Annotated in this window: 49 protein-coding genes (2 of these 49 cut by a window edge); 24 read left to right on the top strand and 25 right to left on the bottom strand. The window is 74.9% G+C overall.

What is annotated here, in order from left to right; all coding sequences use genetic code 11:
- The 5 genes from IH54_RS43155 to IH54_RS0115475 form a co-directional block, all read right to left on the bottom strand.
- Positions 1-494 carry the start of a helix-turn-helix transcriptional regulator gene (locus tag IH54_RS43155; RefSeq protein WP_031517070.1) on the bottom strand. Its footprint begins 556 nt before the window's first position, so 494 of the gene's 1,050 nt are visible here — the first part of the coding sequence; its start codon is at positions 492-494; its stop codon lies beyond the left edge, outside the window.
- 64 nt (positions 495-558) lie between these two features.
- Positions 559-1,002 (bottom strand): RbsD/FucU family protein, encoded by a 444-nt coding sequence (locus IH54_RS0115490; RefSeq protein ID WP_031517068.1) that lies wholly within the window; start codon positions 1,000-1,002, stop codon positions 559-561.
- A gap of 77 nt (positions 1,003-1,079) precedes the next feature.
- A complete protein-coding gene (locus IH54_RS0115485) occupies positions 1,080-3,824 on the bottom strand; it encodes a hypothetical protein (RefSeq protein ID WP_052397479.1) in 2,745 nt (914 codons plus the stop codon).
- Between the two features lie 51 nt (positions 3,825-3,875).
- Positions 3,876-5,447 carry a purine-cytosine permease family protein gene (locus tag IH54_RS0115480; protein WP_078862228.1) on the bottom strand — a complete coding sequence of 524 codons (1,572 nt, stop codon included), beginning with the start codon at positions 5,445-5,447 and terminating at the stop codon, positions 3,876-3,878.
- 35 nt (positions 5,448-5,482) lie between these two features.
- Positions 5,483-6,421, bottom strand: coding sequence for a PfkB family carbohydrate kinase (locus IH54_RS0115475; protein ID WP_031517063.1), 939 nt, complete (start codon positions 6,419-6,421; stop codon positions 5,483-5,485).
- A gap of 166 nt (positions 6,422-6,587) precedes the next feature.
- Between IH54_RS0115475 and IH54_RS0115470 the strand changes: the two genes are divergently transcribed.
- Complete coding sequence (locus IH54_RS0115470; protein WP_234343536.1) at positions 6,588-7,556, top strand: LacI family DNA-binding transcriptional regulator; 969 nt, start codon at positions 6,588-6,590, stop codon at positions 7,554-7,556.
- Between the two features lie 83 nt (positions 7,557-7,639).
- Here IH54_RS0115470 and IH54_RS0115465 read toward each other — a convergent pair whose 3' ends face one another.
- A complete protein-coding gene (locus IH54_RS0115465; protein WP_031517059.1) occupies positions 7,640-7,957 on the bottom strand; it encodes a hypothetical protein in 318 nt (105 codons plus the stop codon).
- 214 nt (positions 7,958-8,171) lie between these two features.
- On the opposite strand from IH54_RS0115465, the gene IH54_RS0115460 reads away from it, so the two are divergent.
- The 4 genes from IH54_RS0115460 (at position 8,172) to IH54_RS0115445 (ending at position 11,399) form a co-directional block, all read left to right on the top strand.
- On the top strand, positions 8,172-9,101 hold the full coding sequence (locus IH54_RS0115460) for an ABC transporter substrate-binding protein (protein ID WP_031517057.1): 930 nt from the start codon (positions 8,172-8,174) through the stop codon (positions 9,099-9,101).
- Between the two features lie 68 nt (positions 9,102-9,169).
- Positions 9,170-10,075, top strand: a complete 906-nt coding sequence (locus IH54_RS0115455) for an amino acid ABC transporter permease (protein ID WP_043181016.1) — start codon at positions 9,170-9,172, stop codon at positions 10,073-10,075.
- On the top strand, positions 10,072-10,866 hold the full coding sequence (locus tag IH54_RS0115450) for an amino acid ABC transporter ATP-binding protein (protein ID WP_052397478.1): 795 nt from the start codon (positions 10,072-10,074) through the stop codon (positions 10,864-10,866). Before IH54_RS0115455 ends, IH54_RS0115450 begins: the two co-directional genes overlap by 4 nt.
- A complete protein-coding gene (locus tag IH54_RS0115445; protein ID WP_052397477.1) occupies positions 10,863-11,399 on the top strand; it encodes a cupin domain-containing protein in 537 nt (178 codons plus the stop codon). The genes IH54_RS0115450 and IH54_RS0115445 overlap by 4 nt, the downstream gene beginning before the upstream one ends.
- On the opposite strand, the gene IH54_RS0115440 is transcribed toward IH54_RS0115445, so the two are convergent.
- Positions 11,396-12,202 (bottom strand): IclR family transcriptional regulator, encoded by an 807-nt coding sequence (locus IH54_RS0115440; protein WP_031517051.1) that lies wholly within the window; start codon positions 12,200-12,202, stop codon positions 11,396-11,398. The two genes, IH54_RS0115445 and IH54_RS0115440, sit on opposite strands and share 4 nt — an antisense overlap.
- A gap of 407 nt (positions 12,203-12,609) precedes the next feature.
- Here IH54_RS0115440 and IH54_RS0115430 point away from each other — a divergent pair, with 407 nt between their 5' ends.
- The 8 genes from IH54_RS0115430 (at position 12,610) to IH54_RS39805 (ending at position 23,653) form a co-directional block, all read left to right on the top strand.
- Positions 12,610-13,635 carry an ABC transporter substrate-binding protein gene (locus IH54_RS0115430; protein WP_234343535.1) on the top strand — a complete coding sequence of 342 codons (1,026 nt, stop codon included), beginning with the start codon at positions 12,610-12,612 and terminating at the stop codon, positions 13,633-13,635.
- A 41-nt stretch (positions 13,636-13,676) separates the two neighbouring features.
- Positions 13,677-14,705, top strand: a complete 1,029-nt coding sequence (locus tag IH54_RS0115425) for an NrtA/SsuA/CpmA family ABC transporter substrate-binding protein (RefSeq protein ID WP_031517048.1) — start codon at positions 13,677-13,679, stop codon at positions 14,703-14,705.
- Positions 14,702-15,568: an ABC transporter permease gene (locus IH54_RS0115420; protein WP_031517046.1), complete on the top strand. Its 867-nt coding sequence runs from the start codon at positions 14,702-14,704 to the stop codon at positions 15,566-15,568. The genes IH54_RS0115425 and IH54_RS0115420 overlap by 4 nt, the downstream gene beginning before the upstream one ends.
- Complete coding sequence (locus tag IH54_RS0115415) at positions 15,565-16,515, top strand: ABC transporter ATP-binding protein (RefSeq protein WP_078862236.1); 951 nt, start codon at positions 15,565-15,567, stop codon at positions 16,513-16,515. The genes IH54_RS0115420 and IH54_RS0115415 overlap by 4 nt, the downstream gene beginning before the upstream one ends.
- Positions 16,512-17,438, top strand: a complete 927-nt coding sequence (locus IH54_RS0115410) for an ABC transporter substrate-binding protein (RefSeq protein WP_031517041.1) — start codon at positions 16,512-16,514, stop codon at positions 17,436-17,438. The genes IH54_RS0115415 and IH54_RS0115410 overlap by 4 nt, the downstream gene beginning before the upstream one ends.
- Positions 17,435-18,526 carry an LLM class flavin-dependent oxidoreductase gene (locus IH54_RS0115405; RefSeq protein ID WP_031517039.1) on the top strand — a complete coding sequence of 364 codons (1,092 nt, stop codon included), beginning with the start codon at positions 17,435-17,437 and terminating at the stop codon, positions 18,524-18,526. The genes IH54_RS0115410 and IH54_RS0115405 overlap by 4 nt, the downstream gene beginning before the upstream one ends.
- Positions 18,523-19,680, top strand: a complete 1,158-nt coding sequence (locus tag IH54_RS0115400; RefSeq protein ID WP_031517037.1) for a M20 metallopeptidase family protein — start codon at positions 18,523-18,525, stop codon at positions 19,678-19,680. The genes IH54_RS0115405 and IH54_RS0115400 overlap by 4 nt, the downstream gene beginning before the upstream one ends.
- Positions 19,681-19,897: 217 nt before the next feature.
- The gene (locus tag IH54_RS39805) at positions 19,898-23,653 is read left to right on the top strand and encodes a S8 family serine peptidase (protein WP_043181006.1); all 3,756 of its coding nucleotides are present in this window, start codon (positions 19,898-19,900) and stop codon (positions 23,651-23,653) included.
- Between the two features lie 87 nt (positions 23,654-23,740).
- On the opposite strand, the gene IH54_RS0115390 is transcribed toward IH54_RS39805, so the two are convergent.
- The 8 genes from IH54_RS0115390 to IH54_RS41650 all read right to left on the bottom strand — a co-directional run bounded on the left by IH54_RS0115390 (position 23,741) and on the right by IH54_RS41650 (position 32,514).
- The gene (locus IH54_RS0115390; protein ID WP_031517035.1) at positions 23,741-25,366 is read right to left on the bottom strand and encodes a S53 family peptidase; all 1,626 of its coding nucleotides are present in this window, start codon (positions 25,364-25,366) and stop codon (positions 23,741-23,743) included.
- Positions 25,367-25,492: 126 nt separating this feature from the next.
- On the bottom strand, positions 25,493-28,351 hold the full coding sequence (locus IH54_RS0115385) for a helix-turn-helix transcriptional regulator (RefSeq protein WP_052397476.1): 2,859 nt from the start codon (positions 28,349-28,351) through the stop codon (positions 25,493-25,495).
- Between the two features lie 584 nt (positions 28,352-28,935).
- Positions 28,936-29,436, bottom strand: a complete 501-nt coding sequence (locus tag IH54_RS0115380; protein ID WP_031517031.1) for a flavin reductase family protein — start codon at positions 29,434-29,436, stop codon at positions 28,936-28,938.
- Entirely contained in the window at positions 29,433-30,593 is a 1,161-nt protein-coding gene (locus IH54_RS0115375) for an LLM class flavin-dependent oxidoreductase (RefSeq protein WP_031517029.1), read from the bottom strand. Before IH54_RS0115375 ends, IH54_RS0115380 begins: the two co-directional genes overlap by 4 nt.
- Before the next feature lie 3 nt (positions 30,594-30,596).
- Entirely contained in the window at positions 30,597-31,115 is a 519-nt protein-coding gene (locus IH54_RS39800) for a hypothetical protein (RefSeq protein ID WP_043181003.1), read from the bottom strand.
- Between the two features lie 388 nt (positions 31,116-31,503).
- Positions 31,504-31,587, bottom strand: a complete 84-nt coding sequence (locus IH54_RS48085) for a putative leader peptide (RefSeq protein WP_420711760.1) — start codon at positions 31,585-31,587, stop codon at positions 31,504-31,506.
- A gap of 141 nt (positions 31,588-31,728) precedes the next feature.
- The gene (locus IH54_RS46165) at positions 31,729-32,028 is read right to left on the bottom strand and encodes a hypothetical protein (protein WP_043181001.1); all 300 of its coding nucleotides are present in this window, start codon (positions 32,026-32,028) and stop codon (positions 31,729-31,731) included.
- A gap of 141 nt (positions 32,029-32,169) precedes the next feature.
- On the bottom strand, positions 32,170-32,514 hold the full coding sequence (locus tag IH54_RS41650) for an STAS domain-containing protein (protein WP_159011861.1): 345 nt from the start codon (positions 32,512-32,514) through the stop codon (positions 32,170-32,172).
- A gap of 263 nt (positions 32,515-32,777) precedes the next feature.
- Here IH54_RS41650 and IH54_RS0115360 point away from each other — a divergent pair, with 263 nt between their 5' ends.
- Positions 32,778-33,110, top strand: a complete 333-nt coding sequence (locus tag IH54_RS0115360) for a winged helix-turn-helix transcriptional regulator (RefSeq protein ID WP_031517025.1) — start codon at positions 32,778-32,780, stop codon at positions 33,108-33,110.
- Between the two features lie 139 nt (positions 33,111-33,249).
- On the top strand, positions 33,250-34,125 hold the full coding sequence (locus IH54_RS0115355) for a hypothetical protein (protein ID WP_159011859.1): 876 nt from the start codon (positions 33,250-33,252) through the stop codon (positions 34,123-34,125).
- Here the strand turns inward: IH54_RS0115355 and IH54_RS0115350 are convergent.
- Positions 34,104-34,601, bottom strand: coding sequence for a hypothetical protein (locus IH54_RS0115350; protein WP_031517020.1), 498 nt, complete (start codon positions 34,599-34,601; stop codon positions 34,104-34,106). The two genes, IH54_RS0115355 and IH54_RS0115350, sit on opposite strands and share 22 nt — an antisense overlap.
- The gene (locus IH54_RS0115345; RefSeq protein WP_043180998.1) at positions 34,588-35,328 is read right to left on the bottom strand and encodes a type 1 glutamine amidotransferase; all 741 of its coding nucleotides are present in this window, start codon (positions 35,326-35,328) and stop codon (positions 34,588-34,590) included. The genes IH54_RS0115350 and IH54_RS0115345 overlap by 14 nt, the downstream gene beginning before the upstream one ends.
- Before the next feature lie 281 nt (positions 35,329-35,609).
- Here IH54_RS0115345 and IH54_RS44500 point away from each other — a divergent pair, with 281 nt between their 5' ends.
- From IH54_RS44500 to IH54_RS0115330, 3 genes are all read left to right on the top strand, one after another.
- Positions 35,610-37,085 (top strand): ATP-binding SpoIIE family protein phosphatase, encoded by a 1,476-nt coding sequence (locus IH54_RS44500; protein ID WP_052397474.1) that lies wholly within the window; start codon positions 35,610-35,612, stop codon positions 37,083-37,085.
- Positions 37,086-37,451: 366 nt separating this feature from the next.
- On the top strand, positions 37,452-38,558 hold the full coding sequence (locus tag IH54_RS41645) for an ATP-grasp domain-containing protein (RefSeq protein ID WP_052397473.1): 1,107 nt from the start codon (positions 37,452-37,454) through the stop codon (positions 38,556-38,558).
- A gap of 10 nt (positions 38,559-38,568) precedes the next feature.
- Positions 38,569-40,389, top strand: a complete 1,821-nt coding sequence (locus tag IH54_RS0115330; protein ID WP_078862224.1) for a BTAD domain-containing putative transcriptional regulator — start codon at positions 38,569-38,571, stop codon at positions 40,387-40,389.
- Between the two features lie 9 nt (positions 40,390-40,398).
- Here IH54_RS0115330 and IH54_RS0115325 read toward each other — a convergent pair whose 3' ends face one another.
- From IH54_RS0115325 to IH54_RS0115310, 4 genes are read right to left on the bottom strand one after another with little or no spacing between them, the layout of a single operon-like run.
- Positions 40,399-41,034: a GAF domain-containing protein gene (locus IH54_RS0115325; protein WP_078862223.1), complete on the bottom strand. Its 636-nt coding sequence runs from the start codon at positions 41,032-41,034 to the stop codon at positions 40,399-40,401.
- Positions 40,988-41,896, bottom strand: coding sequence for a S8 family peptidase (locus IH54_RS0115320; protein ID WP_052397470.1), 909 nt, complete (start codon positions 41,894-41,896; stop codon positions 40,988-40,990). Before IH54_RS0115320 ends, IH54_RS0115325 begins: the two co-directional genes overlap by 47 nt.
- On the bottom strand, positions 41,893-45,045 hold the full coding sequence (locus IH54_RS0115315; protein WP_052397469.1) for an AAA family ATPase: 3,153 nt from the start codon (positions 45,043-45,045) through the stop codon (positions 41,893-41,895). Before IH54_RS0115315 ends, IH54_RS0115320 begins: the two co-directional genes overlap by 4 nt.
- 33 nt (positions 45,046-45,078) lie before the next feature.
- Positions 45,079-45,342 (bottom strand): aroma-sacti cluster domain-containing protein, encoded by a 264-nt coding sequence (locus IH54_RS0115310; RefSeq protein WP_324607795.1) that lies wholly within the window; start codon positions 45,340-45,342, stop codon positions 45,079-45,081.
- A 167-nt stretch (positions 45,343-45,509) separates the two neighbouring features.
- Between IH54_RS0115310 and IH54_RS47685 the strand changes: the two genes are divergently transcribed.
- From IH54_RS47685 to IH54_RS0115280, 6 genes are all read left to right on the top strand, one after another.
- The gene (locus IH54_RS47685) at positions 45,510-45,641 is read left to right on the top strand and encodes a hypothetical protein (RefSeq protein ID WP_267965191.1); all 132 of its coding nucleotides are present in this window, start codon (positions 45,510-45,512) and stop codon (positions 45,639-45,641) included.
- A gap of 106 nt (positions 45,642-45,747) precedes the next feature.
- Positions 45,748-45,879, top strand: coding sequence for a hypothetical protein (locus IH54_RS47680; RefSeq protein WP_267965190.1), 132 nt, complete (start codon positions 45,748-45,750; stop codon positions 45,877-45,879).
- A gap of 84 nt (positions 45,880-45,963) precedes the next feature.
- Entirely contained in the window at positions 45,964-47,229 is a 1,266-nt protein-coding gene (locus IH54_RS0115295; protein WP_078862222.1) for a radical SAM protein, read from the top strand.
- 4 nt (positions 47,230-47,233) lie between these two features.
- Entirely contained in the window at positions 47,234-50,668 is a 3,435-nt protein-coding gene (locus IH54_RS42460; RefSeq protein WP_063762307.1) for a cytochrome P450, read from the top strand.
- Complete coding sequence (locus IH54_RS41640; protein ID WP_052397468.1) at positions 50,661-51,551, top strand: class I SAM-dependent methyltransferase; 891 nt, start codon at positions 50,661-50,663, stop codon at positions 51,549-51,551. The genes IH54_RS42460 and IH54_RS41640 overlap by 8 nt, the downstream gene beginning before the upstream one ends.
- 5 nt (positions 51,552-51,556) lie before the next feature.
- A complete protein-coding gene (locus IH54_RS0115280; RefSeq protein ID WP_159011857.1) occupies positions 51,557-52,918 on the top strand; it encodes an MFS transporter in 1,362 nt (453 codons plus the stop codon).
- Between the two features lie 20 nt (positions 52,919-52,938).
- On the opposite strand, the gene IH54_RS0115275 is transcribed toward IH54_RS0115280, so the two are convergent.
- The 4 genes from IH54_RS0115275 to IH54_RS0115260 all read right to left on the bottom strand — a co-directional run.
- Positions 52,939-53,931 carry a hypothetical protein gene (locus tag IH54_RS0115275; RefSeq protein ID WP_031516995.1) on the bottom strand — a complete coding sequence of 331 codons (993 nt, stop codon included), beginning with the start codon at positions 53,929-53,931 and terminating at the stop codon, positions 52,939-52,941.
- 374 nt (positions 53,932-54,305) lie between these two features.
- Entirely contained in the window at positions 54,306-55,217 is a 912-nt protein-coding gene (locus IH54_RS0115270) for a class I SAM-dependent methyltransferase (RefSeq protein ID WP_031516993.1), read from the bottom strand.
- A gap of 56 nt (positions 55,218-55,273) precedes the next feature.
- The gene (locus tag IH54_RS0115265) at positions 55,274-56,377 is read right to left on the bottom strand and encodes an NAD(P)-dependent alcohol dehydrogenase (RefSeq protein ID WP_031516990.1); all 1,104 of its coding nucleotides are present in this window, start codon (positions 56,375-56,377) and stop codon (positions 55,274-55,276) included.
- Positions 56,374-57,265: the 3' portion of an aldehyde dehydrogenase family protein gene (locus tag IH54_RS0115260; RefSeq protein WP_078862221.1), read on the bottom strand. It continues 602 nt past the right edge of the window; only the last 892 of its 1,494 coding nucleotides appear in the window; its start codon lies off the right edge, out of view; its stop codon occupies positions 56,374-56,376. Before IH54_RS0115260 ends, IH54_RS0115265 begins: the two co-directional genes overlap by 4 nt.

The following is a 57,265-nucleotide window of genomic DNA, read 5'->3' as shown; positions in this document are numbered from 1 at the left end:
TTGGGCTCCGCCCAGCGGCGGTAGCGCACACGGATCCGCCGCTGGTTCCACACGGCTCCGGCGAGCGCCACCAGCTCGGGCGGGGAATCCTGCTCGCGGTACCAGCCGAGGGCGTCGAGGTGGAAGCGCTCGCGAACCCGCCCCGCCCGGTCCCGCAGCGGGGCGGGCAGCGCGGCGGTCAGCTTGAGCTGCGCCGCGGCGAGCACCTCGCCCAGTCCCAGGTCGTCGGCCGCGCCGGGCAGCCCGGCGAGGAAGAGGGACTCGGCCTCGTCGGCGTGCAGCCCGGTCAGCCGAGTGCGGTAGCCGCCGAGCAGCTCGTAGCCGCCGTGGTGCCCGGAGTCGCCGTAGACCGGGATGCCCGCGCCGCTCAGCGACTCGATGTCCCGGTAGACGGTCCGGACCGACACGCCCAGCTCCGCGGCCAGCTCACCGGCCGTCAGCCTGCCCCGGTTCTGCAGCAGGAGGACGAGGGAGAGGAGCCGGGCCGCGCGCATGCACCGATCATCGCAGGGCCCCGGAGCAGGGAGCGGCACCCGTACAGCACAGGGAACCCCGGCGTCACGCGGGTGCGAACTCGGGAAGAACGCCCTTGGCCAGCAGGAAGCAGCCGTACGGCCGGTCCTCGCCGGTGATCACGACGGCGAAGGCGGCGCGGGCGCGGTCGTAGAACGCCTGGCGCTCCAGCGCCTCGACGGCGACGGGCCGGCCCGCCTGCTCCGTCACGACGGCGAGGAACTCCGCCTGCACCGGCGGCCGGCTGCCGGGGTCCCCGACGACCTCCATCCGTGCGACGGGTTCGGGGACGAACGTGTCGAGCGGCAGGAGCCCGAGTACGGCCCGGCCCGCGGAGACGACATCGGCGCCGTCGAGGCGGATCACGCGCCCGTTCACGGAGTGGGCGGGGAAATTCCGGTCGACGAGCGCGACGGTGTCCCCGTGGCCCATGCACGCGAGCGCGTGGAGCAGGTCCGGGGAGAGCAGGGGGTCGATCCCCTTGAGCATGGTCGGCAGCCTTCTGTCGTACGGGGGCGGATGCGCATACAGGTGCGGGTGCGGGTGCCGTTGCGGGCCCGGCCGGGTCAGCGGCCGGTGCCCGGCGCGGGCGGCGCGTCCCGGCTGCGCAGCACGGGCGGCGCGAGCAGCCCGCAGGGCTCGGGGGCGGTGCGCAGGCCCGTGCCGGCGTAATAGCGGTTCGCCGCCGGAGGGGTGAGGCGGATGCGCAGCTCGTTCGGGCCCGGTCGCAGGCAGCCCGCGGGGATCGTGAAACGGTAGGGCGACCAGCCGCGGTCCCCGGCCCTCGCCCCGTTGACGGACACCGACGCCCCTCCGGCGACGGCCGGAAGCGTCAGTTCCAGCGTGGCCGGCGCGTCGAGCGTGATCTGCCGTACGTAGTCGGCGGGGCCCGCGAACGAGGGAAGGCCCTGGCCCTCCCAGCCGTGCGTGACCGCGATCGGGCGGCTCGTGCCCGCCTCCTCGTGGGCGTCGCCGGGGATCTCCAGGGACCACCCGCACACGAGCTCCCGCGGCTGTGACCAGGCGGCGCCGTCGGGGTCCGGCCCCTCGGCGGCCGCCACCGCGCCGGGCAGGGCCTGCGGGCCGCGATGCAGGCACAGCAGGCGCAGGGCGTTCGGCTCCAGCCGCCACGCGACCGTGCCCTCAGCCGGTCCGAGGTCGCGCACGCCGCCGTCGGCGGCCGTCCACTCCTCGACGCGCCAGACCCCCTCGGGCAGCCGGACGTCCACCGTCGCCCCGGCCCCGGCCCCGGGGTCGGCGAAGCAGGCGAACCGGAAGGCCCCGGGGGATTCCGGGCCTCCGCGCCAGCGCACCGCCGAGCCCTCCGGCGTGCGCACCTCGGGCACGTCCGGGTCGTACGGGACGAGTCCGCGCAGCGTCCTCGCACCGGGGACCGCGTCCGGCGCCTCCACCGAGGGTGCCAGCTCCGCCCAGTCCGCCGCGGCGGTCTGCGGCCCTTCCTGGTAGACGCCGGGCGTGGCTCCGGCGGCGAGCACCCGTACCCCCGCCTCGGCGATGCGGCGGATCCGGCGCAGCACCGCGGCGGAGCGCAGCGTGGTCACGGCGGGCAGGACGAGCGCCCGGTAGCGCCGCCCGCCGAAGTGGACGGCGCCCTCCGTCACGGTCGCGGCCTCGATGTCGCGCTCGTCGACGAGGTGGAATCCGACCCCGGCCTCGGTGAGGGCACGGGTCCAGTCACCGGTCGCACGGGCCGCCGCGCCGAGCTGCCCCTGCGTCCACAGCGTGCGCAGCGGGTAGAGGACCGCGACGTCGGCCCGGGGTGTCACGGGCTCCAGGAATTCGCTCAGCCGCGCGCTCTCCAGGGCGAACCGCGGGTGGTGGTCGGCGAACCAGGGCTCGAAGTTGATCCCCGGGGGGAAGTCGAAGCGGGGGTTGCTCATGGACTCGTGGTCCCCACCGTGGCCGTGGGTCTGGTAGAAGCCGTGGAAGATCATCTGCCGCATGCCGTGCAGGTGGTGGGTGATCGCGGTGGTACGCAGCTCCTGCAGACCCAGCCCCCAGTGGCCGGACCACGGCGCGCCGCCCTCGGGCGGAGTGAGGAAGTACTGCTCGACCATCGTGCCGCTGCGGCCGTGGTGGCGGGCGACCGAGTCGCCGAACACCGGGCTGAGCTGCGCGACGCCGTCCTGGGCGTCCACCGCCGTCAGATCCCGGTACCCGTCCACGCCGAAGTGGTCGAGCCCGAAGTTCACCCGCAGGTCCCAGTGCGCGAACGCGGTGTCCAGCCGCCAGCCGCCGACGTGTCCGAGCACCTCGTGGCCGGACTGGAGCAGGCCGTGGGCGTGGCTCCAGTCCCGCAGCCGGCCGAGGAAGGTCCGTGTCGCGTAGGCGCTGAAGTGCTCGTAGAACTGGGCGCGCAGGGCCAGCTGCTCCGGTTCGTCCCCGTCCAGCACCGCGGCGAGCACGTCGGGCGTGCGCTCGCCCCAGCGCTCGCGGATCGAGGCGGCCAGGCGGGCGTGGAAGGGCATCGCCGAGCGCAGATCGCCGGTGCGGCCCTCCCAGTCGTAGTACACGGCGTGCGGCTGGTCGAAGAACATGTAGGCGACGGTGCTGCCGAAGAAGTCGCCCAGGGCGTCGGCGAACGGCCGGCAGCCGGCCTCGACGAAGCGGTCGACGGCGGCCGGGTCGACGGGGTTGACCAGCCGGGAGGTGGCGCACCGGGCCGAGACCAGGACGATCGTCCCGGCCCCGTCCGGGACGGGCTCGGCGAGGTGGACGCTGCACCCGTCGGCGGCGCCCCGCAGCCGGTCGACGAGGTCCGGCCGCTCGGCGACCGGGCCGTGCGGTCCGGCCGTGACGAGGACGTACTCGGTCCGCCAGTCGGCCCACTCGACCGCGCCGCCCTCGTAGTGCCAGCGCATCGCGGCCGGGCCCAGGTCCTCGGTCGCCGAGCGGATGCCGCCCAGCGTCCCGGCGTCCTCCCCCGGGCCTATCCGCACCCAGAACAGATGCCGCTCGCGCAGCTCGTCGTGCCCTTCCACCGCGCGGCCGCCGGCGTGGCCGGTCTGCCAGTTGTAGTCGTCGTAGATGCCGACGACCATCCCGTACCGCGCGGCCTCCTCGACGGCGCAGCGGCAGGCGGCGAGGTAGTCCTCGTCCAGGTAGCCCTCGATCGGGTACGACAGGCGGGCCTGCACCTGGAAGCCGCGGATCCCGGCGTCGTGCATCTGCCGGACCTGGGTGCGGATCGTGTCCCGGCCGGGCAGGTGGTGCCAGAACCAGTAGGTGGCGGGCGAATGCCACGGGTCGGGATGCCGGAACCGCTCCAGCGCGGTCTCGTGTGCGGACACGGATGTCAGCTCCTCAGGTGGCGGCGGGCGGCCCCGCCGCCACCGGTTCGGTCAGCGGTCGGTCGCGTCGGCCGGGGCACGGCCGGGCGCGTCGCGGGGAGGGACCACCGGGCTGCCGCTGCCGCTGCCACCGGCTGCGGAGGTCGCGAGCGAGTAGTCGGGCTTCGGGTCCAGGCGCAGCCCGAAGGTGAGCAGTGCGTAGAGCGCCCCGGCGATCGCCATGGCGATGACGATCCCGAGCCCGCTCGCGCCGAACACCCCGTCCTGCGCACCGGATGTGAGCAGGAAGCCGGTGATCTTCGCGAAGTTCGGGTCGGAGCTGGTGACAAGGCCGAGGCCGAGGACCGTGGCGACGACCAGGCTCGTGATCGCCGTCCACCGCCCGTCGCGCCCACCGTACCCGCGCGCCTCGGCCAGGTCGGTGTTCCAGCCCAGGCGGCGCTGCCGGACGAAGTCGACCAGCTGGATCGCGCCCATCGATCCCATCATCACGGCGATGAGCGACAGGAACGACTGGAAGGTCGCGAGGAAGGAGGTGGAGACGAACTCCAGGTAGAAGGCACCGGCCGCGATGATCGTGGCGTTGATCGCGGTCGTCGCGGAGCGGCGCAGCGGGACGCCGACGGCCATCAGCGCGAGACCGGAGCTGTACATCCCGGTGATGGCCGCGGAGACCAGCGAGATGACGATCACGACGGAGAAGGGGACGAAGAACCACATGGGCAGCAGCGCGGTCAGCGCTCCGACCGGGTCGGCGGCCGTGGCACCGCCGAGCTTCGGGTCCCCGCCGACGAGCAGCGCCCCGACGACGAGCATGACGACGACCGGCGCGCTCAGCCCGGCGACCGTCCACCCGACCACACCGCGGGCCCTGGTCTCGCGCGGGAGGTAGCGCGCGAAGTCACCGCCGTAGTTGAGGAAGCCCAGGCCGACGAGGGTCATCGCCATGATGACGCCGCCGACGAACTCCAGCGGGCCGCCCGCGCGGGGGTCGCCGAGGTGCGACCACTCGATCTCGGGCAGCACGAACCCGAGGAACGCCACCGTCATGACGCCGGTCAGCCACGAGATCCACACCTCGATCCGCATGATGAGCTGGTGCCCGAGCACGGCGACCGTCATCGTCACCGCGAGCACGACCACGAACCACAGCGCGAGCGCCGGGGTGGTGCTCGAACCGTCGTCTCTCGCGAAAGCGGACGGCCACAGCTTCGCGAAGAGGTGGGCGCCGGTGCTGGAGGCGAGGGTGATGATCGTCACCTTCCAGCCCATGTTGGACAGGTAGGCGAAGAACGCGGGGATCCGGTTGCCCTTGATGCCGAAGGCGAAGCGCGTCTGGGTGAGCGTCGGCAGCCCCGTGCGGGGGCCGCCGACCGCGAGGATGCCGACGAGGGCGGCCGAGGCGAGATACCCGATGGTGCCCGCCACGATCGTCTGCCAGACGTTCAGGCCGAGGCCGAAGACGAAGATGCCGTAGCTGACGCCGAGGATCGATATGTTCCAGGCGAACCAGACGGCGAACAGGCCGCGGGGCTGCCCGCGCCGTTCGGCGTCGGGAACGGGGTTGACGCCGTTCGACTCGACGGTGGTGCCTCGTCGTCCTTGCTGAGCCGCATTGCTCATGGACGTGCGCCTTTCGCTGGAGGGCTGGTGAAGGGTCAGGGGGTGGGTCGGTTTCCGGCGGCCGCCGGTTCGCGGGCCACGAGGGCGTCGACGGCTTCCGGGCTCAGTACGGCCCCGCGGGCGCCGGGCGCGGTCACCGCGAGCGCGGCCGCGGCGCACGCCCGTACGGCTGCCGCGCCGAGGGCCCGGCCCGCGGCGAGGCCGGCGGCGAGGGCGCCGAGGAAGGCGTCGCCCGCGCCGACCGTGTCCACCGCCTCGACCCGGAACGCGGGTACGTACGTAAGGATGCCGCGCTCGGAGACGACGGCGCCGCCGTGGCCCAGGGTGACGACGCAGTCGCCGAGGACGCCGCCGCCGAGGACGGCCGCGACCGCCTCGGGGGTGGCGGGGGCCGGGCCGAGGCCGAGCAGGTCGGCCAGCTCCCCGGCGTTGAGTACGAGGACGTCGACGAGCGCGAGCAGCTCGCGGTCGAGGGCGCGTGCCGGCGACGGGTTGAGCAGCACGCGCGCCCGCCCGGCCCAGGCACGCAGTGCCGCCTCCACCACCGGGGCGGGCACCTCGTGGTTGGTCACCACCACGGCGGGCGGCGCCCCGGCCGCCGCGAGGGCGCGGACATGCTCGGGCCGCAGCAGGTCGTTGGCACCCGCGTCGACCACGATGCAGTTGTCCTCCGGGCCGACGAGCAGCACCGCGGAACCGGTGGCGGCGTCGTCGTGCCGCAGGACCGGGGCGAGGTCGACCCCGGCGGCCGCGAGGTCGGCGAGGGCCGGACCGGCGTCCCGCCCGACGCTGGCGAGCAGGGAGACCCGGGCGCCCAGGCGCCGCGCGGCGAGCGCCTGGTTCGCGCCCTTCCCGCCCCCGGCCTGGAAGCGGCCGCGCGCCCGGACCGTCTCCCCGTCGCGCGGCAGGCGGTCGAGCCGGTAGCCGATGTCGAGGTTGACGGAACCGACGACGAGCACTTCCCCGCCGCCCACGAGGCGCTCGCCCGCGCGGCGTTCTGGAGGTGTTTGCGGTAGATTCTCCTCTGGGAAATGCATTTCCAAAGGAAAGCACGGGGCCTTCCTCCTCGTCAACGGCCCGGTGCGGACCTCCCTGCTAGCATCGGCGCCGGACACGGAGGGGATCGGGATGGGCGCGCGCGTGAGCTTGAAGGACGTGGCCGCGCGCGCCGGGGTGTCCGTCACGACCGCGAGCCGGGTGCTCTCCGGGGTGCAGCGCAATGTCGACCCGGAAATGGCCGAGCGCGTGCGCGCCGCGTGCGAGGTGCTGGGCTACAAGGTCAACGCGGCCGCCCGTGCCCTGCGGGTCCAGTCCATGGATGCCGTCGCGCTGGTCGTGCCCGCGATCGCGAACGCGTATTTCGCCGAGCTGGTCTCGGCGTACTCGCGCCGCCTCGGCCACCTGGGCAAGCGCCTGGTGACGATCGACACCGACGAGAGCCCGGAGATCGAGCGGCGCCAGCTCGGCGGCATGGACCGGGTGCTCGTCGACGCCGTCCTCGTCGTGCCCGCGGCCTACGAGCGCAGCGGCGCGGCGATAGCCGAACTCGCCCGCTCCGGCCGCGTCGTCCAGGTCGACCGCAGGGCGCGCGGGGTGGAGGCGCCGTCGGTGCGGCTCGACAACGCCGCGGGAGTGCGCCTGCTGGTCGAGCATCTGCGGTCGCGGGGGCGGCACGGCATCCTGCTGGTCGACGCGCAGGAGGACTCGTCCTCCAGCATCGAGCGCACCGCGGCCTTCCGCGCGCTGGCCGGACCGGGCGACCGGGTGCTGGAGATGCCCAGCTTCACGGTCGCCAGCGGCATCGAGGCGGCCGGGCACCTGCTCGCGGACCCGCGGCGGACCGACGCGGTCATCTGCACCGCCGACGTCGTCGCGGTCGGCCTGCTCACGGCGCTCCAGCACGCCGGCAAGCGCGTACCGGACGACTACGCGATCGCGACCTTCGACGGAACGTTCCTCTCGGAGACCGCCGCCCCGGGGCTGACCACGCTCGGCTCGGTCGCCGACGGCATGGTCGAGGCCTCGCTGACGCTCCTCGAAAGCGGCGCGGGCGACGCGGGCGACGTCGTACTGGCCCCCGAACTGGTGGTGCGCGGCTCCACGGGCTGACCCCCTCGGGGGACGGCCACCGGGACCTCACGGTCCTCCGGTGGCCGCCGCCCGTCACCGGGTGCGCGGCCGCGCTCCGGTCGTCAGCTCCCCGCCCCGACGCCGAAGGCCCGGGTGACGGTCTGGGTCGGCGAACTGCCGTCGCCCGCCGCGACCTGCACGCGCAGCGTCGCGGACGACGCGTCCCGGGGCGCGGTCAGGTCGGCGTGCGCCGCCGACCGTCCACCGGCCGGGTGGACGGTGACGGGACGCCAGGTGGCGCCGTCGTCCCAGCTCACCTCGAGACGCGGGGCGCCGATCGTCGCCCCGGCGGCGCCGGGTGCCCGCTGGACGGCGACGGGAACACCGGCCGGTCCGTCGCACGAGCAGTCTCGTCCGGCGGCGATCGATGAGTCCCACACATGCTCGCCGTCTCATCGATCACCGAAATCGATGGATTCCGTGGCGCCCTGACGGACAGCCGGCTCCCGCGCCCCGGGCCGGCGCCGCCGGGCCGCGATCGCCGGGCGCCACCTGGGGCGGCACCGCGAAACACCCCGGACACAAACGTCCGCCATCCGGACAACCGGCTCAATCCCGTGGACAGTCGAGCCGTCGCGATGCCAGGGTCCGGCCATGAGTCCCGTGAAACCGCCGTCCCCGAGCCGCCCGGTCCTCGCCGCCGCCGTCCTGCTCCTCGGCACGGCCCTGACCGCGGCCCTCACCGGCTGCTCCCCGCAGAGCGACACCTCCTCCTCCGGCACGCCGTCGGCCCCCGCGAGCGGCACGTCCGCCACGAACGCGGCCACCTCCTCGTGCGGCGCCGCCTCGCTGCCCACCCGCACCGCGGGCAAGCTCACGGTGGGGACGGACAACCCGGCGTACGGGCCGTGGTTCTCCGACGACAAGCCCGCCAACGGCAAGGGCTACGAGTCCGCGGTGGCCTACGCCGTCGCGAAGCAGCTCGGGTTCGGGCCGGGCCAGGTGGTCTGGCAGACCGTGCCGTTCAACTCGGCCTTCTCCCCCGGCGTGAAGAACTTCGACTTCGACATCAACCAGGTGTCCATCAGCGACGAGCGCAGGAAGACCGTCGACTTCTCCCCCGGCTACTACGACGTCCGGCAGGCCGTCGTCGCCCGCAAGGGCTCACCGATCGCCGGCGCCACCACGCTGGCGGACCTCAAGCAGGCCAAACTCGGCGCCCAGGTCGGCACGACCAGCCTCGACACCGTCACCGGCGTCGTGAAGCCGGCCCGGCAGCCGGCGGTCTTCCAGCGCAACGACCTCGCCGTGGCCGCGCTGAAGAACGGCCAGGTCGACGGGATCGTGGTGGACCTGCCGACCGCCTTCTACATCACCGGCGCGCAGGTGCAGGACGCGAAGGTCGTCGGGCAGCTCGACTCGGCGGGCGGCCCGACCGAGCAGTTCGGGCTGGTCCTGGACAAGGGCAGCAAGCTCACCCCGTGCGTGTCGGCGGCCGTGACGCAGCTGCGCGCCGACGGCACGCTCGCCGGGCTGGAGAAGCAGTGGCTGTCGGACGCGGTCGACGCGCCGGTGCTGAAGTGACGGCACGGAAGCGGTGGTGCTGACGTGGCGAGTGCCGACGCGGCCGCTGCCGACGTGGCGGTGACGTGATGACGGTGCGGGACGAGGCCGCGCCGGACCTGCCGGGCGGGCCCGGCGTGCCGGACGGCGGCTACCGGCCCTCCGCGCGGCGGCTCGCCCGCGAACGGTACCGGCGGGCCACCACCCGCCGGGCCTTCGCGGTGGCCGCGGCCAGCTCGCTGGTCACCGCGGCCGTCCTGGTCGCGCTGGTCGTGGAGTCACCGGGCTGGCAGCGCACCAGGGAGACGTTCTTCGACGCCCACCACGCCCGCGCCGCGCTGCCGAAGGTGCTGGACGGGCTGTGGCTGAACCTGCGGCTGCTGGCGGTGTGCGGAGCGGTGGTGCTGGTCGCCGGGCTGCTGATCGCGGTGCTGCGCACGCTGCGCGGCCCGGTCTACTTCCCGCTGCGCGCGCTCGCCACCGCGTACGTGGACTTCTTCCGCGGGATGCCGCTGATCATCTGCATCCTGGTGTGCGTCTTCGGCGTCCCCGCGCTGCGGCTGACCGGCGTCACGAACGACCCGGTGCTGCTCGGCGGCTTCGCCCTGTGCCTGACGTACTCCGCCTACGTGGCCGAGGTGTTCCGGGCGGGCATCGAGTCCGTCCACCCCAGCCAGCGCGCCGCCGCCCGCTCTCTCGGCCTGAGCAGCGCGCAGACCATGCGGTACGTGGTGCTGCCGCAGGCCGTACGGCGGGTGGTGCCGCCCCTGCTCAACGACCTGGTCTCGCTGCAGAAGGACACCGGCCTGGTGTCGATCGGCGGCGCGGTGGACGCCGTCTACGCCGCGCAGATCATGGCGAGCCGGGACTTCAACTACACCCCGTACATCGTGGCCGGGCTGGTCTTCGTGGCCGTCACCATTCCCATGACGAGGTTCACCGACTGGGTGGCGGCCCGGATGAACGGGCGCCAGGCGCAGGGAGGGAGCACATGACCGCCGACGCGCTGTCCAAGGACGCCGCGGGCCCGCAGTTGTCGGACGAACCGGTGCTGCGGCTCGAAGCGGTCCGCAAGACCTACGGCCCGGCGGTCGTGCTGCGCGACGTCGGTCTCGACGTGCCCGCGCACTCCGTCACCGCGCTGATCGGCGCCTCGGGGTCGGGCAAGTCGACGCTGCTGCGCTGCGCGAACCTGCTGGAGGAGGTGGACGACGGGGCGGTCTTCCTGGACGGCGAGGAGATCACCGACCCGCGGACCGACCAGGACGCGGTGCGCCGCCGGATCGGTGTCGTCTTCCAGGCCTACAACCTCTTCCCGCACATGACGGTGCTCGACAACGTCACGCTCGCGCCGCGCCGGGTGCACGGGGTGCCCCGCGGCCGCGCGGAGGCCGAGGCGCTGGAGCTGCTCGACCGGCTCGGGCTCGCCGGACGCGCGGGCGAGTACCCCGACCGGCTCAGCGGCGGCCAGCAGCAGCGGGTCGCGATCGCCCGGGCCGTGGCCACCCGGCCGCGGCTGCTGCTGCTCGACGAGATCACCGCGGCGCTCGACCCCGAACTGGTGGGCGAGGTGCTCGCGGTCATCAGGGACCTCAAGGAGGAGGGCATGACGATGCTGATCGCCACCCACGAGATGGCGTTCGCCCGCGACGTCGCCGACCAGGTGTGCTTCCTGGACGCCGGAGTGGTCCTCGAACGAGGGTCCCCGGAGCGGGTGTTCGGCGCGCCGACCGAGCAGCGCACCCGGGACTTCCTGCGCCGGCTGACCGAGGCGGGACGCCTGTGAGCGAGCAGCCGGCGACCCCGGGGGAAGGCTTCCACCCCCACCTCCCGGACGCGGCGGGGCCGCTCACCCGCCTGCACCACATCCGGGCCGACGCCTTGGACGGCGACACGGCGCAGACGGGCGGCATGCGCAGGTTCGCCGCCGTCAGCGGCCGGACGGTGGGGTCGGAGAAGCTGTGGATGGGCCAGACCCGGGTGTCCCCGGCGACGTCCTCCTCCGACCACCACCACGGCGAGTCCGAGACCGCCATCTACGTCGTCAGCGGGCACCCGGAGTTCGTCTTCCTCGACGGCTCGTGCGACCCGCCCGAGGAGGTACGGCTGCGCACCTCCCCCGGCGACTACGTCTTCGTCCCGCCGTTCGTCCCGCACCGCGAGGAGAACCCCGACCCGGTCACGGAGGCCGTGGTCGTCATCGCCCGCAGCACCCAGGAGGCCGTCGTCGTGAACCTCCCGGGCCTGTACGCGCTCGGCCCCGGCGGCGCCCGGCCGGCGGCCGCGCAAGAGCCCGCGGATCCGCCGGGCGCCCGCTAACCGGCCGCGTCCGGGCCCTGGTGACGCTGCGCCGGGGGCAGCAGCAGGACCTCCAGGGCGCGGGCGCAGGCGGCGGCGCGGGCCACGAACCACCCGATCCGGTCGTCGGTGATGACGTCGGGGGTGGCGCGGACGGCGACGGCCGCGTGCGCGTGGCCGGACGCGTCGAGGACCGGCACCGCGGCGGTGCGCACCCCGTAGGCGGACTCGCCGTCGTTCAGGGCGTGTCCCGCGGCCCGGACGCGCTCCAGCTCGGCGCGCAGCTCGGCGGTGCCGGTGATGGTGCGGTCGGTGTGCGCGTGCAGGGGCAGCAGCGTGTCGAGGTCAGGCTCGCCCGGACGGGCCCAGGCCAGCAGCACCTTGCCGAGCGCCGTGGAGTGCAGCGGGCGGCGCAGGCCGAGTCCGGCGGCAGCGTGCACCGAGCTGCCCGCGAGGATCACCGCGTGGGCGCCGCTGCGGATGGCCAGGTCGGCGGTGGTACCGGTGGCCCGTGCCAGCGCGTCCAGTTCGGGGCCCGCCCGGTGCATGCCGCGCTGGTGCAGGGAGAGCCGGCCCAGCTCCGCGACGGAGGGGCCGAGCCGGTAGCGGGCGCTGTGCTCGTCCTGCTCCAGGAAGCCGGCCGCCACCAGCGTACGGGCCAGCCGGTGCGCGGTCGACACCGACAGCTCCATGCGGCGGGCGAGCTGGGACGCGCTCAACTCGCCCGCGTTGTCGCGGAAGCAGTGCAGCAGGTGCAGCGCGCGGGTGACCGCCTGCGCTCCCGGCGGCGCGCCGGCGACGTTGGTGCGCGCGTCCGTCGTCATGCCCCAAGCATGCGCAGGCTGCCACGATCTGGCAAATGTTGCGGGAAGATTGCCCAGTGTTCCCTCGCGTGAACACTGCCCGGCAAACCCCATGCCACATGGTGGGAAAGATTGCTTCGGGCCGAATATGTGTGCCAGCCTCCGTTGCAGACCGCACGCCGCAACCGCACCGGAAGGGAGAGCACCTGTGACGACGACGCCGGGCCTGCTCAGCCCGTTCCGCCCGCTGCTGGCCGCGCGGCTGTACCTGGACCTCGGCAGGTCCCGCGGCACCGCCTGTCGCTGACGGACCGCCACACCTTCCGCGTACGACCTTCCCGCGTGGTGGTGAACCGTGCGCCCCGCGCTCCGGACCCGCCCGCGCCCCGCCCCCGACCGCCGCCTGCGTCATGCCGCTTGGAGCATCCATGTCCGTTCCGGACGAGATCTGGTTCACCCGCTGCCCCGTCCCGACCGCCACCGGCATCGCCGCCGACCGCGGCACCCTGGCAGCGGAGTTCGCCCCCGACGGGATCGCCGTGCGCTCGCTCGCCGACGCCCCGCGCGACACCGGGTCCGACGGGCTGCCGCTCAGCCACTTCACCCACGAGCTGACCGCGCTGTTCCGCGAGGGCGGCAACGTCCCCGCGCTGTGGGCCCGTTCGCGCGGTGAGGCCACCCGGCTGATCGCGCTGACCTGGATCGAGGAGCGGCAGTCGATCCTGGTCCGGCAGGGCAGCGGCCTGCGCTCGCCCGAGCAGTTGCGCGGCGCCCGGCTCGCCGTGCCGCGGCACGACATCGCCATCGACTTCTGGCGGGCCATGGCCCTGCACGGCCACGCCGGCGCGCTGGGCCTGGCCGGTCTCACCCTGGACGACGCACAGGTCGTCGAGGTCCCCGGTGTCCGGCAGGGCCAGTGGGAGGGCGAGCTCGCGGCGCTGCGGGACGGGCGGGTCGACGCCGTCTACGTCAAGGGCGCGGTCGCCGTCGAGACCGCCCGCCGGTACGGGGCCGAGGTCGCGATCGACCTGGACGCCGTGCCGGACCGCAGGTCCCGGGTCAACAACGGCACCCCGCGCCCGATCACCGTCCACCAGCGGCTGCTGGACGAGCACCCCGACCTGGTGGTGCGCTTCCTCGCCGTGCTGCTCGACGCGGCCGGCTGGGCCGCGGGCCACCCGGACGAGGTGGCACGCATCCTGGGCGCCGAGACCGGGGCGGGCCCCGAGGGCGTGGCCGGCGCCTACCGCGCTGGCACCGCGGGCAGCCTGCACCTCGACCTGAGCCCGGAGCGGCTCGCGCTGCTCGCCGAGCAGGAGCGCTTCCTGCACGGGCACGGCTTCCTCCCCGCCCCGGTGGACGTCGCCGCCTGGGCGGACCACGAGCCGCTGCGGCTCGCGCGCGAGCTGCTGGCCGCCCGCGCGGCGGCCCCCTCCCCCTCCCTCACCCCCTGAACCCCGCGCCGCATCCGGCCGGCCACCTCCTGGAGAACCACGTGAACGTCCGTCAGCTCACCCTCGCCACCACGTCCCTGCTCGCCGCCCTGGGCCTGGCCGCCTGCTCCTCCTCGTCCGGCGGGTCGGCCCGCGCGGACGCCGGCGGCTCGGGCGGGGGCACCACCGTCACCGTCCGCATCCCCGACGGCGGCAACTCCGGGGTGCTCGCGCTGGCCCGCAAGGACGGCTCGCTCGACAAGGCCCTGGCCAAGGTGCACGCCAAGGTGGCGTGGACCGGGACGGCCGGGGCGTTCGCTCCCGCCGCGCAGGAACTCGACGCCAACGCGCTGGACTTCGCCGAGGGCTCGATCACCTCCGCGATCGCCGCCCTGGCCCAGTCCCCCGGCTTCAAGCTCTTCGCCGCCGTGGACCCCGACCAGCTGGGCGAGGGCATCCTGGTGAAGAAGGACTCCGGCATCAACAGCGTCAGCGACCTCGTCGGCAAGAAGGTCGCGGTGTGGCACGGCGGCACCAGCGAGTACCTGCTGCTCAAGGCGCTGGAGCAGCAGCACGTTCCGGTGGACCGGGTCAAGCGCGTCTACCTCCAGCCCAACCAGATCGGCCCGGTCTTCAACTCCGGCCAGGTGGACGCCTGGTCCACCTGGGCCACGTACTCGGTCCCCACCATCGCCAACTCCGGCGCCCGCTTCCTGACCACCGGCGGCCAGGTCGGCTCGGAGAACTACGCGGTCTGGGCGGTCCGCAACGGCTTCGCGAAGGACCACCCCGAGGTCGTCAAGGCGCTCTACGACTACCTGCACACCGCCGGTCTCGCGCAGCAGCAGAACCCGGAGGCGTACCTCAACGTCAAGACGACCTCCGGCCCGGAGGCGGTCAGCCCCGCGCAGAAGGCCGTCCAGCTGCCCATCGACAAGGCCCTCGGCACCGCGCAGCCCATCGGCGCCACCCAGCTCGCGCACTTCGCGACCGTCGCGCAGTTCTTCGCCGACCAGAAGATCACCAAGGGCGCCCTCGACGTCACGCCGTACGTCATCGACATCACCGCACCCGCGGCGGCGGCGAAATGAGCGCCCCCTCCGCCGCCCTCGGCCTCCCGCTCGGCACCTCCGCCGACCCCGAGGCGCCGGGGCTGGTCACCCCGCGCCCGCGCATACCCCGCCCGCGACCGCGCGCGCTGAGCGTCGGGCTCCGGCTGCTCGGCCCGCTGGCCCTGCTGCTGGCCTGGTACGTGGCCTCCGCGACCGGGACCCTCAGCTCCTCGTTGCTCGCCTCGCCCGGCCAGGTGCTGTCGGCCTTCCGGGAGCTGTGGACCAGCGGCCAGCTGGGCGACGCGCTGTCGGTGTCCCTCACCCGGGCCGGACTGGGCCTGGCCTTCGGCGCGTCGGCCGGGCTGGTGCTCGGCGTGGTCACCGGCTTCTCCCGGCTGGGCGAGGAACTCCTCGACTCCTCCCTGCAGTTGCTGCGCACCATCCCCTTCCTGTCCCTGGTGCCGCTCTTCATGGTCTGGTTCGGCATCGGTGAGACCGCCCGCGTGGTGCTCATCGCCGTGGCGACCAGCTTCCCGATGTACGTCTCGGCGGCGGGCGGGGTCCGCAACACCGACCGCAAGCTGGTGGAGGCGATGCGCAGCTTCGGCATGGGCCGGCTGGCCCTGGTCCGCGAGGTGGTGCTGCCGGGCGCGCTGCCCGCCCTGCTCTCGGGCCTGCGGCTGTCGATGACGCTCAGCGTCATCGCGCTGATCGCCGCGGAGGAGATCAACTCGACGGCCGGCATCGGCTATCTGATGTCCACCGCCCAGGAATACTCGCGCACCGACATCCTCACCGTCTGCATCCTGGTGTACGCCCTCATCGGGCTGCTCGCCGACGGTGTCGCCCGCGTGCTGGAGCGGCTGCTGATGCCGTGGCGCACCCAGGGGGCCGCCCGATGAGCGAGACCACCACCGAACGGGGCCCTTCGCCCTCCGCCGCCGGGCAGGAGCCGCCGGAAGGCAGCCGCGCCGCCGTCCGCATCCGGGGACTGCGCCGCACCTTCGGCGCCCGCGACGTGCTGGACGGACTCGACCTCGACATCGCCCAGGGGGAGTTCCTGGCGCTGCTGGGCGCGAGCGGCACCGGCAAGACCACGCTGCTGCGGATCCTCGGCGCGCTGGACCGGCACGACGCCGGTACCGTGCTCGTCCCGCAGTCCCGCACCGTGGTCTTCCAGGAGCCGCGGCTGATCCCGTCCAAGAGGGTGCTGCGCAACGTCACCGTGGCCCTGCCGCGCGGCCCGCACACCCGGGAGACCGGCCGGCGCGCCCTCGCCGAGGTCGGCCTCGACCGGCACGCCGACGCCTGGCCCGGCACGCTGTCCGGCGGCGAGGCCCAGCGCGTGGCACTGGCCCGCGCGCTGATCAGGGAGCCCGAACTGCTGCTGCTCGACGAGCCGTTCGCTGCGCTCGACGCGCTGACCCGCCTGCGGATGCACGATCTGGTCGGCGAGCTGTGCCGCCGCCACCGGCCCGCGGTGCTGCTCGTCACCCACGACGTCGACGAGGCGATCAGGCTCGCCGACCGGGTCGCCGTCCTGCGGGACGGCCGGCTCGCCGTCGACGAGCGGATCGGCATCGACCACCCGCGCGACAGCGCCGACCCGGGCTTCGCCGCGCTGCGCACCCGGCTGCTCACCGAACTCGGCGTCCACCGGACGCCGGACGCCGCACCGTCCACCCCGACGGCCCCGACCACCCGTACCGGCCGACCGGACCGGGCCGACCGGTCCGTCCCCACCGCCCAGGCCGCTGTCCCCGCCGCAGCAGCCCCACCCGCGCAACCCGCCACCCGCGCTGCCACGCCCGCCGCAGCACCGGCCACCACCAAGGAGCCCTCCGCATGACCGTCAACATCGGCGTCCACCCGGCCAATCCGTCGCTCTACCACCTCTCCCGCCTCGGCCTGCTCGAGGAGCTGCTCGCCGCGCACGGCGAGACCGCCGCCTGGCACCGGATCGGCGGTCTGGACACCGCCGCTGCCCTCGCCGACGGCACCATCGACTTCGGCGGCACCGGGTCCACACCACCGCTTTCCGCCCAGGCCGCCGGGTACGACCTGGTGTACGCGGCCGTCTCGGCGCCGCGGCCCGGCCACGGCGCCCTGCTGGTCCGCGCGGACGGCGACGACGTGAGCGACGGAAACATCACCTCGCTCGCCGACCTCAAGGGCCGCACCGTCCAGCTGGCGATCGGCTCCTGGCAGACCCACTTCGTGGCCAAGGCGCTCGCCGGGCAGGGCCTGTCGTACGGCGCCGACATCACCGCCGAACGCTCCACCGCAGGCTCCTACCAGGCGCTGCTGGACGGCCGGATCGACGCCTGGGTCGGGCAGGGGGCGGAGCTGTCCGCCGCGCGGCGCGAGGGCCTGGTCCGCACGCTGGCCGAGGCCGGCGACCTGATCGCCGACCGCTCCGTCTTCTTCACCCGCCGCGACGTCGCCGACAGCCGCCCCGAGCTGGTCGCCCTGATCGTCCGCGCGCTCGCGGCGGCCGACGCCTGGGCCGCGGGGCACCTGGACGAGGCCGCCGCGATCGCCGCGGAGGACCAGGGCGGCACCGCTGCCGACTGGCGCGCGGCCCTCGCGGCGCTGCCGTGGCGGCTCGAACCCGTCTCCGACGCCTTCGTCACCGAGCAGCAGGAGGCCGCCGACATCCTCGCCGCGGCCGGCTTCCTGCCCCGCCCGATCACCGTCGCCGACGCCCGGCACGCGGGCCTCGACACCGCCGCCGCCCAGGCCCTCCAGACCGCCGACTCCCCGGAGAAGTGACCGTGCCCAGCCCCGAGATCCTCTGGTACATCATCCCGCGCGAGGGCGCCTACCCCTGGGAGCCCGAAGGGCGCCGGGCAGTCGACCTCGCCTACCTCCAGCAGCTCGGCGTCGCCGTGGACCGCCTCGGCTACGACGGGGCGCTGTTCGCCACCGACCTGTACGACGTGTGGCCGCTGGCGTCCGCGGTCGCCGCGGTGACCCGGCCCAGCTTCAAGCCGCTGCTCGCCGTGCACCCCGGGCTCATCTCCCCCACCGTGCTGGCCAAGACCGCGCTCACCTTCAGCCACCTGTTCGGCCCCGACCGGCTGCGCTTCAACGTCGTCAACGGCTCCACCGAGGCGCTGCGCCAGGCCGGACTGCACCTGGAGCACGACGAGCGCTACCAGCTCAGCGGTGAGTACTGGGACATCGTCAAGCGGCTCACCGCCGGCGAGGTCTTCGACCACAAGGGCCGCTTCTACGAGCTGACCCAGGCCGGCGCGGGGCTGCGCGACCTGGCCCCGCTCCAGGGCGGCGCGCACACCCCGCTGTGGTTCGGCGGATCGTCCCCGGCCGGCATCGAGATGGCCGCGGAGCACGTCGACGTCTACCTCACCTGGGGCGAGCCGCCGCACCTGCTGGAGGAGAAGCTGAAGCGGGTGCGCGAGCGCGCCGCCCACCACGGCCGCGAGCTGCGCCTGGGCTTGCGGCTGCACCTCATCGTCCGGGACACCGAGGACGAGGCGTGGGCGGCCGCGGACCGGCTGCTGGACGTCACCAGCCAGGCCACCTACGCGCGGATGCTGGGCGACCCGGAGGGCAAGGACGGCGAGGGCTGGGCGCGGCAGTTCCGCCAGCACGGCGGCCGGGTGCCCGCGCACGCCCGGGAGCTGGAGAGGCACCCGAACCTGTGGCCGGGCATGAGCCTGTTCCGGCCGGGCCCCGGTACCGCGGTCGTCGGGAGCACCGCGCAGGTCGTGGCCCGGCTGCGGGAGTTCCAGGACCTCGGGGTGGACACCTTCATCCTGTCCGGCAACCCGCTGCTGGAGGAGTCCTACCGGGTCGCCGAGACCGTGCTGCCGGCGCTGCGCGGCGCCGTACGGTGAGCGCCCTGCTCGCGGACGCCCGCCTCCTGGGCCTGGACCGACTGCGGCGTACCCTGCACGAGCGCCCGGAGACGGGCCTGCACCTGCCGCGCACCCAGCAGGCGGTGCTCGCCGCGCTCGACGGCCTCGGGCTGGAGCTGCACACCGGCACGGCGCTCACCTCCGTGGTGGGCGTCGTGTCCGGTACGCGCCCCGGCCCGACGGTGCTGCTGCGCGCCGACCTGGACGCGCTGGAATTCCCTGACGGCCCGCGGCACGCCTGCGGCCACGACCAGCACGCCGCGATGCTGGTCGGCGCCGCGCACCTGCTGGCCGCCCGGCGGGACCGGTTCGCCGGCGACGTGCTGCTGATGTTCCAGCCGGGCGAGGAGGGCCACGACGGGGCGCGGCTGATGCTCGCCGAGGGGCTGCTGGAGACCACCGGCAGCCGCCCCGTCGCGGCGTACGCCCTGCACTCCGCCGCCAACACGCCCGCCGGGCAGTTCGGCAGCACCGCGGGGCCCGCGCTCGCCGCGAGCGGCACCCTCGCCGTCACCCTGCACGGCGCCGGCGGGCACGGCGCCTGGCCGCACCGCACCCGCGACCCGATACCGGCGCTCGCCGAACTCGTCACCGCGCTCGGCGCGCTGCCCGCCCGCAGGTTCGACCCGTTCGACCCGGTGGTCCTCACCGTCGGCACCGTGCACGCGGGCACCCGGCCCGCGATCGTCCCGGAGCGGGCCCGCCTGGAGGCGACGTTGCGCGCGCTGTCCGACCCCACGCTGGAGCGGCTGGCCGAGGTCGCACGGGCCACCGCCCGCGGTGTCGCCGCCGCCCACGGCCTGGAGGCCCGCATCGACTACACGCCGGGCTACCCCGCCACCGTCAACGACCCCGACGAGGCCGACCGCGTCCGGGCCGCCGTCACCGAACTGTTCGGTCCCGAGCGGTTCGTGCGCGGTACCCGCCCCGCCCTCGTCTCCGACGACATCGGCCGGGTCCTCGCCGAGGTCCCCGGCGTCATGACCAGCCTGGGTGCCTGCCCGGCGGACCGCGACCCGCACACGGCCCCGGGGAACCACGCCCCGGACGCGGTGTTCGACGACGCGGTCCTCCCCGACGGCGCCGCCCTGCTCGCCGAACTGGCCCTGCGCAGGCTGCCCGCACGGGGGTGACGCGCGGCGCGGGACGCCGGGCCCCGCGGGTCCTCCGCGGGGCCGGGCGGGCCCGGGTGCGGGCGCGAGGGCGGGCCCGGGTGCGGGATGTCGAAATTGCGTCATGGCGCGCTCTTGCCTGCCCCGAAACCCCCACGCGGCACGGGAACTGGTGACTCTGGTGCTTCACCCGCATCCCTGATGCCACCCCCTTTCCGTGACGCACTGGAGAACATCTGTGAGACGCACCAGACCCCGGCGGCCGATCACCGCCACGATCGCGGCAGCAGCGCTGCTCGCAGCGGGCGCCGCCACGGCCGGCGCCGCCGCGCCTGCCGACCCGACGTTGCCGGCGGCCCCCGCGGAAAACGGCCGCGCGGTGACCGTCACCCTGGTCACCGGCGACGTCGTGGACGCCCGGGTCGCCGCCGGCGGCCGGGTCCTGTCGGCCGCCCCGCGCCCGGTCGCCGGCGCCGACCACCCGGCCGCGGTGTGGCAGGACGGCGAGCGGACCTACGTCTTCCCGTCGGGTGTCGAGGACCTCGTCGACGCGGGGCTCGTGGACCCCGAACTCTTCGACATCGGCACGCTCGTCGCCGACGGCTACGACGACGCGTCCACCGGCACGGTGCCCGTCATCGTCGAGTACGCGGGCGGCCCGGCGGCGCGCGCCGCCGTTCCCGGCGTCTCCACCACCTCGGCGCTCGGCTCCATCGGCGGCGCCGGCCTCGCCGTCGCCAAGAAGGACGCGGCCGACGCCTGGCAAGCCCTCGTACCGTCCGCCGGCAGGCGCGCGCGCTCGGCCGGCGGGGTCACCCGAATATGGCTCGACGCCAAGGTCCACGGCTCGGCCGTGACCGACCTGCCCGGCCCCACCGTGCCCCTGACCGGCGCCACCACCGCGCACCGCGCAGGGCTCGACGGCTCCGGCGTCAAGGTCGCCGTGCTCGACACGGGTGTCGACGCCGGCCACCCGGACCTCGCGGGCCGGATCACGGAGACGAAGGTCTTCGTCCGCGGCGCCGACTCCGCCGACCGCACCGGCCACGGCACCCACACGGCCTCGACGATCGCCGGCACCGGCGCCGCGTCCGGCGGCAGGTACGCGGGCATGGCTCCCGGGGCCGACCTGCTCGTCGGCAAGGTCCTCGGCGACGACGGCTCCGGCACCACCAGCGACATCATCGCGGGTATGCAGTGGGCCGTCGACGAGGGCGCCTCGGTCGTCTCCATGTCGCTCGGCGCCGACGGTTCGAGCAGCTGCACCGGCCCCGACGTGGACGCGGTGCAGAACCTCAGCGACCGGGCCCTGTTCGTGATCGCGGCCGGCAACGCGGGCGTGCGCCGGTCCGTCTCGACGCCCGGCTGCGCCCCCGCCGCGCTGACGGTCGGCGCGCTCGACCGCGACGGCAGGACGGCCTCCTTCTCCAGCCGCGGCCCGTCCGTGGACGGCAGGAGCGCCAAGCCCGACATCGCCTCGCAGGGCGTCGACGTCGTCGCCGCGCGCGCGGGCGGCCGGGGCGACCTGGCGTACCAGGAGATGTCCGGCACCTCGATGGCCACGCCGCACGTCGCCGGCGGCGCCGCGCTGCTCTTCCAGCAGCACCCCGGCTACAGCCCGGCCCAGGTGAAGGCGCTGCTGACCTCCTCGGCCGCCGCGACCGGCGTGCCCGTCCTGGAGCAGGGCGCGGGCCCGATGGACGTGGCGCGCGCGGTGGCGCAGCCGGTCGTCGGCGACGCGCAGCCGCTGCTGGGCGACTTCGCGTACCCGCAGCAGGATCTCGCGCCGGTCACCGAGCCGGTCACGCTCACCAACCTCACCGCCGACGCCGTCACGCTGACGGTCGGCGTCACCGATGTGCGCGGCGACGACGGCTCCCGCCTCGCGGGCTTCGCGCGGACGGGCCTGCCCCGGGTCACCGTGCCCGCGCACGGCACCGCCGACGTCCCCGTCGTCCTCGACCCGGGCGCCCGCCTCGACTCCGGCGACTACGGCACGGTCACCGGCCGCCTGGTCGCCACCGGCGCCCGCGGGGTGCGGGTCACCGTCCCGTTCGGCGCGTACCTGGAGCCGCCGTCGGCGAACCTGACCGTCAAGGGCGTCGACCGGCACGGCGACGGGGCGGCGTCCCCCTCGACGTTCCAGCTCTTCGACGACCACCGCGACACCGCCAAGCGCTACACCCTCGGCTACCCGGCCGCGGGCGCCACCACGATCCGGGTCCCGCTGGGCACCTACTCGCTCAGCGGCCTGATCATGACGCGCGACACCGCCGGGAACATCGGCGACGTCGCCTCCGTCACGCAGCTGTACGACCCGCGGGTCACCGTCCGCGGCGACACCACCGTCACCCTCGACGCCCGCGACGCCGCCCGGATCTCCTGGCGGACCGACCGGCCCGCCCAGGCGCAGGGCTACGCCGTCGGACTCGCCGTCGCCCTCGACGACGCCCGCGAGCGCAAGGCGTCCTACGTCGAGTCGGTGCCCTCGTACGTCAAGGAGATCTACGCCCAGAAGGTCCCGCACGCCCCCGACCTGACCTTCCTCGCCTCCGTGCGGGAGACCGCGCCGCTCGCCGCTCTCACCACCGGCGGCGGCCGCACCCTGGACACGCTGCCGGTGCAGATGGGCACCGAGTTCGACGGCAGGGGCTCCGCCGAGGTCGTGCCGATCGGCAGCGGCTCGGACGCCGCCTTCGCCGCCGCCGACCTCAGGGGAAAGATCGCCCTGGTCGACGCCGGCGCCGGGGGCGGCAACGGCTACACCTGGCAGGCGGCCGCCGCGAAGGCGGGCGCGGTCGGCGTGCTCGCCGCGGTCCCCGGCACCCAGGGGCGCTTCCAGGTCACCGGCGGCGCGGGCGTGCCCCAGGCCACCATCACCTGGGACGACTCGCTGGCACTCAAGGCCGAGGCGGCGGCGTCCGTCACGGGCACGGCCACGGTGAGCTGGTCTGGCACCGCGAGCGCCATGAGCCCGTACCTCTACAACCTCGCCACCACCTCGCAGAACGCCATCCGCCCCGGCGAGATCCGGGTGCGCGACAAGGATCTGTCGCGGTCCGACGCCCGCTACCACGTGCAGAACGCGTCGGACACCACCTACTGGTCGGACGTCGAGGTCGGCCTCCCCGGTATCGCCTCCACGTGGGCGGGCGGCACCACGCTGCAGCTGCACGCGCCGCAGGAGCGCACCGAGTACTTCACCCCGTCCGGCGACAGCGGCCTGGTGTGGACCACGCTGATGCGACGCGACCTGAGCCAGTACGGCAGCACCGGCTACGACGGCCCGCACGCCTTCGCCGCGGGCAGCTCCACGGCGGAGTGGTACAAGTCGCCCTACGGGCCGGTGCGCAACACGTACAGCCCCCCGCTCATGACCCGCGACAGCGACCGCCTGACCTTCACCATGGCGCCGTTCGGCGACGCCGGCGGCCACGACAACACCCTCGGCTCCACCGACCAGGGCACCCGCCGGCTCCTGATCGACGGGGTGCCGCAGCTGTCCACGGCGGGCGTCTTCACGCTGCCGCAGGCCATGACCGAGCTGACGTTCGACCAGAACTGGCAGCGCCCGGCCACCGCCGCCGACCGGGTGGGCCTCGCGTACGACACGGTGTGGACCTTCCGGTCCGGCGCGCAGACCCAGGGTGCCCAGCGGCTCCTGGTACCCGAGGTGGACGTCCCCTCCGACCTGCGCAACGCCCGTCCGGCCGGGCAGCCGACGACGATCGGCCTGGCCGCCGTGGTGGACGGCACGGCGGGCGCCGTCGCCCTGGACGACGTGCGCATGGAGTACGCGTACGGCTCCGCGACGACGACGGCCGCGGTCACCGGCTGGCGCACCGCCACCGTCCGGCAGGTCCACGGCACCTGGCAGGCCACGCTTCCCGGTGACGCCCCGGCGGGCGCCTTCGTCCACCTGCGCGTCACGCTGGCGGACAGCCAGGGCTCCGCGGTGACCCAGACGATGGTCCGGGCGTACGAGGTGCGCTGACGCCGGAACGTCGACCGCAGGCCCGGTTCCGCCGCAGCGGGACCGGGCCTGCGGGGTGGCGCAGGTGTGGCCGGGAAGCGGATCAGCTCACTGGGACAGCAGCTTCGTCGCCAGCGTGGCGGCGTTGTACGAGCCCCAGCCGGTGGTGAAGTCCCAGCCGGTGGCGGCGGAGTAGGCGCCGTTGCTGCCGCTGGTGATGTCGTGGAAGCCGGTGCCGCTCGCCTGGTAGAGGGCGGGGTTGGCGAAGCCCAGGCGGGCCTTGCCCGCCGCCGCGGCCTGCTGGTTGTAGAGCGCGGCGAAGGCCGCCCACTCGGGCGCCGCCGCGCTGGTGCCGCCCACCTGGCCCCACGTGCCCTCGGAGTAGATGGACACGCCGGGCGAGGGGTTGGCCAGCGCCGCCACGTCCGGGACCTGCCGCTTGCCGCCGCCCTGGCTCTTCTGGACGGGCGTCTGCCAGCTCGGAACGGTGAACACGGCGGACTTGCCCCCACCGCCGCCGGACCAGGCGGTCTCGCGGCTCCAGGCGTTGGCGGACGTGACGGTCAGGGTCGTGCCGCCGACCCCGGTGACGTACGGGTCGCTCGCCGGGTAGTCGACGGAGGTGCCGCCGTTGCCCGCGTCGTCGGAGCCGCTGTCGCCGGAGGCGGCGAAGAAGCTCAGGCCCTCGGCTGCGCCCTGCGCGAAGACGGCGTCGACCGCGCTGATGTTGGAGCTGGTCCGCTGGGTCTCGGAGAGGCCCCAGCTGATGGACGTCACGGGGATGCCACTGTCCACGATCGCCTGGTAGGTGTCGACCTCGCCGGCATCGGAGTTGGGTCCCTCGAAGACGGTGATCTTCGCGGCCGGGGCGACGGCGTTGAGCACCTCGATGTCCAGTTCGACCTCGATCTGGCCGCCGCCGAGCGGGCCGGAGCCGCCGCTCACCTTGTGCACCGTGGGGGCCGTGGAGCTGAGGCCGTAGTGGCTGTCGTAGGTGGTGATGTTCGACTGCTGGAAGCCGTCGAACTCCAGCAGGGCGACCTGCTGGCCGCTGCCGGTGTACGTGCCCGAGACGTTGTAGCCGCCCTTGATCTGGGCCGGGGTGTATCCGCCGCCGGGGCCGTTGTGCGGGCTGACCGGGGCCGGTGCCTGGTGGTGGAGCTGGTTGCGGCTGTTGAGGCCGGAGACGTCGCTGACGAGGGCGCCGAGCGAGCCGGGCAGCGAGGGGGCGGCGTCGTTGGCGTAGAAGGAGCGGCCCGAGGCGCTGTCCTTCCACGTCGACAGCGTGGTGCCGAAGGCCTTCCGCAGCTCGGCGGCGGTGCCGCTCGCGTCGATCAGCAGGTTGCCGGAGTGCACGGTGCCGACCGTGAGCCCCTGGGAGCGCAGGTAGTCGGTGACCTTCTTCACCTCGGCGCCGCTGCGGCCGAAGCGCGCGGCGAACTGGGCCTTCGTCAGGTAGTGGCCGTAGGAGGCCGATGCGGGGTCGCTGACCTGCGCGACGAAGGCGTCAAGCGCCTTGCTGTCGCGGGGCGTCAGGCTGACCGCCACGGATATGCGGTCGCCCGCGGCGACGGTGCCCGTGCGCACCGCGTGGGTGCTCAGTGCGGGGAGCACGTCGCCGGGGAGCGCGACGCGGGCGGTGTCCGGCCGGTCCGCGGCGAAGGCGGCGGGGACGGCGGCCAGCAGCAGGGCCGGGGCCGCGGTGGCGGCCAGCAGTTTCAGGCGTAGGGTCACGGAGGTCCTCCATGGGGGTCTGGTCCGCGTGCGGGTCCAGATCGTTCGGCTCCGGGTCGATGGGGCCGGATCCACGCTAGGCAGCGTGGTGTTGCCGCATAAGCGGGGTAACCCTTGCGCCTGCCGTTAAGGATGTGTTTCCCGGGATGTCTGCGGCATGGAGGCCAGGACGTGCGCGAGCGCCGTCCGCGAGCGCACCCCGAATCGGCGGTACAGCCGCGACAGCGTGCCTTCGACCGTCTTGACGCTGATGAAGAGCTGGGCGGCGACCTCGCGGTTGGTCGCCCCGCCGCGGACGAGATCGCTGATCCTGGCCTCGGCGGGGGTGAGCGCGGCGGCGGCGAGCCCACCGGGCGGCCCGTCGACCCGGGCGAGTTCGGCGGCGGCGCGCTCGGCGAGCGGCAGCGCCCCGCCGTCCTCGGCCAGTTGCCGGGCCTGCGCCAGCACGGTCCGCGCGGTCGTACGGTGCCGGGCCCGGCGCTCGACCGTGCCGAGCGCGGTGAGGGTGCGTGCCAGGTCCACCGGCAGCTCCAGCGGGCGCAGCCGCCCGGCGGAGGACCGCAGGAGCTGCGCGCCCTCGGCGGGCCGGCCCTCGGCCGCCGCGCAGAGCCCCTCGGCGCGCTCCAGCGCGGCCAGGACGCTGTCCGGCATCCGCCCGGCGCGCCGCCGGGCCGCCCGCAGGACGCCGACTGCGGCAGCGGTCTCGCCGAGTCGTGCCAGCGCCTCGGCGAGGTCGGCGTACCAGCCGAGCAGGCTGGGGTCGGCGGCGCCCATCGAGGCGCCGAGGTCCACGGCCTCCCGCAGCGACTCCACCCCTTCGGCCACCTGCGCGCGCTCGCCGGTGAAGAGGCCTGTCTGCCCGAGCACGGCCAGCGAGCGGAGCAGGAAGAGCTGGTCGCCGTCCGCCCGTGCGGCGGCCACCGCGCGGACGGCGAGCCGTCGCGCCTCGGCCGCGGCGCCGCCGAAGGCCTGCGCGAGGGCCGACGCGTACAGCGCGGGGGCCGACTCCCTTCCCGCCTCCGCGGCGATCGCGGAGCAGCGGGCCGCAGTGGCCAGCGCCTCCCGGCAGGCTCCCGCGCGCACCTGGGCGCGGGTGAGCGCGACCAGCGAGGCCACGGTGGCTTCCACGCCGTCCGACTCCCCTGCCGTCAGGAGGAGTTCGTCCAGGTCACGGCGGGCGGCGCCGACCCGGTCGGACTCCAGGGCCAGCACCGCGCGCATGCGCTTGAGGTCGCGGCCGCGCGGGCCGTCGTCCGCGAGCGCCATCGCCTGCACCAGCGCGGCCTCGGCGCCCGCGGCCTCACCGGCGAGCGAGCGCACCCGGGCGAGCGTGGACAGCGCGGCGATCCGCAGCCCGCTGTTCCCCGCGCGTGCGGCGCACCGCTCCGCGCGCGCGGCGTGCCGGGCCGCCTCGTCCAGCGAGCCGGTCAGCAGGCCGCGCACCGCCGCCCAGTGGTAGAGCGGCGCCTCCAGCTCCGGCGCTCCGGCGGCGTCGCGCAGGCCCTCCTCGATGAGTTCGGCGTGGCCCCGCAGCGCCTGGCCCGCGCCGCGCAGCAGCACCAGCCGGGCGCGTACCCGGCCCCGGGGGGAGTCCGCGTGCGCGAGCACCGTGCGCGCGGCCCGCTCGCACTCCTCCCAGCGCCCGGCGTCGCAGGCGAAGTCGGCGGCGTCCAGGAGGCGCTGGTCGTAGTCGGCGGGCCGGGAGGCCGGGGTCCTGCGCAGGGCGAGTTCGGCGAGTTCGACGGCGGCGTCCGGATCGCCGTGCCCTCGGGCGGCGTGCGCGGCGGCCATCACGACCGCCGCGACGGCGGCGTCCTCGCCGGGGTGGGCGAGCGCCAGGTGCCGCGCGGCCGCGGCGGGTTCGGTGACGGCGGCGGCCAGCCGGGCGTGCGCGGCACGCCGCTCGCCCTCGGCGGCCGCGCTGTGGAGTGCCGCGCGCACCAGAGGGTGCCGGAAGCGTACGCGCTGCGCGGCGTCCGCACCGGCGAGGCCCGCGCGTTCCGCCTCGGCCAGTGCGGCCTGCGGGTCGGGTACGCCGGCGGCCCGCAGCAGCGGCAGGGTCGGCCGGTCGGCGAGGCAGGCCACGAGCAGGGCGCGCCGGGCGGCCGCGGACAGGCCGTCGGCGCCCTCCAGGGCCCGGGCGCGCAGCGCGGCGGGCACCGGGAGGAAGCCGCCGTCCTCGGCGGGCACGCCCTCCCGGGGCGCGTGCCGGGCCAGTTCCCTGGCGTAGAAGGGGTTTCCGGCCGCCGTGCGGAGGACGGCCCGCAGCACCCGGGGCGGCAGTCCGGTCCCGGCGGCGCGCAGCAGCCGGGCCACCTCGCCGTCGGGCAGCGGTGGGACGGCCAGCTCGGCGGTGTCCGGCGGGTACCAGTCGGCGCGCTCGGGGCGCTCCCCCTCCGCGGCCCGCCGCGCGACGGCGATCCGGACGTCGGCGCCGTCGGTCCGCCGGACCGCGAAGGCGAGGGCGTCCGCGCTGGGCTCGTCGAGCCACTGGACGCCGTCGAGGAGCAGCAGCACCGGCGCCCGGGCGGCCAGCCGGAGCAGCACGTCGAGGACGGCGACGCGCACCATGAGCCGGTCGGGCCGGCCGTCCGCACCACCACGGCGTCCCAGTGCGGTGAGCAGGCCGGCGCGCGGCCCGGACGGCAGCTCGGCGATCAGCGCGTCCGGCACCGGGGCGAAGAGGTCGACCAGGCCGAGGAAGGGCAGCTCCGCGTCCTCGGCGGCGGGCGCGCACCGCAGGACGGTGACCCCCTCGTACCGCAGGGCGGTTGCCACCGCGGCGAGCAGCGTGGACTTGCCGATGCCGGCGGGCCCGTGCACGAACAGCCCTCTGCGTTCCCGCAGTTGCCCGAGCGCCTCCCGGACCGGCGCCTCCCGGACCGGCGCCTCCCGCCCGGCCCCGCCGTCCGGCGCGGGCGCTGCGGTCCCCGGCCACCGCACGGGCGGGCCGGACGGGAGATCGGGGACTGCGGGGTCCGGCACGTCGTTGCCTCTCCTTCTGGTCGGGAGCCGTCGTCACGTGGCGGCCGGCACCGCCGACCATTTCATGTGTTCATGACAACTACCGGAATACCGTGTGTCAATGCCGCGGGACGCTGCGCCACCCGGCCCCGGTGAGGCGCGGGCGCGCGTGGGCACTCTCGCCGGTCGAATGCGTGCCGGGAGATCCGCTGACGCACTCGCCGTGCGCAAGCCCCTGCTGACGCACTCGCCGTGCGCAAGCCCCCGCTGACGGGCCGACGAGCGGTCGGCCACGTCCAGGTCACCCGTTCCCTGTGTCGCCGGCCTCGGCGCGACACCGCCCGGCCTGAGGGCTCCTCAGGTCCTCGGGCCCGGCCGCGACCGCCTCCCGCGCGCGATCCCGTGAGCGTCCGGCGCACAACCGCCACCGGTCGCCGTCCCCCGCACGTCCTGACACGCCTGCGGCCGGCGCGTGCCCCGGGACCGGGTCGCGATGCCCGACCGCGGCCCGGGGGCCGAGACCGGCAGCCTCCACGGCGTCTTCGCCCGGCCGCGCACCGGGGTGGCGCCCGCAACGCCCTGCGCCGGCAGCCTGCCCCGGCCCCTCACGCGGACCTGCGCAGGCCGAAGCCGCTGCGGTGGAAGACCAGCGGCAGGGCGCCGCCCGCCTGCCGGACCGCGTGCAACTCCAGCAGGACGACGGTGTGGTCACCGGCCTCGACCTCGCGGTGCACGGCGGTCTCGAACTGCGCCAGCCCGTCTGCCAGGGTGACCGCGCCACCGTCGCCGAGGGCGACCTGGACCCCGTCGAACCGCCGCTCCACCGGGCCGGCGAGCTGGCGCGCCACGCCGCCGTGGTGGTCGGCCAGCACGGTGATCCCCAGCCGGGGCGAGCGCCGCAGGTCCAGCCACGTCTTTGACGCGTTCGCGATCGAGAGGCTCACCAGCGGCGGCTGCAGGCTGACCGACGTGAAGGAGCTCGCGGCGAGGCCGACCAGCACCCCGTCCACCCGGGCGGCCACGGCGACCACGCCGCTGGGGAAGATGCCGAACGCCTCGCGCAGCCGGGCCGGGTCGAGGCCCCGGTCGCCGGGAAAGGCCGTCATGACGCCTCCTCACGGGCGGCGCCGCCGAACGGCACCGCACGAGGGGACGGCCGCGCCGGTGCCGGGTGCGACCACCTGCCGCGCCGCGCCAGCTCCGGCAGCACGCCCTCGCCGAAGTGGTACGCCTCCTCCAGGTGCGGGTAGCCGGAGAGCACGAACTCGGAGATGCCGGCCGCGGCGTACTCCTCGATCAGATCGGCGACCTGCTGGTGGCTGCCGACCAGGGCGGTGCCGGCGCCGCCGCGGACGAGGCCGACGCCGGCCCACAGGTTCGGGTGGATCTCCAGGCTGTCCTTGGTGCCGCCGTTGAGTGCGAGCATCCGCCGCTGCCCCTCCGACTCGCTGCGCCGCAGGCCGTCCTGGACGCGCCGGATCTGCTCCGGCGCGATACCGGCCAGCAGCCGGTCCGCCTCGGCCCATGCCTCCTCCCCGGTGTCGCGGGCGATGGAGTGCAGCCGGATCCCGAACCGCGGCTCCCGGCCCGCGCGGTCGGCGAGCTCCCGCACCCGCGCGATCTTCTCCGCGACCGCCTGCGGCGGCTCGCCCCAGGTCAGGTAGACGTCGGCGTGCCGGGCCGCGACGCCGAGGGCGGCCGGTGAGGAGCCGCCGAAGTAGACGGCGGGCAGCGGATCGGGCAACTGGGCCTGCACCGCGCCCTCCAGCCGGTAGTGCGGGCCTTCGTGGTCGACGGTCTCGCCCGCCCACAGCGCCCGGACGATCCCGAGGAATTCCGCGCACCGCTCGTAGCGCGCGTCCTTGTCGAGGAAGTCGCCGTACATGCGCTGCTCGTGGCTCTCGCCACCGGTGACGACGTTGAGCAGCAGCCGGCCGCCGGTCAGGTTCTGGAAGGTCCCGGCCATCTGCGCGGCCAGGTAGGGCGAGACGAGTCCGGGCCGGAAGGCGACCAGGAACTTCAGCCGCTCGGACACGCTCGCCAGCATCGCCGTCGATATCCAGGCGTCCTCGCACCAGGCGCCGGTGGGCGTCAGCGCCGCCTCGAAGCCGAGCTGCTCGGCGCTGCGGGCGATCTGGCCGAGGTAGGCAACCGAGGCGGGGCGGCCGCCGCCCTCCACCGCGGTGCCGTGACCGCCGCCGACGATGTGGCGGCCGTCGCCGCCGTTGGTGGGCAGGAACCAGTGGAACGTCAAGTCAGTCATGTCTCACAGCTGTCCGTGGTGGGGAGGAAGGGTGCCGTCCGCGGCCCAGCGGTCCAGCTGCTGGACCTTCCGGGCGGCGGGGTCGTGCAGGGCGTGCGTGCGCGCCTTGCACCGGTGCCGGTCGAGGCCGAGGGCCCGGTCCGCCGAGCGGTCCGGCCGCAGGCACGGGCCGTCAGCGGGTCCTCGGCCGCCCGCCCGGCCTGCGCGGCGGGATGGGCCCGGCTCCTGGTGGTCACGGGCGGCCGCCTCGGCGAGCGCGGCGCGGGCGGCGGCGTGCAGCACCTGTGCGAACGCGCCGTACGTCTGCGGGCCGTCGAAGGTGACGGCGTGGGACATGATCAGATCGGCGTCGCGGGGCGCAGCGCCGGACGCGAAGTCCGCCGCGAGTCGCGCCTCGACGGCGAGTGCCTCGGCGGTGGGTACCGCCGCGGCGGCATGGCGGCCTCTCATGACTGCCGCGGCCGGGCGGGTGCGGCGGGGCAGCCACCCGGAGGCCGCGTCTGCGGAACGGTGTTCGGCCACTCGTCCGTCCTTCCTCACCGGAATGCGGTCACTTGTGGGCGGGTCGCGCCTGTCTCGTGGGCAACACGCGGGCTGCGGGCCCGTGAGCAGGCCGGGCCACCGGGCGCCCGCACGGCGGCGTCCGGGCCCGCACCGGCTCGCGGACGGCCCGCGGGCACGGCCGTGCGGCAGGTGGCAGGAAGCGGGCGGGCGCGGTTCAGGGAAGCAGCGGACTTTCCGGTCGTCCGCTCTCAGAGGCACCGGTCAGGCCGGCGGCGAAGGCCCGTACACCGGCAGGGACGGGCGGACGGGAAGGCGCAGCGGACGGGGAAGGGCGGGACGCCGGGCGGAGGCACGTGCGGACCGCGTCGTCCGAGGGCTCCGCGCGGGCGTAAGGGCGCGCGTCCGTTCAGGCCGCGCGGCGACAGCAGGCGCTGGAGACGCGTACGAGGTCGACGTGGCGTCGCCGCGTGAGATCCCTTCGGTCCTTCATGGAAGAGATTCAAGCAGGTGGGAGGCCCGGCCGTCGAGTCACCCGGCACGATTGCGCGGTGAGACCCGGCACGGCGGAAGGCGCGCGGCGGCCGGCCGCGCGGGCCGTCCCGCGAGGGCCGGTCCGCGCGCCCGCCGCCACTCACCGCGCCCGGCCGGCCCGGGTACGGGCGAGGCGCGGGTCGATCACCGGGTACAGCAGGTCCACGAGCAGGTTGGCCACGGCGAACACCGCGGAGCCGAGCAGCACGAGGGCCTGCACGACGGGCAGGTCCTGCAAGGCGACCGCCTGGGCGCCGTGGCGGCGGGCCTCGCGCTCACCGCGGCCGGCCGGCGCGCCGCTGCCGCGGGCGCCCACGAGGCCGCCCTGCGCTGCTGTCGCGCGGCCGTCGCGCTCGGCCCCGCGACCGGCACGGTGCAGGAGCGGCTCCGCCTGCTCCACCGTCGCAGCTCCACGGCGCCGGCCGCGGTCCACCCGCTGCCGAACGGCGTCTGCGGGTGACGGCCCGGCGGCCCGGGTCGCGCCGTGCCGGGATCCGGGCGCCCGCGCGAACGGCGCTGCGCGCAGCCCGGGTGGCGCGGCTCAGGCGGGTCGGGCGGCCCGCCAGGGTGCGGCGTCGGCTTCCGGGGCCGGCGGCGCCGGAAGGAGAAAGGCCTCGCCGCAGTGCGTGAGGTCCAGGACCCGGGTGACCGCGGTGGACACCGCGGTCACGTTCAGCGCGGCACACGTGGCCTGGGCCAGGGCGCGGGCCCGCAGCAGCGCGTTCAGCCCGGAGCAGTCGAAGAAGGTGACGCCTGCCAGGTCGAGGTCGACGCCCCGCGGGGTGGCGGTCAGGCAGTCGACGAGCGCCTGGTGGAGCATGCCGGAGCAGTCGAGGTCGACCTCGCCGTGGACCGTCATCCGTGTGCGGCCGCGGAATTCGGTCATCCGGACCGTGAGGCCGGACCGCAGGTGCCGAACCACCCGTGGCGCCGGCGGGGCCGTCCGCTCCGGGCCGGACCCGCCTTGCCGGGCGCCTTCACGCCGGTGCTGCCGCGCACCTGTCATCGGCCGTGACCTCCGCTGGTTCTCCCCTGTTCCCCCGTTCTGACGACACCAGACTGTGCTGTGGCAGCAATCCCTGTCAAGTAATGCGCGAAATACGGTTCATGTTTTCATTGACCTGAAACCGTTGTCGTACGATGACAGACATGGATGACGCCCGCCCTCGCACCGGATGGACCTTCCTGACCAATCACGCGCGCGTCCTGGCCACGATCGCCCGCGACCCGGCGATCCGCGTACGGGACATCGCCGCGCAGTGCATGCTGACCGAACGCGCCGTGCAGAAGATCATCTCCGATCTGGAATCGGACGGCTATCTCAGCCACACGCGCGTCGGCCGGACGAACATCTACGAGATCCCCACCGGCACCCCGCTGCGCCACCCCGCGGACGCGGGCCCCACGGTCGACGCGCTGCTCTCCCTCTTCCTCCTGGACGCGGCGGCCCACTCGCAGGCGGAGAACACGCAGGCGCAGTGACGCCGCGCGGGACGCGGAGCCGCCGCCCCGTCGCACCCGCCTTCTGGCCCTCCCCCCGGCCTCCCGATACCTTCGTTCCGAAGGCTCCGGGCGCCCGATCGCGGCCGCCGGAGCGGCCGGGACGGGGGCGGGTGACTTCATGGATCCGTTGACGGCGGTGACCGCGGGCCGGGCCGCGGCCGGGCGCCGGTTCGCGTTCTACCTCGCCGTGCAGCTCACGTCCGTCATGGTGCCCGGCCTGGTCGCCGCCACCTGCGCGGCCCTGCTCCTGTTACGCGCCCGGCATCCGCACCATCTCGGCCGTTCCGTCGAGAACGCCGTACAGACGCTGCACGGGCCCTTCGTGATCCTCGTCGACGTGAGCTGGCTGGCCGCGGCGTACGTGATCGGGTACGTCGGCCGGGAACTGGCCTTCCGCCTGCTCGCCGCCGCCGAACTGGCCGCCCCCCGGCGGCCGGCGACGCCGGGGGCGCTGCGGGCGGAGCTGGAAGCCGTCTACGGGACGGCGGCGCTGCACCGCTGCCTGGACGCCCACCCCCTGCTGGGCCACCTGCTGGACGCGGCGGGCAGCACCGTCAGCCCCGCCGAGAGCCTGCGGCGGCCCGGCGGCGCGCTCCGCGCGGGCAACGCCTACGAGGCGTTCAACTACGCGAAGTCCTGGCTGCGCACACACAGCCCGCAGCTCGCGCCGGACGCGAACGAGGCGGAGATCAACGTGCTGCTCTCCACCCTCCTCCCGCTCGCCCTCGGCACGTGGACGGTCGTCGCCCTGGCGCCGCTGGGCCTCCCCCTCGCCACGGCGACCGTGCTGGCGGCCGCGGCGGTGGCCGCCCTCGTCTTCGCCCAGGTGCTGCGCCTGCGGCGGATCGAGTGCTGGGAAGCGCTGCGCAACCTGCTGGAGGACCACGAGATGCGGCTCGCCGCAGGCCGGCTGCCGGCGCTCCCCGACCCGGCGCTCCCGGCGCAGGCAGCCGGGGCGGAGGCCGGAGGAGGTCAGCCGGGCGGGACCGCGTAGTGGCGCAGGTCCGGCAGGATGTCCTCGCGCACGGGACCCGTCAGCGCCCACAGCGTCAGCCGCAGGTCCCGCCCGGGCACCAGGTGCGCGGCCACCGCGCGGTGGTTGCCGTCGAGCAGGACATGGCGCCCCTCGCCCACCCGGTACGCCGGGACGGTGAGGTCCAGCGGCCCCGTCCCGGCCGCGAAGGACCGCGCCAGCGCGACGACGGCACGGCGCCGGTCCTCGGGCCAGCAGGAGAGGGCCCGCTCGGACTCCTCGACCCGCAGCGGCCGGCTCCCCGGCGCGTCCCACCGGCTCCCGGCCCCCGCCCCGTCCACGTACCAGACGGTGAACAGCTCCGCGAGCCGCCGCCTGCCCGCGCCGCCGGAGAGCGTCTCCACCTCCACCCGGGCTCCCGACCGGGCGAGCAGGGCCCAGTCGAGCCGCGCCCGGATGTCCGCCCGGAAGCGCCCGGCGAAGTCACCGATTTCCATCGGCGCTCCCCCGCGCCCCGCCGTTCCGCACCCGCGCGGCGAACCGCAGCGCGACCTGCCGCCACACCGCGGCGGATTCCCGCTCGTCCCGCAGGGCGGCGCGGCACAGCTCTTCGCGGTCGAACCCGTGGCGCTCCAGCCGGGCCGTGGACCACCGGGCGATGTTCCCCGCCGCGGCCTCGGGGTGGAACTGCACGCCCCACGCGGCCTCCCCGACACGGAAGGCCTGGTACGCGCACCGCTCGCTGCCGGCCAGCCAGCGCGCTCCGCGCGGCAGGCGCACGATCGCGTCCACGTGGTTCTCCACGGCCGTCGGCCGCTGCGGGAGCCCGTGGAACAGCGGGTCGTCCGCCGCCTCCTGGCGCAGCGTCAGCACCGTGCTGCCGAACTCCGGCTCCCCGTGCTCCCCGCGCACCGCCCCGCCCGCGACGTGGGCGAGCATCTGTCCGCCGAGGCAGATGCCGAACACCGGCACCTCCCGCTCCAGGGCCTGCGCCACGAGGGACCGGGTACCCGCCAGCCACGGCGCCCGCCGGTCGTCGTCGGGGAGGTATCCTCCGCCGAGCACGACCAGCGCCTCGCACTCCAGCCGCTCCGGCAGCGCCTCCCCCGCGTCCGCCCGCACCACCTCCATGCCGACACCGCCCTCGGCGAGCCAGCCGGACCACCGCCCGGGCCCGCCGTGCGGGCTGTTCTGCACCACCAGCGCCGTCGCCTCGGCAGCCATGTCCGGACCGCCCCCCTTCCGTCCGTTTCGGCCCGGACGCGTCCGCCGCCACCGCATCCGGGGCGGTGGGAAGCGTAGTCGGCGCCCCCGGCGACAGCCAGGGCCACGCACGCCGGCAGGCTCCCGCGCCCGGCCCCACGCCCCGCCGTCAGCCCGGCCGCTCCTCGCGGGTGCCGCACCGGGCCGCGAGCCGCTCACGTAGCATAGACGAAACGGACATTTCACTCCGAGAGGGGTGGGTGTTCGGTGCCCGCAGCGTGCCGGACGGAGGCGGTGAGCCCATGGGCACGTCGTCCACCGCGCGCCGGGCGATGCCCGGCGCGGCAGCCATCGGGGTACGGCTGCTGCCGTTCGTGGTCCTGGCCGTCGTCGCGGTACTGCTCGTCGTCGCGGCACCCGGGGATCACTACGGGCTGCTGCTGTCCGTCGTGCCGTTCCTCGCGGCGGCCGTGCACGGGGCGTACGTCACGGCGCTGCTCGGCGTCGCGGTGGTCGCCGTCTACGGCTTCCTCGGCCTGGCCCGGCAGGACGACGACACCGACGTGACGCTGATCAAGATCGCCTTCCTCGCGGCGGCCTCCGCGACGGCGGTGCTCTTCAGCCAGGCCCGGGCGCGGGAGCGGACGCTCAACAAGGCGCAGGACGTCGCGCTCGGCCTGCAGCGCGGCCTCATGCCCGCCTCGCTGCCCGGCAACCACGCGGTCGAGGTGTGCCATCGCTACGTGCCCACCGACAGCGAGGCAGGCGTCGGGGGCGACTGGTGCGACGTGATCCGGCTGTCCGGGGCGCGTGTCGCGCTCGTCGTCGGTGACGTCGTCGGGCACGGCGTGCACGCGGCGGCCACCATGGGACGGCTGCGCACCGCGGTGCGCACCCTGGCCGATCTCGATCTGCCGCCCGACGAGCTGCTGTCCCGGATGGACGACCTGGCCGCCCAGCTGGCGGACGAGGACGAGACCCGCGATCTGGGCGCGACCCTGCTGTACGCGGTGTACGACCCGGTCGCGGGCACGTGCACGCTGGCCGGGGCGGGCCACCCGCCGCCCGCGCTGCTCGCCCCCGACGGAGGCCTGGACTTCCCGCAGCTGCCCGAGCACCCGCCGCTCGGCGTCGGCGGCACCCCGTTCGCCGCCACGACCCTGGACATCACCGACGGCACGGTGCTCGCGCTGTTCACGGACGGCCTGCTCGACCTGCGCCACCGCACCCCGGACGCCGCGCTGGCCGACATCGCCGCGGCCCTGCGCCCGGCGACGCGCCCGCTGGCGGACATCTGCGACAGCGTCTACCGGGTCGCACCCCCGGACGGGGACGACGACATCACGGTCCTGCTGGCCCGCGCCCACGCCGTCGACACCGGTCACGTCATCGCGTGGGAATTCCCCACCGATCCCCGCTCCCCCGCCGAGGCCCGCGTCGCGGCGGGCCGGCAACTGGCGGAATGGGACCTGGAGGAGGCCGCCTTCGCCACCGAACTGGTGGTCACCGAGCTCGTGACCAACGCCGTGCGGTACGCCTCCGGACCCATCGTCCTGAGACTGGTCATGACCGACGCCCTGATCTGCGAGGTCTCCGACACCAGCAGCACCGCCCCGCACATGCGCCTGCCCCGCCTCCTCGACGAGGGAGGCCGCGGCCTCTACATCGTCGGCCGCCTGGCCCACCGCTGGGGCACCCGCTACACCGACGCCGGAAAGACCATCTGGGTGGAGCAGCCCCTCCCGCCCCCGCCCGACCGGGGCGACGCCGCGGCCTGACCTCCCAGGTCACCGGTCGCCGCCAGCAGGGCCCGTTTCGCTCGCACCTGAAGGCGCGGTCCGACAACCAGTGAGTCACCGCCGAGAGCAACGGGAATTCGCCGCTGATCACGAACCGTGGCGAGGCGGGCCCCTGGGAGGAGTTCGACCCCGTCACCGTCTGATCCCGGCACCGCGCCGCCCGCGGACTCCTCGTCGGAGCGATGGCAGCATCCGGTACGCGGTGGCAGCATCAGGCCATCGCCAGGCCTTCTGGACGGTGCGCGCGAGCCTTCATCATGGCACCTGTCCCCGCAGCGGACAGAACCGGAAGGGCATCGTGCGCATGCCTCCGAGCGGGGTGCGGACCGAAGGAGACGCGCCGGAGTGGACGAGCCGCTGTTCGGGCAACTGGAGGACCGCGGGGCCTGGTTTCGGATGCCGGGCCGAGCGGCGACGCAGACGGAGTGCCGCGGGCCACGGACGGGGGCGCTGCGGGCGGACGGCACGGAGTCCGTGGTGCTGCTGATCGACCGCGACGGCTGCCACGAGTTCGACGTCCTGCACCGGGCGCTGACCCGCCTCGGGGTGCCCAGCGTGCGGCTGGGCGAGAGCGACCTGGGCGCGTTCGACGTCGAAGTGCGCCCGGCCGAGGGCGAGGTGGTACTCGCCGGCAGACGTGTGCGGCCGGTGGTGAGCTGGCTTCGGCATCTCGGCCCGCGGAGCGTCGCCGCACCCGCGGCGTCCGGGACCACGGCCCGGGAACTGTTCCGGGCGGACTCCTGGTACGCGCTCGTACGGGAAGCCGCGGGGCTGGCCCCGCACCGGCTCCCGGGCGCGTGTCCCGGGCGGCTGGAGCAGCTGCGGGCCGCCGCCGGCGCCGGGTTCGCGGTGCCGCCCACCGTCGTGACGACCGACCCGGCCCGGGCCGCCCGCGCGTTCGGGCCGGACCGGGTGGTGGTCAAGGCGCTCGACGAACACGCCGTCGAAGTAGCCCCCGGGGCGCTGGCCTTCGCCCACCCGGAGGTCGCCGGGCAGGAGCGTGCGGCCCGGTGGCGGGGCGGGGCCGTGCCCTTCGTCGTCCAGCCGTTCGTGCGGCACGACGAGGAGTGGCGGGTGCACTGGTTCGACGGGGAGGTCGCCGCGTTCCGGCTGCCGCCGGGCGCGGCGCTCGCCTCGCGCACGGGCGCGACCTGTCCGGTGCCCGTACGCGAGGCCGTGCCGCTGCCCCAGGCGGTGCGGCGGTCCACCGCCGCTCTGGCGGCGCGCCTGGGGCTGCGCTGCGGCGCCCTGGACCTGCTGGTCACGGGAAGTACGTACACCTTCCTGGAGGTCAACGCCGACGGCGACTGGCGGTGGTTCGAGAGGCGGACCGGCACCGCTCCGGCCAGCCTGGCGGCGCTCACGCTGCTGAGGCGGCTGCACGCCGACGCAACCGGCGGCCACGCCCGGCGGACCGACCTGCTGGGGCTGCTGCGCGCGGTGCGGGTCTAGGAACACACCGATGGACTCTTTACAGGGCAGCGTGCTCGGCCCGCTGGTGCTCCGCGTCGCCGGTGAACCGCTGGTGGTCCGCGCCCCCAAGGAGCGGTTGCTGCTGGCCCTACTGCTCGCCCGCGGCGGCGGCCGGCTCACTCCCGAAGTGCTCATCGACGAGTTGTGGGGGCCGTGCCCGCCGCGCACCGCGCGCAAGAACCTCCAGGTGTACGTGTCGGCGCTGCGCAAGCGCCTCGCCGGACGCGTGTCGTACGACGGCTGGGGATACCGGCTGGAGGTCTCGGAGGGCGAGCTGGACCTGCTCTGTTTCCAGCGCCGGTCCCGTGAGGGGCTGAGGGCGATGCGCGCCGGCGACACGGAGGAGGGCGCGCAGCTGCTCGCCGGGGCCGTACGGCTGTGGCGGGGGTGGCCGCTGGAGGAGTTCGCCGACTCGCCGCTGATCGGGGCCGCCGTCGCGCAGTGGACCGACTGGTTCCTGGACACCTTCGAGGTCTGGGCCGAACACCACATCGCCCACGGCCGCCCCGCCGAGGTGCTGCACGAACTCAACGCGCTGACCACCCGCCACCCCGGACGGGAGCGGCTGGCAGCCGCACGGATGAGGGCACTCGCGCAGTGCGGCCGCACGTCGGAAGCGATCCGGCAGTTCCTGGATCTGCGCCACCATCTGGTCGAGGAGTACGGCGTCGACCCGGACCCCGCGACGGTCGCGCTCTACGGCGACGTCCTCGCCGGGCGGGTGCGCCCGCCCGCGGCCCCCGCTCCCGACCGCCCCGGGCCTGGCGGCCCGGTGTCACCCTTGTCCCCGGCTGCGCTCACGTCCGCCAATCTGCTGCCCCGGACAGTGGGCGACTTCACCGGCAGGGCCGAGGAGATGGCCGCGCTGACCGGCGGCGGGGCACCGGTGGCGCTCGTCACGGGCGAGGCCGGGGCAGGCAAGACGACCCTCGCGGTGCACGCCGCCCACCGGATGTGCGCACACTTCCCGGACGGCGCCCGGCTGGTGCACCTGGGCCCCCGGACCGCGACCGCACGGGGGCTGTACGAGGTGCAGCGGGAGAACCTGGCGGCGCTGGGAGTCCGGGTCGCCGACGGGGAACCCTACACCGTGGTGCAGTCGGCGTGGCGGGCGGCGTTCTCCGGCCGCAGGGCGCTGCTGGTGCTGGACGACGCGCCTGACGAGGACGCGGTCCGTGCTTTCCTTCCCGGTACGGGGGACGTCCGGGTCCTCGTGACCAGCCGACGCCGGTTGAGCGGTCTGGAGGCCGTGCGCCGGATGGTGCTCGACGAGTTCAGCACGGCGGAGGCCGAGGAGTTCCTCGGCCGACTGCTGGGCCCCGAGCGGCTGGCGGCCGAACGCTGCTCCCTCCGCCGGCTGCTGGAGCGGTGGGGACGCTCCCCGGGGGCGCTCCGGCTGATCGGGCAGCGGCTGGCCGGACTCGACGGACGCCCGCTCGCGGTACTGCTGGACCGGCTGGTCTCGGCGGACTGCGGGCTGGACGAGTTCGTCGCCGGGGACTGCTCGCTACGGCGCACGCTCACGACGTGCTACGGCGCTCCCGGCTGGGAACTGCGCGGCGCGTTCGCCGCCCTGGGCCGGCTGCCCCGCCCGCCGTTCTCGGACGGCATGCTGGAGGAGACCTTCGAGAGGGTCGGCCTCGACCCGGTGCGGACGGTCGACATGCTGCTGGAAGCGGGAGTGCTGCGCTACGCCCAGGACGGCGCGTCGGCGGCGGTCGTCGCGCACTCGGTGCGGTTCACGATGTCCCCGCCCGCGCACGCGCTGGCCGTGGAGATGGCCGGGCCCGGCGCGGACACGCCGGACTGACGGCGCGGCTCAGCGTTCGGCGCTGATGATCTCGTCGGCCAGCGCCAGCAGCCGTACGGCCGGGTGGTAAGCGGGCAGTCGACCGCGTTCCCGCAGTCGCTCGGCGAGCATGTCGGCCAGCACGCCGCTGTCCACGGTCGGCGGCTGGTCGCGCTCGGCCAGACGCAGCCGAAGCAGCAGTTCGAGTCCGCAGGACGCCTGTGCCGCGAACACCGACAGCAGATCGGTGCCGTCCAGCGTGCTGTGCGCGGACGGCGCCGCGTCCAGCACCTCCAGCACTCCCATGCACTGCCCGTCCGCGATCAGCGGCGCCGCCATGATGCTGCGCGGCACGTATCCCGTCGATTCGGCCGCCCGGCGGGAAAAGGCGCTCGCACTCTCGACGTCGTCCACCACCATCGCCTGGCCGCTCGCCACGACCCATCCCGCGATGCCGGTGCCTGCCGGGAAGGAGGTGCCGAGCAGATGTCGTTCACCCTCCCCGGACACCGCCTCGAACACCAGCTCGCCGGACTCCGGAGCCACCAGGAACACCGAGGAGGCCGCGGCTCCGAAGATCAGCCGGGCTGCCTCGACCACGGACTGGAGCATGCGGCGTTCAGCGAGCAGGAGTTCCGACGGTTCTGTCGTGTTCGGCCGGCGCATGACGTGAACCTCCGTGGCTGGGTGTGACATTGACTGCGGTGAGGTAGAGGACGGTCTTGAGCTGGAAGGGCGTCAGCCACGGGTGCTTGCCGAGGACGAGTGCGCACAGACCCGTGATGTGCGGGGCCGCGAAGCTGTTTCCCGTGCTGCGGATGTGCCCGCCGCCGGGCCAGGCCACCGGCACCCGCAGACCTCGTGCCTGGAACTCGGCCGGCGGGGCCGGGTTGTAGAAGTGGACCTTCGGGTCGTCGATGTCGTGGCTGGCCACCGAGACGACCGAGGCGAAGGTCCACGGAAAGCTGCGGACCGGCATGTTGTGCGCTGCGGTGACGAGGGTGGTACGCCGGAAGTACGCCCGGTCGGCCAGCTCGTGCAGGGCGAGCTGGAAGCGTGGATGTGTCGTCGACAGGCTCATGTTGACGACGTCGAACCCCTCTTCGACCGCCCACCGCAGCCCTTCCAGCAGCGCGTCGCCGGTGCCGGTCTTGCCGCTGCTGAGCACGCGCACCGACGTCAGCTCCGCTTCGGGGGCCAGCGACCTGATGATGCCGGCGCAGGCCGTCCCGTGGCCCGCCGCGTCCGTCGGCTCGCAGTCGGTGACAGCCGCGCCCTCACCGGTGACCTCGACCGCGACGGACCGGGCGAGCGGGGCGACGTCCGGGTGCGCGCCGTCCACTCCGGAGTCCAGAACGCACACCCGTACGCCTGCCCCGCCGCCACCGCCCCAGGCCCACTCCGCGGTGACCCCGGCGAACCGCTCCAGGTGGTCGAGCCGGGTGTCGGCGAGCCTGGTGGCGAGCCCCCAGGCCGGCACCCCGGGGAAATGGCCGGGCCGTTCGCCGCGCCACGGAGGGGATGTCATGCGCTGCTCCCTCGTTCCGGGCCGAACTCCGCCGCACACCGCCCGAGCGGCAGTACGGCCCCCTTCAGCCGGTACATCTGCCTCGCCGCGGCCACCGAGGCGCGGCACTGCCGTAGCGAGCCCGCGGCACGGTGCAGACGGGCGATCTCCATGTGGACGTCGCCGTGCAGGCACGGGTCGTCGGTTTCCGAGAGACGTTCCAGCAGCGCGGGCAGCAGCGCCGCCGCCTCGCCGGTCCGGCCGGCCCACGCCGAAAGCCGGGCCCGCAGCACCGTGTGGAGCACCTCCCCGTGCAGCTGGGGCGCTGCCGGCGGCTCCAACATGTCCAGCTCCGCCGCCGCGGCGCTCATGTCCCCCAGCCGCAGCAGTTCGTGGACGGCGCGCAGTTCCAGGGTGAACGCCACTCCGGACTGACCGGCCTCCCGCAGCGTGCCCGCCGCCTTGCGGAAGCGGCCGCGCGCCTCCGTGTGCCGCCCGGCAAGCGACTCCACCGCGCCCCATGCCTGCTCGACCGCCGGCACGGCGGCCCCCAGGCGCAGGTCCTCGGTGTACGCGGTGGCCGTGCGCAGGGCCTGGAACGCGGCGGGGAGGTCGTCGGCGAGCGCGCTCAGCCGGGCCCGGGTCAGCAGCAGCGGAACCAGGAGGGTGCGGTCGTCCACCAGCTGCCCTTCCGCTTCGGTGCAGCGCTCCAGAGCCTCGCCCACGGGTGTCGGCGACCACTGGGTCAGCTCGCAGAGCCCGCCGAGCAGCCGATCGGTCTCGTAGCCGTCGCCCAGCGATCTGGCGCGGGCCAGCGCCGTGCGCAGCACCGCCTCGGCCACGCCGAACCGGCCGCCGTCCACGTGCAGCAGCATTTCCAGCTGGTGCAGCCTGCACCACGTCACATCGTCGCCGGGTGCCACCGGGAGCGCCCGCAGCTCCGCGAGAGAGGGAGCCGGGTCACCGTGGCGGACGGCGAGAACGGCGCGCTGCACGCGGAAGGCCAGTGCCGCGTCCGGATCGTCGGGCAGCATCGCGGCGCCCGTGTCGAGAGCCGCCTCGGCCCGGGCCCGGTCGCCCCCGGCGAACGCCGCATCGCAGCGGCGCAGCGCGAGCACCCGGTGGTCCGGATGGCCGGGCGGCAGCAGAGCGCACCCCCGGTCCAGCAGGTCCACGGCGCCCGACATGTCCTTGCGGTGCAGGGCGCGGCTGCCGTCGGCGACCAGCGCGCGGGCCGCGCGTACCAGGAGCGCCGGGAGTTCCGGGTCGTCCGGCGACACCTCGCGCTTGAGCCGGCACGCGGCTTCCAGGTGCCGGGTGCGCTCGCCGTGTCCGCGGCCGTCGAAGAGTGGACCGGCGGGCGGCGCGGGGGGCGGCAGCTCCGCGAGCGCCAGGTGCCACGCCGCCCTGGCGGCCTTGCTGGCGAAGGCGTACGCCACCTCGCGGGTGAGGGTCTGGGCGAATTCGTACCCGCCGGAGCCGTCCGTGGGGCGGACCACGCGGTGCCGCACGAGCGTGCCCAGCGGTCCCGCGGCGGTCTGCGGGGGCATGCCGAGAGCGGTGATCTGCCGGGTGCTGAACGACGGCCCGGCGGCGGCGGCCCGCTCCAGCAGGTCACGCTCGTCCGCGCCCAGCCGGTCCAGCCTGGCCGCGACCAGCGCCTGCACGGTGGCAGGCACCTCGGCCTCGCCCCCCGCCACGGCGAGGTGCTGAAGCATCAGCTCGGCGAACAGCGGGTTGCCGCCGGAGTAGCGGGCGGCTTTCCGGCACAGCTCGCCGGCGGCCGAGGGGTCCGTCCGCGGGCGGGGCGCCGCCTCCGCCGTCGCCTTGCCGGCGGGGTGACCGTGGGCGACCACCTCGGCCTCCCCCGCCGCCCCGTGCAGCACCTCCCACAGAGCGGCGAGCAGAGTGCGGATGTGCTCGCCGGCGAGCGGGCCGATCTCCACCGACTCGGCGTGCGGCACCGGGGCGGCCCATTGCGGGCGGCGGGCGGACAGTTCCTCGCCGGCCACGCACAGCAGCAGCGCCGGGACGCCGGACAGCCAGGCCGCGACGTCCTGGAAGATGTCGAGGAAGACGTCCGCGGCCCAGTGCGCGTCGTCGACCACGACCACCACCGGGCGCCGGGCCGCCAGCAGTTCGAGCAGTGCCCGCACCGCCCGGGTGACCTCCGCGACGGGGATGCGCACCGGGTCGCCGGTCCCGCCGCCGCCGTGCGAGGCGGGTTCGGTCCCGTCCGCGCGGGCGATCCCGCGCAGGACCCGTACGCTGCGCGGGTCCAAGGCAGGCGCGATGGCCTGCCATGTGCCGTTGAGGGATTCCAGCAGGCCGGCGATCGGCCGGTAACCCGCGTCCGCGCCGTAGGGCGAGCACTGCGTGGCGAGGACGAGCGGGTCCGCGCCGTCCCCGCCCGCCCGGGCATGCAGGAACTCCCGTACCAGCCGGGACTTTCCGATACCGGAGGCACCGAGCACGGTGACCAGCCGGCACTGCCGCAGCGTCACCGCTGTCCGGTAGGCCCGCCGCAGCAGTTCGGTCTCCTCGACCCGGCCGACCAGCGGGGTGAGATCCTGCGCGGCGGCCCGCCGGTCGTGCAGGGCGTCCAGCCGCCACGCCCGTACCGGGCTCCGCTTGCCGCGGAGCGCCAGCGGCGGTATCTCGCCCAGGTCGGCGACCGGCCGGACCAGCCGGGCAACCTCGTCGCCGATCACGATCTCGCCGTCCTCGGCGGCTCCCTGGAGGCGGCTGGCGGTGTTGACGACGTCGCCGACCACTCTCAGGTCCGCGCCGCCGTCCTCCACGACGATGGCCTCGCCCGCGGCGATCCCGCAGTGCACGCCAAGGGTGATCCCATGCGTGTCCCGCAGCCCGGCCCCGAGGTCCGTGACCGCGTCCCGGGCCGCGCACGCGGCTCGCACCGCCCGTTCCGCGTCGTCCTCGCGAGTCAGCGGCACCCCGAAGACGGCCATGATCGCGTCGCCGATGTACTTCTCGACGACACCGCCGTACGCGGTGACGGCCCCGGCGCAGGCCTGGTAGTAGCGGTCCAGGACGCCGCGGACCAGTTCCGGGTCGAAGCGCTCGGCGAGCGCGGTGGAGCCGACCATGTCGACGAAGAGCACCACGACGTGCCGCCGCTTGGACGCACCCGCGCCCGTCGCCGTGGTCATGCCGCGTCCCGCCTCCCGGGCTCCCCCGCGCCGTCAGAGCACCTTGAGGTCATGGCCCACGACTTCCGGTTCCGCGGCGTCCAGACGCCGCTTGACCGAGCCGATGACGTCCGTCTCGGACGGGGACAGCCCGGCGAGGACGTCCCGCTGTGCGTCGCTCAGGATGTCGACCGGCAGGCCGGCGCGGCGCAGCGCGGCGAGCGCGTCGAACTCCGCGGGGACGTCCTCCCGCACGGGGGGCCCGGAGGTCCCGACGCTCGGCGCTGTGCCGGTGTCACGGGCGGGCGTGCTGGTCATCGGGCACCCACTTCCAGGTCGGTCCGGACGGCGTATTCCCTGGTGATCGTAGGGACGGCCGGTATGCCCGCGGTATGGCGGCGCACCTACCGCGGGCATACCGGCGGACAACCGGGCCTTCCTAGCGTCTTCCTCGTCAGTTGCGTTCCCCCAATGAGGAGGCAGCCGTGAGCGAGTCCACCAAGCCCGAGGAGCCGGAGCAGAGCGACGGCGTCGAGGAGCCCGAGGTCGAGGGCCACTCGCAGGACGAGGGCGGCGAGGAGACCCCCTGGTGCGGCATATGCAACGTCACGACCTGACTCCGGGTCTCTGACCCTTTCAGGCAGGTGGCCCCGGCCCGGGAGCCATCTGGCCCTCCTGGCCCCTTCGGCGTCAGGAGCATTCCATCCCCATGAGGAGGCAGCCATGAGCGAGTCCACCAAGCCCGAGGAGCCGGAGCAGAGCGACGGCGTCGAGGAGCCCGAGGTCGAGGGCCACTCGGAAGGCAGGGAAGGCGAGGAGACCCCCTGGTGCGGCGGGTGCAACATCTCGATCTGACCCCGGGTCCCTGACCCCTTCAGACCGGTGGCTCCCGGGCCCGGCAATGCCCGGGAGCCACCCGTTCCTTCTCCGGAGGCCGACATGGACGTAGCCGTGAACGTCGCGAACCCTGTCCCGAACCAGTCACTCGCCGGCACGCACACCGGGCAGATCGTCCGCCGCCGCCCCACCGAGGCCGTGCCGCGGCTGCTGCGTGGCGCGCGCCACTGGTGGCTGGTCGGTCCCGGCGGAACCGCCAAGCTCACCGACGCCCACGTCACCGCGGGGCGTACCCTCACCACCGCGGCCGAGCGGAGCCTGCGGGCCAAGGGAGTCTTCGACAGCCGCCCGTTCCGCAGCTACTCGCTCACCGTGCTGACCAGCAGCCGGTGCAACCTCGGCTGCGACTACTGTTTCCAGAACACCGCTCAGGACCCGGACGGCGGCAGCCGGCCGCCGCGCATCGCCTCGGTACGGCTCAACTCGGCCACGGTGACCGACATCCTCGACTTCACCCGGCGGCGGATGGCCGACGCGGGAATGGAGTCGCTGCTCCTGATGCTGTTCGGCGGCGAGCCGCTGCTGAACCGCCGTGGTTGCCTGGAACTCCTGCAGCGCGCCCAGCGACTCGGCCTGAAGCGGGCCAGCATGACGACCAACGGCACCCTGCTCACCGCGCCCCTCGCCGTTCAGCTCGCGGACCTCGGGCTTCAGGACGTCCAGGTGACGTTCGACGGCAGGCGCGCCGACCACGACCGTATCCGGGTCCGTCGGACGGACGGCCATGGCACCTTCGACAAGATCACCGACAATCTCGCGGCGGTGGGCGCCACCGGCCGCATCCGCAGCGATTTGCGGGTCAACGTCACCCACGAGAACCACCACGGAATCGACGACCTGATCGAGGAGCTGGCGGGGCGGCTCGAACCGGCGACGGCCTCGCTCGCCTTCCGCCTCGTCGGGGACGTCGGCATCGGCTTCAGCAACCGGCTCGTCCTGTCGGACGTGCTCACCACGAGCTTCATCCGCTGGCAGACCCGCGCGGTGGAACTCGGCTTCGCCGTCTCCCGGCCCCGCCCGCTCATTCCGTGCCAGGCGTGCAGCTTCGAGGACGGCCGCTACGGCGCCGTCGTCAACGCCGACGGCATGCTCGCCAGCTGCTGGGAGACAGCGGGCCGGCCGGACTGGCAGGTCGGCACCGTGCGGGACGGGTACCGGCCGCGGGGCGAAACGGCGGGCAAGTGGGTCTCCTGCGAGGACCTGCACCGCTACAACGACCCCGACTCGGCGATGAACCGTTTCCTCGACACCGTGGACGCCGCGCTCCTGGATCTCCTGGAGAGCCGCCGCACACCCGGGGCGGAGTGAGAGGGTGGACCTTGAGACGACCGCGTCCGCGGCACTGAAACTGCGCATGTATCCGCCGATCGAGCGCGACGTGGCGGTGGACATCCTGCACGGCACCGCCGTCCACGACCCCTACCGCTGGCTGGAGTTCCCCGGCGGCGACACTCCGCAGTGGCAGGCGGCCCAGGACCGCCTGTGGCACCGGGCTCGCGACGGCTGGACCGACCTGCCGGAATGGCGACGGGCCGCCGACGAGCTCTACGGGCTCGACCTGCGCCTGGACGTACGGCGTCACGCCGGCCGGCTGTTCTACCGCCACCGGCCGCCCGGCGCGGACCACACCGTGCTGATGGTGCGTGACGCCTCGGGCGAGCGGCTGCTGCTGGACCCCGCCGCGCCCGGCGGCGAGGTCCGGGACGAGCCGCGCACGGACGCGCTGCTCGACAGCTGGCACCCCTCACCCGACGGCGCTCTGGTCGTCTTCCAGGTGTCGCAAGGCGGCACCGAGGACGCACAGCTGGGCGTCCTCGACACCACCACCGGACGCGTCGTGGACGGCCCGGTCGACCGCGTGCGGCGCAGCGCAGTGGGCTGGCTGCCGGACGGCACGGGCTTCTACTACGTCCGGAGCCTGGAGGGCGGCACCGGGCCGCGCTACCACCGCCGGGTGTTCCTGCACCTGGTCGGCACGGCGCCCGACACCGACCGCGAGATCTTCGGCGCGGGCCTGCCCGCCACGTACTACTTCGCGCCGTCCGTGACCCGCGACGGCCGGTGGCTGGTCGTCAGCGCATCGGCCGGCGCCGCCACCGGGACGGACCTGTGGCTCGCGGACCTGCGGGGCGCCGACCCCGCACAGCCCGCGCTGCGCCCGGTGACGATCGGTGACTCGGCCACGACCCGGGTGCGCACGCTGCCCCCGGCGCCGGACGGGCGGCACACCGACGGCGCCGACGGCACGGTGTGGCTCTGCACGAACCGCGGAACCCCCTGGGGCCGGGTCGCCGTCACACGCGGCGACGACCCCGGTCCGGACACGTGGCGCACCCTGATCCCGTCCCGGCCGGGGGCGGTGCTGGAGGACGTGGTGCCGCTGCACGGGCCGGGAGGGCCCGTCGCCCTGGTGGCGTGGACCCGGCACGCCGTCTCCGAGCTCACCCTGCACGACCTGTCCGACGGGCGGCTGCTGCGCCACGTCGACCTGCCGGGCGCGGGCCAGGTCAGCCAACTCGCCCAGGGCTGGGGCGACCCGCACGAGGTGTGGTTCCGCTACGAGGACCACGTGAGCCCGCCGACCGCTTACCGGTTCGACACCCGCACGGCAGCCGCGGAGCCCTGGCCGGCCCCGGCCGTGCCCGTACTGCCGGACGTCGCGGTACGCCGCGAGGAGTGCGTCTCCGCGGACGGCACTCCCGTCGCGCTCTTCGTGCTGCACCCCGCGGCCGACACACGGCCCGCCCCCCGGCCGCGGCCCGCCGTCCTCACCGGATACGGCGGCTTCGGGATGTCCATGACGCCCACCTATTTCCCCCTTGCCCTCGCCTGGGTGAGGGCGGGCGGCGTGTTCGCCGTGGCGTGCCTGCGCGGAGGCGGCGAAGGCGGTGAGGAATGGCACCGGGCGGGCACCGGGCGCAACAAGCCGAAGGTGTTCGACGACTTCGAGGCTGCCGCGGACCACCTCGTCACCGCCGGCTGGACCTCCGCCGAGCGGCTGGGCGTCCTCGGCGAGTCCAACGGCGGACTGCTGGCCGCAGCCGCGATGACCCGCAGGCCCGGCGCGTACGCCGCGGTGGTCTGCCTGTCGCCGCTGACGGACATGGTCCGCTACGAGCGTTCCGGGCGCGGCCCGAGCTGGCGCGGCGAGTACGGCACGGTGGACGACCCGGACGACTTCCGCGCCCTGCTGGCGTATTCCCCCTACCACCAGGTGCGGCAGGACGCCCGGTACCCGGCGGTACTGCTCGCCGCAGGCGCCAACGACACCCGGGTGGACCCGCTGCACTCCCGCAAGCTGTGCGCCGCGCTCCAGGACGTACCGGGCGGCCGCGGGCCTGTGCTGCTGCGCCTGGAGCCGGACACCGGACACGGCGCCCGCCCCGCCGGTCACCTGACGGGGCAGGTGGCCGACGTCCTGGCCTTCCTGGGCCACGCCCTGAACCTGCCCGCCCCGGGACGCCGCACCGCGGACGGCCCGGTCGCCCGGCGCGCCGGGGAAGCGTCCGGGACCGGTCCCGGCACCGCCGCCGTACACGCGCGTCCAGCCGAGGGGTGCCCGTTCGGCGGCGGCTTCCTCGACGACCCGCACGCGGCGATGGCCGCACAGCGTGCCGCCGCCCCCGTCGCCCGGGTCCGTACACCCTCCGGGCGGCCGGTGTGGCTCGTCACCCGCGCGGACGACGTACGGCAGGTGCTGACCGACCCGCGGCTGTCGCTCGCTGCCGGGCACCGGGCCGTGCCGGGGGCACCGCTGTCCCGCACGCTGGTGAACTACGACCCCCCGGACCACACCCGGTTGCGCCGGCTGGTCTCCGCCCTGTTCAGCCCCGCGGCCCTACGGCCCCACCTGAGCGCGATCGAGGCCCGCGCGGGCGCGCTCCTCGACGCCCTCGACACGTCGCACCCGGTGGACCTGCTGGCGGACTTCGCCCACCCCTTCACGTTCCAGGTGATGGCCGACCTGTTCGGCGTCGCGGCAGCCGCGCGCCCCGGGCTGTCCAGCACCCTCGGAGTCCTCTTCCGCCGCGAGAACGACGCGGGGGCCAAGGCGTCGGCGACAGCGCGGGTCGAGACCTACTTCCGGGACGAGATACGGCGCCGCGCCGCCGGGACCGGTTCCGTGGCGGAGGGCGAGGGCGCCGACCGGCTGAGCGCGCTCGTCGCGTCCTGGCGGGCCACGGGCAGCGTCACCGAGGACGAAGCGGTGTCCCTCTGCGGGGCCATGCTGCTCGGCGGGTACGAGAGCACCGCCCAGATGATCGCCGTTGCGGCGCGTGAGCTGTACCGCCGTCCGGAACTGCCCAGGCGGCTGCGGCGCGGCACCGCGGACGTCCGGGACGCCGTCGAGGAGGTGCTGCGCCTCGACACCCCTGGCCCTTCGGCGACCCCCCGCACCGCGCTTCGCGACATGGAGATCGGCGGGGTGCGCATCCCCGCGGGCGACCGCGTCGTGGGCAGCATCATCGCCGCCAACCGCGACCCGGAGCACCACCGCGTTCCGGACGCCCTGGACCTCGACCGGCCCGACGCCGGCCGCCACCTCACCTTTGGCCTCGGTGCCCACTACTGCCCGGGCGCCTCGCTCGCCCGCGTCGAACTGACCGCCGCCGTCACCGCGCTGACCAGCCGCTACTCCCGCCTCGACCCGGTCGAAGAGCCACGCTGGACGGGTACGTTCCTCAACCGCGGCATGGCCGCACTCATCGTCCGGCTGATGCCGGCGGCAGAGGACGACGATGGCTGAGCCCGCCCCGCGGACGTCCGGCGCCCGCGTACCGCCCCTCACCCCGCCGCAGGCCGCACGGTGGAAGCGGCAGGTGGGCCGGGCCCGGGTGGCGGCTGGGACCGCGCGGGTGCAGGAACCGGCCGCACGCGATCTGGTACGCGCCGCCCTCGTCGTCGCGGGCGACACGGCGCTCGACCTCGGAGCGGGCGACGGCAACGTCGCGCGGGCCGCCGCACGCGCGGGAGCGCGGACCGTTGCCTGCGACCTCAACGAGGCCGTGGTAAGGGCCGGCGCGGCGCGCGTCCGCCGCGCATCCTGGGCGGTCGCCGACGCCGAGCGCCTACCGTACCGTCGCGGTGCCTTCACCAAGGTCCTGAGCAACTTCGCCGTGGTCTATGCAGCTGATCCCGACGCCGCCGTCCGCGAGGTCGTCCGCGTCCTGGCACCCGGCGGGGTGTTCGCCTTCACCGCGCACACCGCCGACTCCCTGCACGCCCGCACCGACGAACTGCTGGCCCGGTACGATCCGCCCACCCTGCCCTACGCCTTCCCGCTGCGCTGGGGTGACCCGGCCCTGGTCACCGCGCTGCTCAGCCCGTACTGCGACGGCATCGCGACCAGCCGCGAGCGGCTCGTCCGGCCCTATCCGTCGTTCGCGGAGATGTGGACGCGGCAGCAGGCGCCCGGCGGGCTCCCGGCGGCGCTGAAGCCCCGGCTCTCGCCCGCGGCGCACCGGGAATTCGCCGACGAGTACCGCGAGCTGCTGCACGCGCACCGCGTCGGCGCCGCCGGGCCCTTCGCGCTGGGCCACACCTATCTGCGGGTCGTCGCGCACGCGCGCCGGGGTAACCCGCTGCCCACCGCGATGCCCGGCGGCCCGTCGAGTGAACCGGAGAGGTGATCCCCGTGCACGAAGAAGCGACACCGGCCGAGGAGCGGGCGGGCGGCAGCGGGCAGGACGTCCGGCCCGTCCACCTCCGGGGCCCGGCACCCGAGCCACCGGTACCCCTGCGCCGCAACTTCCGCTTCCGCATGATGTGGATCGGCGGCGCGGTCTCCGGTCTCGGCTCGTCCATGACGTATGTTGCCATGCCCCTGCTGCTGCTCGCGGTCACCGGGAAGCCGGCACTGGCCGGTTTTGCGGCAGCCTGCCGGATCGCGGTGAACCTCGTGACGTCGATACCGGCCGGGGTGTGGGTGGACCGCCTGGACCGGCGCCGCATCCTGCTGAGTTGCGAAGCCGTACGCGTCGTGTCGACCGGCGGCCTGGTGGCGGCGCTCTTCTCGATGGGTACCGGCGTGCCCTTCGGGCTGGTGCTGGGCGTGGCCGCGGTCAGCGGCGCCGCGGACGCCTTCTTCGGGCCCGCGCACGCCGCCTCGCTGCGGGCGATCGTCCCGGCGGAGCAGCTGTTCGGCGCCTACTCCCAGGAGGAGGCACGCGGGCACGCCGCCCTGCTGGCCGGACCGCCGCTCGGCGGCGCGCTGTACGGGCTGGCGCGCGTCCTGCCCTTCCTGGCCGACATGCTCAGTTACGCAGTCTCCCTGGTGTGTCTGCTGCTGGCCCGGGTTCCCCGGCGTCCGGGTGCCCCAGACGCGGCGGAGGGGTCCGCGGCCCGACAGCCGACGCCGGGGGGCGGCGGGATGCGGGCCGACGTCGGGCAGGCGGTCCGCTGGGTGTGGCAACGCCCGGGCATCCGGGCCGCGTTGGCCTTCTCTGTTCTCATCAACCTCGTGGTGAACGCGCAGTTGCTGCCCATCATCACCGTCGTCCACGACCGGGGGGGCAACTCGGCCGTCACCGGCCTGGTGCTGGCCGCGTCCGGGGTGGGCGGACTGCTCGGATCGGCCCTCTCCGCCCCGATCAGCCAACTGCTGGCTCCCGGGCGGCTGATGACGGCGGTGGCGTTCGCCTTCGGCGCCGCCCTGTGCGCGGCGACTGCACCGCTCGGCGCGTTCTGGCCGGCGGGAATGCTCCTCACGGGGATGGTGGCCATTCCCGCGCTGAACGTGGCGCTGAAGGTGCTCGTGGCCGAGGAGACGCCGGAGGCGATGATGGGACGCCTCATGTCGCTGCTGGGCGTGGTGAGTCTCGGCCTGGCACCGCTCAGCCCGCTGCTCGGCGGTGTGCTGTCGCAGGTCCTCGGCGGCACGGGCGCGCTGCTCGTGCTGGGCGGGACCCTGGTGGCCTGCGCCCTGCTCTTCATGACCAGCCCGGCGCTGCGTGCGCTGGGCGTCAAGCCGACGCCCGCGCGCCCGGCAGCCGGGTGAGCACACGGGCTCACCCGCGTTCAGATCCAGCCGGACTCCCGCGCCAGCAGCATCGCCTGGACACGGTTCTCCGCACCCGTCCTGCGGATCAGGTCCGCGATGTGGCGGCGGTAGGTGCGCAACGACATACCCGCTGCCCGGGCACCCACTTCGTCCTTGCTCGCAGTGCACATGGCCCGCAGCACCGCGATCTGGGCCTGGGTGAGCTGAGCGTCGGCGGCTCCCGCCGTGCCGCCGGCCCCGGCGGGGGTGGTCTCCTCCGGGGTGTATCCCGACTCCCATAACCGTTCCATCTGGTTGACGATCGTCGTGACCAGCCCGGCCTCGCGGACCAGCAGGGCGCCCCCCGAGGCGTCCCGGGTGTTGACCGGGATCAGGGCGGTCTGCCGGTCGTAGATGAGCATGATCTCGCTCAGCGAGTCGGAGACCCTGACCTCGGCGCCCGCGGCGGTGGTCTCCCGCAGATAGGCGGCGGTTGTGGGGTGCCGGAGGGCACAGGGACGGACCAGGTTGCGGACCCGTACCCCGCGCCGCAGGCAGCGCATGTCGAGGGGGCGGATGTGGTCGGGTCCGACGACGTTGAACGTGTCGTACGGGGTGATCCGCAGGAGCTCGGTGCGCGCGGTGAACGCCTGATGGTCCATCCGCGCCTGGATGCTCGGCATTCCGGTGAGCCGGGACACCCCGGGCGCGAACAGGTCGTTGCCTGCCGGGCCGTCACTTCTCAGTGCGTCGATGACGGGCTGGAGGTTGACGAGCAACCGCATCTGCTCGTGCAGCAGTTGCAGTTTCTCCTCGGCCAGCCAGGGGACGACGACCTCTGGATCGTTCGCCCACGCCTCTTCGCCCTCCCAGCAGATCATCCGGCGGTCGCGCAGCCTTGCCAGAACGGCCCGGACTTCCTCCGGCGAGTAGGGAAAGAGCAGGCAGACATCATCGACGGACGTGTGCGGGTGACGCAGGAAGTGCCGGTAGAGCTCCTCCTCCTCGGCCGTAACACCCAGCAGGTCCATGACATGTGCTTTCAATTCACTCCCACCAGCACGACGAAGAGAGAAGCACGACAACAATCTGCCGGAACACCGAATTCACGACATGGCCCCCTGAGGGGTTCGAGACCGCCGTTGCCCGGCGCATGCGGCACCGGGCGCGAATTGACGGCGTGTCGGAACCTTCCGCGCGACCCGGCGCTCGACGGGCCGTCCGCGATTTTACGCTGCTGAGATGTGACCCGCCACAGGGACTTTTGCGCCACACTCGGCGCCGGAACCGTACCAGGAGATCCACGGCCTCTCCCATTCGAGGCTTCCGTGGGGTGTCGATAAACGAGGACACAGCGATGGGGGCACTCGTGTCGGCGGGAACCGCGCCGCACGGGGCGGTTGCCTCACGGGTGGGGCCTGTGCGCGAACACCCAGCGGTTTCCCTCCAGCGCGTCGTTCTCCTGCTCGGGCAGGGGGCCGCGGCCGTGCAGGCGGGTGAAGTCGAAGGGGGTGCGGACCGAGGTGGTCCAGCCCCCGGCCGACAGGGCGCCGGCGGAGTCGGGGCGGGGCCCGCGGTCGAAGAGGGCGAGCAGGTCGATGCCGATCTGACGGTGCGTCGAGACGTAGAGCGGGCTGTCGCGGTAGTCCAGCAGGTCGCGCTCCAGTTTGACCTCGAACGCCAGGGCGCTGCCTGCCGTGGTCAGCCGGTCCACCATGTCGATCAGGTACGTCTCGGCGGCGTGCGGCAGGTAGAACAGCAGGCCCTCGGCCAGCCAGACGCTCGGTGCGGCCGCGTCGAAGCCGGCGCCGGTCAGCGCCCCGGCCCAGTCGTCGCGCAGGTCGACCGGGATCGGCACGCGGGCCGCCTTCGGGGCGGCGGAGAGCCCGGCGAGCACCCGGTGCTTGAAGGCCAGCACCCCGTCCCTGTCGATCTCGAAGACGGCGCAGCCGTCCGGCCAGTCGAGCCGGAACGCCCGCGTGTCCAGCCCCGCCCCGAGCAGGACCACCTGGCGTGCCCCGGACTCGCGCACCGAGCGGTGCACGAAGTCGTCGAGGACCCTGGTGCGCAGCCCGAAGTAGCGGGCGAACCGGCCCCACAGCGGGTTCGCGTCCCCGTCCGGGACCTGCTCGATGCGCAGCGGCCACTGCGCGCACGCCGGTGCGGCCCGCACGAAATGCTCCGCGTAGGGGTCCCGGGCCAGGCTGTCGGGCCGGTAGGTCTCGATCGCGCGGGCCGCCGCGACCATGAGCGCGGTCAGGCCGACGCCCCCCTGCACGTCCTCCACACCGGTGTTCTGCTCCGCCGTGCCGACCATGTGTGCTCCCCTTGGTATGAGTGGATTCCCCGCGGGCCGTACCGTGTCCTGCTCCCTCACCGCGCCCTCCCGTCCGGGATCAGTACGGGTTTGACCACCCGGCCCGCGTCGCAGTCGCGTTCGGCCTCGTTGATCGCGCCGAGCGGGTACGTGACGATCAGCTCGTCGAACGGGAACCGCCCCGCCCGCCACAGTCCGATCAGCCGCGGGACGAGCAGGCCCGGCACCGCGTCCCCCTCGCAGATGTGGGAGATCCGCCGCCCCCGGTCCAGCGCTCCCACCTCCAGCGGCAGCGGACGGTGCAGCCGCGCCACCAGCCCGAGGTGGCCCCGCGGGCGCAGCGCCCGCAGCGCGTCGTTGATCAGTCGCTCCGAGCCGGTGGTGTCCAGCGCGTACTGCGCGCCCCCGTCGGTCAGTTGCCGGATACGGCCGGGCAGCCCGGCCGCCGCGGAGTGCACGGCGGTCGCCCCCAGCCGCTCCGCGAGGGCCAGCCGTTCCGGGTACCGGTCGACGGCCACCGTCACCGCCCCCGCCGCGGTGGCCGCCATCACCGCCGCCAGGCCCACCGCACCCGCGCCGAGGACCGCGACGGTGTCGCCCGCGCCCACGCCGAAGGAGTGGAGGACCGCGCCCGCGCCGGTGAGGAACCCGCAGCCGAGCGGCCCGAGCAGTTCCAGGGGCAGGGACGGGTCGACCGGCACGGCGTTGCGGGCCGGAACCACCGCGTAGTCGGCGAACGACGACTGCCCGAACCACCGGGGCGCCAGCGCGCCCCCGGCCGCGTCGGTGAACCGCGCCGCGTCGTCCGTGCGCCCGCCGAAGAGGTTGAGCGTGGCGAAGGAGTCGCAGTACGCGGGGGCCGCGCCCCGGCAGTTGCGGCAGCGCCCGCAGGAGTCGAAGCTCAGCACGACGTGGTCACCGGCGCTCAGCCCGGTGTCGGGCCCGCCCGTCTCCACGACGACCCCGGCCCCCTCGTGGCCCAGCACGGCGGGCAGCGGCGAGCGGCCCGCCGACCGGCGCACCGCGAGGTCGGTCCGGCACATCCCGCTGCCGGCGACCCGTACCAGGACCTCGCCGCCGGCCGGTCCCGACTCCAGCGCCACCTCCTCGACGGCGAACCGGCCGTCGTACGAGCGCAGCACCGCCGCGTCGAACCTCAGCGCCATCCTTCCCCTCCCGGCTCCGCGTCCGGCGGGCGGTGCAGGACGAAGGGCTGGAGGTTCCCGTACAGCCCCCACGGGCCGCCCGCGACACCGACACCGCTGTCCTTGGTGCCCGCGAAGGGCTGGGCGAGGGACAGTTCGGCGTGGTGGTTGATCCACGCCGTCCCGCACTCCAGCCGGGAGGCCACCTCCTCGGCCCGGTCCAGGTCGCTCCCCCAGACCGAGCCGCCCAGCCCGAAGCCGGTGGCGTTGGCCGCGGCGACGGCCTCGTCGACGTCGCGGTACGGCAGGACCGGCAGCACCGGCCCGAACTGCTCCTCGGCCACCACCGCGCTGCCGGGTCCGGCGCCGGTGAGCACCGTCGGGGCGAAGAAGTAGCCCGGCCGGTCGAGCCGGTGGCCGCCGGCCGCGGCCCTGGCGCCGTCCGCGAGCGCGCGGGCGGTGCAGCTCTCCACCCGGGCGAGCTGGTCGGCGTTGTTGAGCGGTCCCAGCTGCGACTTCGGGTCGAGCCCTGGGCCGACGACGACGGACCTCGCGCGCTGCGCGAGGGCCTCGACCACCTGCGAGTGGAGCCGGGCCGGGGCGTAGACGCGCTTGACGGCCATGCAGACCTGCCCGCAGTTGCGGAACGCCGCCCAGAACAGCCGGTCGGCGATCCGCTCGACGTCCACGTCGTCCAGCAGGACGGCGGCGTCGTTGCCGCCCAGCTCCAGGGTGACCCGGGCGAGCGAGGCCGCCGCGGCGGCGGCGACGGCCCGTCCGGTGGGGATCGAACCGGTGAAGGTCACGTGCCGGATGCCCGGGTGGGCCGCGAGGGCGGCGCCGAAGGGCTCGCGCCCGGTGACGACGGTCAGCACGCCCTCGGGCAGGGCGGCCGCGAGGACC

This window comes from Streptomyces sp. NRRL F-5123 (assembly GCF_000721495.1).
Taxonomy (GTDB): Bacteria; Actinomycetota; Actinomycetes; order Streptomycetales; family Streptomycetaceae; genus Actinacidiphila.
This window is presented reverse-complemented; position numbering and strand designations above follow the sequence as displayed.

What these genes read in the sequence shown, in the direction of transcription:
- IH54_RS0115350 (WP_031517020.1), bottom strand. Translation starts at nt 34,601, where the DNA reads ATGGAAATCGGTGACTTCGCCGGGCGCTTCCGGGCGGACATCCGGGCG.
- IH54_RS0115440 (WP_031517051.1), bottom strand. Translation starts at nt 12,202, where the DNA reads ATGACGACGGACGCGCGCACCAACGTCGCCGGCGCGCCGCCGGGAGCG.
- IH54_RS0115450 (WP_052397478.1), top strand. Translation starts at nt 10,072, where the DNA reads ATGACCGCCGACGCGCTGTCCAAGGACGCCGCGGGCCCGCAGTTGTCG.
- IH54_RS0115430 (WP_234343535.1), top strand. Translation starts at nt 12,610, where the DNA reads ATGTCCGTTCCGGACGAGATCTGGTTCACCCGCTGCCCCGTCCCGACC.
- IH54_RS0115315 (WP_052397469.1), bottom strand. Translation starts at nt 45,045, where the DNA reads ATGACCACGGCGACGGGCGCGGGTGCGTCCAAGCGGCGGCACGTCGTG.
- IH54_RS0115355 (WP_159011859.1), top strand. Translation starts at nt 33,250, where the DNA reads ATGGATCCGTTGACGGCGGTGACCGCGGGCCGGGCCGCGGCCGGGCGC.
- IH54_RS0115380 (WP_031517031.1), bottom strand. Translation starts at nt 29,436, where the DNA reads ATGACGGCCTTTCCCGGCGACCGGGGCCTCGACCCGGCCCGGCTGCGC.
- IH54_RS48085 (WP_420711760.1), bottom strand. Translation starts at nt 31,587, where the DNA reads ATGAAGGACCGAAGGGATCTCACGCGGCGACGCCACGTCGACCTCGTA.
- IH54_RS41650 (WP_159011861.1), bottom strand. Translation starts at nt 32,514, where the DNA reads ATGACCGAATTCCGCGGCCGCACACGGATGACGGTCCACGGCGAGGTC.
- IH54_RS0115480 (WP_078862228.1), bottom strand. Translation starts at nt 5,447, where the DNA reads ATGAGCAATGCGGCTCAGCAAGGACGACGAGGCACCACCGTCGAGTCG.
- IH54_RS0115455 (WP_043181016.1), top strand. Translation starts at nt 9,170, where the DNA reads ATGACGGTGCGGGACGAGGCCGCGCCGGACCTGCCGGGCGGGCCCGGC.
- IH54_RS0115320 (WP_052397470.1), bottom strand. Translation starts at nt 41,896, where the DNA reads ATGACATCCCCTCCGTGGCGCGGCGAACGGCCCGGCCATTTCCCCGGG.
- IH54_RS0115420 (WP_031517046.1), top strand. Translation starts at nt 14,702, where the DNA reads ATGAGCGCCCCCTCCGCCGCCCTCGGCCTCCCGCTCGGCACCTCCGCC.
- IH54_RS0115325 (WP_078862223.1), bottom strand. Translation starts at nt 41,034, where the DNA reads ATGCGCCGGCCGAACACGACAGAACCGTCGGAACTCCTGCTCGCTGAA.
- IH54_RS0115360 (WP_031517025.1), top strand. Translation starts at nt 32,778, where the DNA reads ATGGATGACGCCCGCCCTCGCACCGGATGGACCTTCCTGACCAATCAC.
- IH54_RS0115295 (WP_078862222.1), top strand. Translation starts at nt 45,964, where the DNA reads ATGGACGTAGCCGTGAACGTCGCGAACCCTGTCCCGAACCAGTCACTC.
- IH54_RS0115345 (WP_043180998.1), bottom strand. Translation starts at nt 35,328, where the DNA reads ATGGCTGCCGAGGCGACGGCGCTGGTGGTGCAGAACAGCCCGCACGGC.
- IH54_RS0115270 (WP_031516993.1), bottom strand. Translation starts at nt 55,217, where the DNA reads ATGGTCGGCACGGCGGAGCAGAACACCGGTGTGGAGGACGTGCAGGGG.
- IH54_RS0115275 (WP_031516995.1), bottom strand. Translation starts at nt 53,931, where the DNA reads ATGGACCTGCTGGGTGTTACGGCCGAGGAGGAGGAGCTCTACCGGCAC.
- IH54_RS0115375 (WP_031517029.1), bottom strand. Translation starts at nt 30,593, where the DNA reads ATGACTGACTTGACGTTCCACTGGTTCCTGCCCACCAACGGCGGCGAC.
- IH54_RS44500 (WP_052397474.1), top strand. Translation starts at nt 35,610, where the DNA reads ATGGGCACGTCGTCCACCGCGCGCCGGGCGATGCCCGGCGCGGCAGCC.
- IH54_RS41640 (WP_052397468.1), top strand. Translation starts at nt 50,661, where the DNA reads ATGGCTGAGCCCGCCCCGCGGACGTCCGGCGCCCGCGTACCGCCCCTC.
- IH54_RS0115490 (WP_031517068.1), bottom strand. Translation starts at nt 1,002, where the DNA reads ATGCTCAAGGGGATCGACCCCCTGCTCTCCCCGGACCTGCTCCACGCG.
- IH54_RS0115330 (WP_078862224.1), top strand. Translation starts at nt 38,569, where the DNA reads ATGGACTCTTTACAGGGCAGCGTGCTCGGCCCGCTGGTGCTCCGCGTC.
- IH54_RS0115415 (WP_078862236.1), top strand. Translation starts at nt 15,565, where the DNA reads ATGAGCGAGACCACCACCGAACGGGGCCCTTCGCCCTCCGCCGCCGGG.
- IH54_RS0115460 (WP_031517057.1), top strand. Translation starts at nt 8,172, where the DNA reads ATGAGTCCCGTGAAACCGCCGTCCCCGAGCCGCCCGGTCCTCGCCGCC.
- IH54_RS47680 (WP_267965190.1), top strand. Translation starts at nt 45,748, where the DNA reads ATGAGCGAGTCCACCAAGCCCGAGGAGCCGGAGCAGAGCGACGGCGTC.
- IH54_RS0115310 (WP_324607795.1), bottom strand. Translation starts at nt 45,342, where the DNA reads ATGACCAGCACGCCCGCCCGTGACACCGGCACAGCGCCGAGCGTCGGG.
- IH54_RS0115410 (WP_031517041.1), top strand. Translation starts at nt 16,512, where the DNA reads ATGACCGTCAACATCGGCGTCCACCCGGCCAATCCGTCGCTCTACCAC.